Origin of the sequence: Pantoea sp. EKM21T (genome assembly GCF_011800405.1) — a bacterium.
Lineage (GTDB): Bacteria > Pseudomonadota > Gammaproteobacteria > Enterobacterales > Enterobacteriaceae > Pantoea > Pantoea agglomerans.
This window is the reverse complement of record NZ_JAALFV010000016.1, coordinates 1-56498: the sequence shown is the minus strand read 5'-3', so window position 1 is coordinate 56498 and position 56498 is coordinate 1. Positions and strand designations below refer to the sequence as shown.

Genomic DNA, 56498 nt, shown 5'->3' with positions numbered 1-56498 from the left:
CCGCGTGAGCGGCGCGAGGACGGCCCGGCAGCAGCAGAGGTGCGCTGGCCCGCACTGCGGCTCGCTCGCCCGGAAAATCAGAATGCAATATTGGCGCTGATACCGCCGATAAACGCATCTTTCACTTTACTGACTGCACCCGGGGCAACCACATACTGCAGGTTAGGTCGCAGTGACATCCAGTTAGTTACTTTGGCGTTGTAGTAAACCTCATAGTTGTACTCTGAACCTTCCTGAATCGGCAGATAGGTCGGGCTGTCAAAGCGGCTCTCGCCATTAGCCTGATTCTGCTGACGCAGTGAGCGGGTATAGTCGCTGTTCACATGAATCCGTGACGCGCCCACGCCGATCTCATCCTGAGGACGGGCATCAAACGGTCCTGTCCAGGTAAACGCAATAGACTGATAGTTGTCGGTCTTTGAGGTCTTGTGATCGTTCATCACCGCCTGCACCCGCACGCCCAGACCGCGATTCACATCGCCATCCTGCGCGGTCAGCTGTTGCTGTAACAGCAGATAGCCGCCATAGGAATGGGCCTGATCCTGATAGCCGCCGTTGCGCCAGCTGCCATAAACATCGCCATCCACCGAGGAATAGTAATAGCCGATGCGGTAGTTACCCGGTAATCTCTCCGGCCCGAAGGTCGGTTTCCAGCCCAGTTCGACCGGCACCAGATTCCCTTCTGAATTGCTGGTATCCAGACGGAAGCCATCACCGCGATCGTAGTTAGCGCGGTTCTGATTATAGAAACCGACCTGGAAGAAAACGTCCGGCGTGATATTGAATTTCACCCGGCCGCCCCACTGCGAGACAGGCCAGTTAAACCAGCGATCGCCGCGCCAGTTACCCGCCTGCCCGCTGCCCAGCGCCAGGTTCTGGAACAGATTGCCATCGAAGTTATCGAAGTCTTCCCCTACCGTCACCCGCCCGGCTTTCACATCGACCACATCGTTAAACAATCCTTTGCGTAACCAGAACTGGGTCAGACGCCAGGTCTGGCCGCGACCGTAAACCTCCTGCACCGAGGAGAGCATACCGGTGCGTTGATCCGCGACCTGTTCAGAAAGATTCTGTCCGTTACGACTGGTCACGGTCATCTGGAACTCGGCATCCTGCCAGTCCAGCAGCTTCTGCAGATCGAAATTGGTACCAAACGACCACTGATCGCTGTAGCGCATGGTGGTATTGGTATCCGCCCCGCCGCCTAAATTCGCGGCGCTTTCCATGGTGTAGTTAACGTCAAACTTAATGCCGTCGTCCTGCAGCTGCGTTCGGTACCCGCCCCAGTCACCAAACATCCATTCGGAGTCCGGGCTCAGGGCGTCAGCGGCCAACGCCTGCGCGGAAAACATGGCCAGGATCAGGGTGCCGGTTGCCACACGGCACAGCGGGAAACGCTGCACTGCTTTTCTGTTTTTCATCTTGCTTATTCTTATGTAAGTTACGGAAAATGACGCGCAGAGGATAGTGCTGGATAACCTCTGTTTTTTGTAAATACGTGCGCATAATTACCCGTAACATCCGTTTATTAACGCATTTGTGATCGGGATCGCTGATTGGTTATTCTCTGGGCGGGGTGCGTCTTTTTTGACAGGTGCAGCATAAAAAGGGGCGCTATCGCCCCTTGTGTTTACTGGCTTGCCTGATTCAGTTGTTCAATCTGCGCCGGGGTCAGCGTCAGCTGCATCGCGCCAGTCAGATCGTCGAGCTGTTTCAGCGAGGTGGCACTGACAATCGGTGCGGTGATGCCGGGACGGGCGATCAGCCAGGCCAGCGCCACCTGCGTCGGCGTCACCTGATGCGCTTCGCTGATAGCATCCAGTGCGTCCAGGATCCGCAAACCGCGCGGGTTAAGGTATTTATCTACAACACCCTGACCGCGCGCGCTTTTACCGGCATCCGCCGCCTCGCGATATTTGCCACTGAGAAAGCCGCTGGCGAGTGAATAGTAGTTAATAACGCCCAGCCCCTGCGCCATCACCACCGGCTCCAGCTCCGACTCATAGGGCTGGCGGTCATAAAGGTTGTATTCAGGTTGCAGGGTTTCATAGCGCGCCAGCCCCTGCGTTTCACTGACCTGCAACGCCTCCTGCAGCCGTGCCGCGCTGTAATTGGAAGCACCAATCGCCCGCACTTTGCCCTCTCTGATCAGGCTGTCAAAGGCGCTCAGGGTTTCTGCCAGCGGCGTATCCTGATCGTCGCGGTGCGCCTGGTAGAGATCGATATAGTCGGTCTGCAACCGGCGCAGTGAATCTTCGACCGCCTGACGGATATATTGCGGTTTCAGCCCGGTTTTCTCCGGCGACAATTCCATGCCGACCTTGGTTGCCAGCACGATCTGGTCGCGTTTGCCGCTTTTTTTCAGCCATTCACCAATAATGGTTTCCGATTCACCGCCTTTATTGCCCGGTGCCCAGCGGGAATAGACATCGGCGGTATCGATAAACCACAGGCCTCGATCCACCAGCGCATCCAGCAGCGAAAAGGAGGTGGTTTGATCCACTGTCCAGCCAAACACGTTGCCGCCAAACGTCAGCAACGGCACCGCGATACCACTGTCACCCAACTGCCGGGTTTGATTCTGACTCATTTCCTGCTCCTTATTTGCCTGAAAAAACCGTCTGTCTTTCAGCATAGCAAAGTGATTTCACAGCTTTATGACGATTGTGATGCGATTAATGAAAGAACAGGCATAATTACCCCGCCCTGACAGATATCCTTATTTCCTTCAACTTCTGCCCGTCAGAGGCGGCTACACTCTGTCGTTTGCAGGCTACCCATTTGATGCCTGCGCCTGGGACTACGTCACTGCTGGAGAGCACCAACAATCATGAGCACCCGACATCCTGTTATGAAGAAAACCCTTATCGTGCTGGCCCTGATCGCCGTGGCCGCTGGCGGCTATTATGCCTGGCAGCGCCATGCCCAGCCGCAGAGCAGCAGTCAGAGTGACGCACCTGCGCCACGTGGCGGCAAAGGCGGCGGTGACGGTGCCCGTCGTCCCCTCGCGCCGGTTCAGGCCGCTACGGCCACCAGCCAGAGCGTGCCGCACTATCTGAGCGGACTGGGTACGGTGACCGCGGCTAACACGGCCACGGTGCGCAGCCGGGTCAATGGCGATCTGCTGGCAATCCACTTCACTGAAGGGCAGCAGGTGAAAGCGGGCGAGCTACTGGCAGAAGTCGACCCGCGGCCTTATCAGGTGGCGTTAACGCAGGCGCAGGGCCAATTGGCGAAAGATCAGGCGACGCTGGCCAACGCCCGTCGTGACCTGGCGCGCTTCGAGAAGCTGGCAAAAACCTCGCTGGTATCGCAACAGGAGCTGGATACGCAGCGCTCACTGGTCAGTGAAACGCTCGGCACGCTGAAAGCGGATGAGGGAAGCGTCGCCAGTGCGCAGCTCAATCTTACCTACAGCCGGATCACCGCGCCGATTGCAGGCCGGGTCGGGCTGAAACAGGTGGACGTCGGCAACTACGTCACCAGCGGCGACACCACCGGTATCGTGGTGATCACCCAGACGCACCCGATTGATGTGGTTTTTACCCTGGCTGAGAACAGCATCAGTTCCATTCTCAAGGCGCAGAAAAGCGGTGAATCGCTGCTGGTGGAGGCCTGGGATCGCAGTAATCAGAATCTGATCGCCAGCGGCAAACTGCTGAGCCTCGATAACCAGATTGATGTCACCACCGGCACCATCAAAATTAAAGCGCGTTTTGATAATCAGGACGACACGCTGTTCCCCAATCAGTTCGTGAATGTGCGGCTGAAGGTCAACACCCTGCAGGATGCGATTGTTATCCCACCTGCCGCGCTGCAGATGGGCAACGAAGGCAACTTTGTCTGGGTGGTTAACAGTGACAACAAGGTCAGCAAGAAAAGCGTGATTGCCGGCTTGCAGGATAGCGAGAAAGTGGTGGTCAGCGCCGGTCTGGAGGCGGGCGAACGTGTCGTGACCGATGGGCTGGATCGCCTCACGGAAGGCGCAAAAGTCGAGGTGGTCGCGCCGCAGAGCAACGCACCGCGCGCTACCCGCGCCACCCTGCCGTCAAAAGGAGAGCGTGAGTAATGCAGGTCATGCCTCCCGATCATAGTGGCGGACCGTCACGCCAGTTTATCCTGCGGCCGGTCGCCACCACGCTGTTGATGATTGCGATCCTGCTGGCCGGGGTGCTGGGCTACCGCTTCCTGCCGATCTCGGCGCTGCCGGAAGTCGACTATCCGACGATCCAGGTCGTCACGCTCTATCCGGGTGCCAGCCCGGATGTGGTCACCTCCTCCATCACCGCGCCCCTTGAGCGCCAGTTTGGTCAGATGTCTGGCCTGAAACAGATGGCGTCGCAAAGCTCCGGCGGTGCCTCGGTGGTGACGCTGCAGTTCCAGCTGACGCTGCCGCTGGATGTGGCAGAGCAGGAGGTGCAGGCTGCCATTAACTCCGCCACTAACCTGCTGCCCAACGACCTGCCTAATCCGCCGGTCTACAGCAAAGTGAATCCTGCCGATCCACCGATCATGACGCTTGCCGTCACCACGCGCAGCATGCCGCTGACGCAGGTGCAGGACATGGTGGAAACGCGGGTGGCGCAGAAAATCTCTCAGGTCAGCGGCGTCGGACTGGTGACGCTATCGGGCGGTCAGCGTCCGGCGGTGCGGGTGAAAATGAATGCGCAGGCGCTGGCTGCGCTGGGTCTGACCAGCGAAACGGTGCGGACCGCCATCAGCAATGCCAACGTTAACTCCGCCAAAGGCAGCCTGGATGGTCCGACCCGCTCAGTTACCCTGTCAGCCAATGACCAAATGAAATCAGCGGAGGATTATCGCCAGCTGATTATCAGCTACAAAAACGGCGCACCGGTGCGCCTTGGCGACGTGGCGACCATAGAACAGGGAGCAGAAAACAGCTGGCTTGGCGCCTGGGCCAACCGCGATGCGGCGATTGTGCTCAACGTTCAGCGTCAGCCTGGTGCCAATATCATCGCCACAGCAGATAATATCCGTGCCATGTTGCCCGCCCTGACCGCAGCCCTGCCGAAGTCGGTGGAGGTTAAACTGCTCACCGACCGCACCACCAATATTCGTGCTTCGGTCAACGACACGCAGTATGAGCTGATGCTGGCGATGGCGCTGGTGGTGATGATTATCTATCTGTTTCTGCGCAACGTGCCCGCCACGCTGATCCCGGCGGTTGCGGTGCCTCTGTCGCTAATCGGCACCTTTGCGGCGATGTACTTCCTCGGCTTTTCAATTAACAACCTGACGCTGATGGCGCTGACCATCGCCACCGGCTTTGTGGTCGATGATGCCATCGTGGTGATTGAGAACATCTCACGCTATATCGAGAAAGGGGAAAAGCCGCTGACCGCCGCGCTGAAAGGTGCCGGCGAGATCGGCTTTACCATCATCTCCCTCACCTTCTCGCTGATTGCGGTCCTGATCCCGCTGCTGTTTATGGGCGACGTGATCGGCCGTCTGTTCCGCGAATTTGCCGTGACGCTGGCGGTGGCGATTCTGATTTCAGCGGTGGTCTCACTGACCCTGACGCCGATGATGTGCGCCAGGATGCTGAGCGCGGAGTCGCTGCGCAAACAGAACCGCTTTTCGCGGGCCAGCGAAGCGATGTTTGATCGTATCGTGGCCGCCTATGGCCGCGGCCTGAAACGGGTACTTAATCATCCCTGGCTCACGCTGTCGGTGGCGCTTGGCACCCTAGTGCTGACGCTGGTGCTGTGGATGATCATCCCGAAAGGCTTTTTCCCGCAGCAGGACAACAGCATTATTCAGGGCACGCTGCAGGCACCGCAGTCGGTCTCCTATGCCAGCATGGCGCAGCGCACCCGCGACGTCGCCTCCATCATCATGAAAGATCCGGCGGTGGAGAGCATGACTTCGTTTGTCGGCGTGGATGGCACCAATGCCTCGCTGAACAGCGCGCGTCTGCAGATCAACCTCAAACCGCTGGATCAACGCGACGACCGCATTCCTGCTATTCAGCAGCGTCTGCAACAGCAGGTCAGTGAGGTACCGGGCGTGCAGCTGTGGCTGCAGGCGGTACAGGATCTCACCATCGATACCCAGGCGAGCCGTACGCCCTATCAGTTCACGCTGCAATCGGGTTCACTGTCGTCGCTCAGCACCTGGGTTCCGGCGCTGCTGACCCGTCTCAGTACCCTGCCACAGCTGCGCGATGTCAGCAGTGACTGGCAGGATCAGGGACTGGAAGCCTATGTCAAAGTGGACCGCGACAGCGCCAGCCGCCTCGGCATCAGCATGGCGGATGTCGATAACGCGCTGTACAACGCCTTTGGTCAGCGGCTCATCTCCACCATTTATACCCAGGCGAACCAGTATCGGGTGGTGCTGGAGCAGGATAATAGTGCCACTCCAGGCATGGAGAGCCTGGAGGCGATTCGCCTTAACAGCAGCGACGGCGGCAGCGTACCGCTGAGCGCCATTGCCCGCATTGAACAGCGCAACACGCCGCTCAGCATTAATCATCTCGACCAGTTCCCGTCGGCGACCTTCTCCTTCAACGTGGCTGACGGCTATTCGCTGGAAGATGCGGTGAAAGCGGTGTCGCAGGCTGAAGCCGAGCTTGGCATGCCCGCAGAGCTGATGACGCAGTTCCAGGGCAGCACGCTGGCCTTTGAAGCGGCGCTGAGCAGCACCGTCTGGCTGATTGTGGCGGCCATTGTGGCGATGTACATCGTGCTGGGTGTGCTTTATGAGAGCTTTATCCACCCCATCACCATTCTCTCAACGCTGCCTACGGCGGGTGTCGGCGCGCTGCTGGCGCTGATGCTCAGCGGCAATGAGCTGGATATCGTGGCGATAATCGGCATCATCCTGCTGATCGGCATCGTGAAAAAGAACGCCATCATGATGATCGACTTTGCGCTGGCGGCCGAACGTGAACAGGGTATGAAGCCTGTTGATGCCATCTATCAGGCCTGCCTGCTGCGCTTCCGCCCGATTCTGATGACCACGCTGGCCGCCCTGCTCGGCGCGCTGCCGCTGATGCTCAGCACCGGCGTCGGTGCCGAACTGCGTCATCCGCTGGGGATTGCCATGGTCGGCGGGCTGATTCTGAGCCAGGTGCTGACCCTGTTTACCACCCCGGTGATCTACCTGCTGTTTGATCGACTGGCGCACGCCACCCGCCGCCGCTTTGCCCGCACGGAGGCCGCAGAGTGAAGTTCTTTGCCCTGTTCATCAACCGGCCCGTCGCCACTACCCTGCTGACGCTGGCCATCGCACTGGCGGGGATGCTGGGTTTCCGGCTGCTGCCGGTGGCGCCGCTGCCGCAGGTTGATTTTCCGGTGATCGTTATCTCGGCTTCGCTGCCGGGTGCCGCGCCGGAGATCATGGCGTCGTCGGTGGCCACGCCACTGGAGCGCTCGCTGGGACGCATCGCGGGCGTCAGTGAAATGACCTCCACCAGTTCGCTGGGCAGCACCCGCATCATTCTGGTGTTTGATTTTGATCGCGACATCAACGGAGCCGCGCGCGATGTTCAGGCCGCGATTAACGCGGCGCAAAGCCTGCTGCCTACCGGGATGCCGTCGCGCCCGACCTATCGCAAAGTGAACCCTTCAGATGCGCCGATTATGATCATGACGCTGACTTCGGATACCTATAATCCGGGTCAGCTCTACGATTACGCCTCGACCCAGCTGGCGCAGAAACTGTCACAGATTGAGGGCGTGGGCGACGTCACCGTGGGCGGCAGCTCGCTGCCTGCGGTCCGCGTGGCCCTGAATCCACAGGCGCTGTTTAATCAGGGCGTCTCGCTGGATGCGGTGCGCACCGCCATTTCCAACGCCAATCAGCGACGGCCGCAGGGCGCACTGGATGATTCGCAGCAGCGCTGGCAGTTGCGTACCAATGACGCGCTGCAAACCGCCAGTGAGTATCAGCCGCTGATAGTGCATTACAACAACGGCGCGGCGGTCAGGCTGTCGGATGTGGCGACAGTCGAAGATTCAGTGCAGGACGTACGCAACGCAGGGATGTCGCGCGGTAAACCGGCGGTGCTGCTGCTGATCCGCAAAACGCCTGAAGCCAACGTCATCGATACGGTGGACCGCATCCGCGCCGAAATGCCGCTGCTGCATGAGGTGATCCCGGCCGCCATCGATCTGCAGATCGCTCAGGATCGCTCACCCACCATTCGCGCCTCGCTGCATGAGGTGGAGCAGTCGCTGGTGATCGCCGTGGCGCTGGTGATTCTGGTAGTGTTTGTTTTCCTGCGTTCGGGCCGCGCCACGCTGATCCCCGCCGTTGCGGTGCCGGTTTCGCTGATCGGCACCTTTGCCGCGATGTACCTGTGTGGCTTCAGCCTCAACAACCTGTCGCTGATGGCGCTGACCATCGCCACCGGCTTTGTGGTGGATGATGCGATTGTGGTGCTGGAGAACATTGCCCGACACGTGGAAGCGGGCATGAAGCCGCTGGCCGCCGCGCTGAAAGGGGTACGGGAAGTCGGCTTTACCGTGTTGTCGATGAGCCTGTCACTGATTGCCGTGTTCCTGCCGCTGCTGATGATCGGCGGACTGATTGGCCGCTTCTTCTCAGAATTTGCCATTACGCTGTCGGTGGCTATCGTCATCTCGCTGTTTATCTCGGTCACCCTGACGCCGGTGATGTGTGCCTATCTGCTGAAGCCGCACGCGCCGCGCAGCCAGCCGCGTCAGCGCGGCGCGGGCCGGTTGCTGATGGCGATCCAGCAGGGCTATGGCCGCTCGCTTAGCGTGGTACTGAACCATGCGCGCTGGGTGATGGTGCTGTTTTTCGCCACCATCGTCCTGACCGGCTGGCTGTTTGTTCATATTCCGAAAACCTTTATGCCGGAGCAGGATACCGGACGACTTTCCGGTTTCATCTCTGCCGACCAGAGCATTTCGTTTCAGGCGATGCGCAGTAAACTGCAGGATTTTATGGAGATTGTCGGGGCCGATCCGGCGGTAGAGAGCGTGGTGGGCTTCACCGGCGGGATGCGTACCAACAGCGGCTCTATGTTTATCTCGCTGAAGCCGCTGTCGGAGCGGAAAGAGAGTGCAGTGGAGATTATCGCCCGCCTGCGCAATAAGCTGGCGAAAGAACCCGGGGCGAGTCTCTATCTGAATGCGGTGCAGGATCTGCGCGTCGGCGGTCGGGAATCGAATGCCGGTTATCAATATTCCCTGCTGTCGGACGACCTCAACGCCCTGCGTGAGTGGGAGCCAAAAATCCGTCAGGCGTTCTCTGCCCTGCCACAGCTGGCGGATGTGAACTCCGATCAGCAGGATAAAGGCAGCGAAATGGCGCTGACCTATGACCGGGAAAGTATGGCGCGGCTCGGCATTGATGTCTCTCAGGCCAATGCCCTGCTGAATAACGCCTTTGGTCAGCGTCAGATCTCCACCATCTATCAGCCGCTTAACCAGTACAAAGTGGTGATGGAGGTCGATCCGCGCTACACCCAGGATATCAGTGCCCTGTCGCAGATGTTCGTGATAAACAGCGAAGGTAAAGCGATTCCGCTGTCGTGGTTTGCCCACTGGCAGCCCGCAAATGCGCCGCTCTCGGTCAACCATGAAGGGCTGTCTGCCGCCTCGACCATCTCATTTAACCTGCCGGAAGGGGTGTCGCTGTCGCAGGCGTCGGAGGCGATTGAACGCACCATGACCGCGATTGGCGTGCCCTCCAGCGTGCGCGGCAGCTTTGCCGGTACGGCGCAGGTGTTTCAGCAGTCGCAAAGCAATCAGCTCTGGCTGATGCTGGCGGCGATTGCGGCAGTCTATATCGTGCTGGGGATCCTCTATGAGAGCTATGTCCATCCGCTGACTATCCTCTCTACCCTGCCCTCGGCGGGTGTTGGTGCGCTGCTGGCGCTGGAGCTGTTCGATACGCCCTTCAGCCTGATTGCGCTGATCGGTATTCTGCTGCTGATCGGTATCGTGAAAAAGAACGCCATCATGATGGTCGATTTTGCGCTGGAGGCAGAGCGCAACGGCCAGCTCAGCGCGCGCGAGGCGATTTTCCAGGCGTGCCTGTTGCGCTTCCGGCCGATTATGATGACGACGCTGGCGGCGCTGTTTGGCGCGCTGCCGCTGGTGCTGACCAGCGGCGACGGCGCAGAGCTGCGTCAGCCGCTGGGGATTACCATTGCCGGCGGGCTGGTGATGAGCCAGTTGCTGACGCTCTACACCACGCCGGTGGTCTATTTAATGATGGATAAATTGCGCCGTAAAAAACGCCCGCTGGTCGCCGTGCAGCAGCCGTAACAGGCATGGCGGCAGCAGGCATCGGGCGTGACGCCTTTATCGGGGGATCGATGAGTACGCAAAGCACTAACGTCCGCTGGCAACTGTGGATTGTTGCCATCGGCTTCTTTATGCAGACGCTGGATACCACCATCGTGAATACCGCGATCCCATCGATGGCGCACGATCTGGGTGTCAGCCCGCTGCACATGCACTCGGTCATCGTCTATTACGTGCTGACGGTCGCCGTCATGCTGCCGGTCAGCGGCTGGCTGGCCGATCGTTTTGGCGTGCGCAACATTTTCTTCTGCGCGATTGTGCTGTTCAGCCTGGGATCACTGCTGTGCGCCCTCTCCGGCACCCTCGATCAACTGGTGCTGTCGAGAGTGGTTCAGGGGATTGGCGGGGCAATGATGGTGCCAGTGGGTCGCCTGACGGTGATGAAAATCGTGCCGCGCGAGCAGTATATGTCCGCCATGACGTTTGTCACTCTGCCCGGCCAGATTGGCCCGCTGCTGGGTCCGGCGCTGGGCGGTGTGCTGGTGGAGTACGCCAGCTGGCACTGGATCTTTCTGATCAATATCCCGGTCGGCATTGCAGGCGCTATTGCCACCCTGATGCTGATGCCCAACTACAGCATGCAGACGCGGCGCTTTGATTTCGGCGGTTTTATCCTGCTGGCCGCCGGAATGGCAACCCTGACACTGGCGCTGGATGGTCAGCGCAGCAGTGGCGGCTCTCCGCTGCTGCTGGGTGCCATGATCCTCATTGGCATGTTCTCTCTGCTGTTCTACCTGATGCATGCGCGCAGCAATGATAATGCGCTGTTCAGCCTGAAGCTGTTTGATAATCGCATCTACTCCATTGGCCTGCTCGGCAGTTTTACCGGCCGCATCGGCAGCGGCATGCTGCCCTTTATGACGCCTATCTTTCTGCAGCTCGGCATGGGTTACAGCCCGTTTCATGCTGGTCTGATGATGATTCCGATGGTGCTGGGGAATATGGGGATGAAACGCATTGTGGTGCGCATCGTCAATCTTTTTGGCTACCGCAACGTGCTGGTGATGTCGACCGTGGCGCTGGCGCTGGTGGTCCTGCTGTTCCCGCTGGTGGCAATTCTGGGCTGGGTCTGGCTGCTGCCACTGGTGCTGTTTCTGCAGGGCATGGTCAACGCCATCCGCTTCTCTTCAATGAATACCCTGACGCTGAAGGAGCTGCCCGATGAGCTGGCGTCCAGCGGCAACAGCCTGCTGTCGATGATTATGCAGCTGTCGATGAGTATCGGCGTTACCGTGGCCGGGCTGCTGCTGGGGGCATTTGCTCAGGAGAGCGCAGCAAACAGCACGGCGGAACATCAGATGTTTATTTATACCTACCTTTGCATGTCGCTGATTATCATCCTGCCCGCGCTGGTGTTCTGGCGCGTGCCGCCACAGGTGAGTACCAACGTTGATTTGCGACGCCGGAGAAAAAAATGAGAGATAACCTGCGCCTGGGCATCGGTGCCAAACTGTTTATGGCGATTTTCGCCACCTGCATGCTGGTGCTGATTACCATGCACTGGGGGGTTCGCCTCAGTTTCGAGCATGGCTTTGTCGACTACATTAAGCGCGGCAACGAGCAGCGGTTAAATCTGCTCAGCGATGCCCTGGCCGATCAGTATGAGCAGCACGGCAACTGGGATTTTTTGCGCCACAACGATCGGCTGGTGTTCACCATGCTGCGCTCGCTGGAGCAGAATCCCGACAGTAACAGTCAGCTGCCGCCGCACGGCTGGCGCACCCAGTTCTGGATCCTCGATCAGCAATATAAAGTGCTGGCCGGGCCAAAATCGCCGGTGCCGCCCGAAGGCACGCGACGCAATATCACCACCAGCAATAATAAAGTGGTCGGCTGGGTCATCGGCTCGCCGCCGGAGCGGCTGACGCGCAGCACCGACATTAACTTTGATCAGCAGCAGCGGCGCACCAGCTGGATTATCGTCGGGCTGTCCACGCTGCTGGCGGCGCTGGCAACCTGGCTGATGGCGCGCGGTCTGCTGGCTCCGGTCAAACGACTGGTTGACGGCACCCATCATCTGGCGGCCGGTAATTTTGCCACCCGCGTTGAGGTCAGCAGCCGGGATGAGCTGGGCCAGCTGGCCAGGGACTTTAACCTCCTTGCCAGCTCGCTGGAGAAAAATGAGAGCATGCGCCGCGCCTTTATGGCCGATATCTCCCATGAGTTACGCACACCACTGGCGATCCTGCGCGGTGAACTGGAAGCGATGCAGGATGGCGTGCGCAAACTGACGCCGGAAGCGATCGCCTCGCTGCAGAGCGAAGTGGTGGTGCTGACCAAGCTGGTCGACGATCTGCACCAGCTGTCGCTGTCCGATGAGGGCGCCCTTGCCTACCGCAAACAGGCAACCGATCTGGTGCAACTGCTGGAAGTGACGGCGGGCAGCTTTGCCGAACGCTATCGTGCACACGGGCTGACGCTGAAACTCAATCTGCCCGATAACGCCCCCTTCTTTGGCGATCCCGACCGCCTGATGCAGTTGTTCACTAATCTGCTGGAGAACAGCCTGCGCTACACCGACAGCGGGGGCCGGGTTGAAGTGACGCTGAACTATGAGGCACCCAACTGGCGCATCGAGTTTGATGACAGCGCACCGGGCGTGGATGGGGAACATCAGGCCCAGATTTTTGAGCGCTTCTTCCGCACCGAAGGCTCGCGCAATCGCGCCAGCGGTGGCTCGGGCCTGGGCCTGGCCATCTGTAAAAATATCGCTGACGCGCATGGCGGCGATATTCATGCGGCGCACTCTGATTTAGGTGGACTGAAAATCGCGCTACACTTGCGCTATGTTCCCCTTGTGTAGACGCTTATGAGCCTGGAAAACCACGACCCGCTGATTCTGGTGGTCGAAGATGAGCCGAAACTGGCGCAGCTGATGATCGATTATCTGCATGCCTCGAACTACCGTACCCATCACATCGCCGACGGCAACGCGGTGCTGGAGTATGTGCGCCAGACGCCACCCGACCTGATGCTGCTGGATTTGATGCTGCCAGGCACCGACGGTTTAACGCTGTGCCGTGAAATCCGTCGTCATTCCGAACTGCCGATTATTATGGTCACCGCCCGTACCGAGGAGATCGATCGGCTGCTGGGGCTGGAGCTGGGCGCGGATGACTACATCTGTAAACCCTTCAGCCCGCGTGAAGTAGTGGCGCGAGTTAAAACGATTCTGCGGCGGGTAAAACGGTCGGCGGAAGAGCCGCAAAGCGCCTCATTACTTCGCGTCGATGAGAGCCGCTTCTTCGCCAGCTGGCGCGACAAGCCGCTGGATCTCACCCCGGCGGAGTTCCGCCTGCTGAAAACGCTGTCGCTGGAGCCGGGCAAGGTCTTTTCACGCGAACAGCTGCTTAACCATCTCTATGATGACTACCGCGTGGTCACGGACCGCACCATCGACAGCCATATAAAGAACCTGCGGCGCAAGCTGGAGACTCTCGACAGCGAGCAACCTTTTATCCGCGCCGTCTACGGCATGGGCTATCGCTGGGAAGCCGATGCCTGTCATTTGATCTAGTTTGATCCCGATCAATTTACTTCCCTTTTCTCACTGCCTACAATTCCGCACCTTTTGCAGGGCTTAACTGCCCTGCACCTGCCGCCTGAGGCGACATGCTGACCTGACATCAGTGAGAAAATCATGAAACCCGAACTGCTTTCCCCCGCTGGCACCCTGAAGAACATGCGTTACGCGTTTGCTTATGGTGCCGATGCCGTCTATGCCGGCCAGCCGCGCTACAGCCTGCGGGTGCGCAACAACGAATTCACCCACGAAAACCTCGCACTGGGCATCAGTGAAGCGCACGCGCTGGGTAAAAAATTCTACGTGGTGGTGAACATTGCGCCGCACAACGCCAAGCTGAAAACCTTTATTCGTGACTTAGCGCCGGTAGTGGCGATGCAGCCCGACGCGCTGATTATGTCCGATCCCGGCCTGATTATGCTGGTGCGAGACGCTTTCCCGACGATGCCGATTCATCTGTCAGTGCAGGCCAATGCGGTTAACTGGGCCACGGTAAAATTCTGGCAGCAGATGGGCCTGAGCCGGGTGATTCTGTCACGTGAGCTGTCGCTGGAGGAGATCGCCGAGATCCGCCAGCAGGTCCCGGAGATGGAGCTGGAAGTCTTTGTCCATGGCGCACTCTGCATGGCCTACTCCGGTCGCTGCCTGCTCTCCGGCTATATGAACAAACGCGATCCGAATCAGGGAACCTGCACCAACGCCTGCCGCTGGGAGTATAAAGTGGCGGAGGGTCAGCAGGATGAGGTGGGGAATATCGTCGGTATCCACCAGCCTGTCGCCGTACAGGATGTGACGCCAACGCTGGGCGTTGGTCAGCCCACCGACAAGGTGTTTCTGCTGGAAGAGAAGATGAAGCCCGGCGAGGTGATGAGCGCGTTCGAAGATGAGCACGGCACCTACATCATGAACTCGCGGGATCTGCGCGCGGTCGCGCACGTGGAGCGGCTCAGTGAGATGGGCGTTCATTCGCTGAAGATTGAGGGACGCACCAAGTCCTACTACTACTGCGCCCGCACCGCTCAGGTTTATCGCCGGGCGATTGATGATGCCGCTGCCGGTAAGCCGTTTGATCCCTCACTGCTGTTAACCCTGGAAGGCCTGGCACATCGTGGCTATACCGAAGGCTTCCTGCGCCGCCACACTCACGACAGCTACCAGAATTATCAGCAGGGCTTTTCGGTGTCCGACCGCCAGCAGTTTGTCGGCGAATTCACCGGCGAACGCCGGAGCGAATGGGCTGAAGTGGCGGTGAAGAATAAGTTTATGCTGCACGACAGCGTGGAGATCATGACGCCTCAGGGGAACCTGAATTGCCAGCTGGACGCGCTGCAGAATGCGCGCGGCGAACCCACTGAAGTTGCGCCGGGCGATGGCCATCGCGTCTGGCTGCGGGTGCCAGAGGAGGTGGATCTGCGTTTTGCACTGCTGCTGCGCAACTTTGATCATGGTGAAGATACCCGGGACCCTCATAATCGTTTACCAACGGAAACATTTTGAGGAAATCAGAACAGGATCACAGACCCCTGCGCGGCGCTGCTTTATAGTCCCGCCTGCTGCTAACGAGTAACAATAAACGGCAGATTTACCAGGAACCACCTCATTTACCCGCCCGGCTCCCCCGTGCGGGTTTTCTTTTTTCTCTCTTTCGCCAATAATTTACTGCTGGCAGCTGTGTTATAAATCCCTTCTTACTCTGTAGATCTTCAAGGAACGCAAAATGGATAATAAACCGCTTACGCTGCTCATCCTGAATGGGAAAGGCGCGGGTAATGATGATCTGCGCGAAGCTATTACGACCCTGCGTGAAGAAGGCTTCGACATTGCGGTGCGTGTCACGTTTGAAAAAGGTGACGGCGACCGGTACGTCAAAGAGGCCATTGCGCTGCAGGCCGCGACCGTGGTGGCCGGTGGTGGCGATGGCACCATCAATGAAATTGCGACAGCGCTGGCTTCTTCTGAAGCGGATCATCGCCCGGTGCTGGGCATCCTGCCGCTGGGTACCGCCAACGATTTTGCCACCAGCGTCGGCATCCCGGAAGAGATGGAACCAGCACTGCGACTGGCGATTCAGGGCAAAGCCAGTGCCATCGATCTGGCCAGGGTAAACCAGAGCCACTACTTCATCAATATGGCGACCGGCGGGTTTGGCACCCGTATCACGACTGAAACCCCGGAAAAGCTGAAGTCGGCGCTGGGCGGCGTCTCCTACTTTATTCACGGCCTGATGCGCATGGATACGCTGAAACCGGATACCTGCGAGATCAGCGGCCCCGATTTCGCCTGGCAGGGTGATGCGCTGGTGATCGGTATTGGTAATGGTCGTCAGGCGGGCGGCGGTCAGCGGTTATGCCCTTCTGCCCTGATCAACGATGGCCGACTGGACGTCAGTGTTGTCACCGCGCAGGAGTTGCTGCCTACCCTGCTGCACTCGCTGACCGGCGACGATGACAATCCCGGCATCGTCACCACGCAACTGGAGTCATTGACGATCCGTTCGCCGCATGAGATGACCTTTAACCTCGATGGCGAGCCGCTTTCCGGGCGCGAATTCGTGATTGAGGTGATGGCGGGCGCGCTGAGCTGCCGCCTGCCGCCGCAGTGCGCGCTGCTTGCCTGAACCGACATCAGGGGCGAAAGCCCCTTTTTCTTCTGCTCCCATTGGCGCCCATTTTCTCCGTAACATCCCTCCTGCTGCCTCGCTTTATCACGCCTTAACGGGCGTTTTCAGGCAATGTAAACACTCTGTGATTCCGTTCACAACTCTGCCACCCTAACTTGTATGGTAGTATTAAAGAGCGTACTTTTTCATCATTGAACGCTGACTTAAGGCAACCAGGATGAAAATTGTTAAGGCAGAAGTATTTGTAACCTGCGCAGGCAGAAACTTTGTCACCGTAAAGATCACCACCGATCAGGGTCTGACCGGCATTGGCGACGCAACGCTGAATGGCCGTGAATTACCGGTCGCCTCCTACCTGAAAGATCACGTCTGCCCGCAGCTGATTGGCCGCGATGCGCATCAGATCGAAGACATCTGGCAATATTTCTACAAGGGCGCTTACTGGCGTCGTGGCCCGGTCACCATGTCCGCTATCTCGGCCGTCGATATGGCACTGTGGGATATCAAAGGCAAAGCCGCCAATATGCCGGTGTATCAGCTGCTGGGTGGTGCATCCCGTACCGGCGTGATGGTCTATTGCCACACCACCGGTCACTCCATTGATGAAGTGATGGATGACTACGCGAAGCACAAAGAGCTGGGCTTCAAAGCGATTCGCGCGCAGTGCGGCGTTCCGGGCATGAAAACCACTTACGGCATGGCGAAAGGTAAAGGTCTGGCCTATGAGCCTGCAACCAAAGGCAACTGGCCGGAAGAGCAGCTCTGGTCAACCGAGAAATACCTCGATTTCACCCCGAAACTGTTCGCCGCCATCCGTGACAAGTTTGGTTTCGACGAGCACTTGCTGCATGACATGCATCATCGCCTGACGCCGATTGAAGCGGCGCGTTTTGGCAAGAGCGTGGAAGATTATCGCCTGTTCTGGATGGAAGATCCGACGCCTGCTGAGAATCAGGAGTGCTTCCGCCTGATCCGCCAGCATACCGTTACGCCGATTGCCGTGGGTGAAGTGTTCAACAGCATCTGGGATTGTAAGCAGCTGATTGAAGAACAGCTGATCGACTACATCCGCACCACCATTACGCATGCGGGCGGCATTACCGGTATGCGGCGTATCGCTGATTTTGCCTCGCTCTATCAGGTGCGCACCGGCTCGCACGGTCCTTCTGATCTCTCCCCTGTCTGCATGGCGGCTGCACTGCACTTTGACCTCTGGGTGCCGAACTTCGGTGTGCAGGAGTACATGGGCTTCTCCGAACAGATGATGGAGCTGTTTGATGCTAACTGGACCTTTGACCAGGGCTACATGCATCCAGGCGACAAACCCGGTCTCGGCATTGAATTCAACGAGAAACTGGCGTCGAAATATCCCTATGAACCTGCCTATCTCCCGGTCGCCCGTCTTGAAGATGGCACCCTGTGGAACTGGTAAGGAGAAGCTGATGAAAAGCGTTGTTATTGAACAGCCGGGTGAACTGGTGGTGGCTGAACGTCCGCTGCCACAACCTGCGGCGGGCGAAGTCCGGGTCAAAGTGGCTTATGCCAGTATCTGCGGCTCTGATGTGCATATCTGGCACGGTCATAACCCGTTCGCGAAATATCCACGGGTAATTGGTCACGAATTTTTCGGCGTCATTGACGCGGTGGGTGACGGTGTTGATCCGGCCCGGCTGGGCGACCGCGTGGCGGTGGATCCGGTGGTGAGCTGCGGCAGCTGCTATCCCTGCTCGGTAGGCCGTCCCAATGTCTGCACCACACTGCAGGTGATTGGCGTGCACCGTGATGGCGGCTTCAGCGAGTTTGCGCTGGCTCCGGCAAAAAATGCTTTTTCCCTGCCGGACAGCATCCCCGATCGGCTCGCCAGTCTGGTTGAGCCTTTCACGATCGCCGCCAATATCACCGCGTTTCTCAAGCCGCAGCCAGACGATGTCGCGCTGATTTACGGTGCCGGTCCGATGGGGCTCACTGCGATTCAGGTGCTGAAGGGCGTCTATAAGGTTAAAAAGGTGATGGTGGTGGATCGCCTGCCGGAAAGGCTGGCACTTGCAGAGCAGAGCGGTGCCGATCAACTGTTCGATAACAACGAAATCCCGCTGGCAGCACAGCTTGAGGGCGTGCAGCCTACGCTGATTATCGACGCGGCCTGCCATCCCACCATTCTTGCTGAAGCAGCTGCCCTCGCCTCACCGGCCGCGCGCATTGGCCTGCTGGGCTTCTCCGGCGAGCCGTGCAGCATTACTCAGCAGAGCCTGACCAGCAAGGAGCTGTCGCTGTTTACCTCACGTCTTAACAGCAATCGTTTCCCACAGGTGATCGAATGGATGGAAGAAGGGTTAATCCAGCCAGAGAAACTGGTCACGCACTACTTCCCGCTGCAGGAGATTGAGCGTGCGATGACCCTGTTTGAAAAAGATCCGCGCACCTGCTGCAAAGTCATACTTCAGATGGGTTAATTATCCGCTGAACACCAGGTCTCCTCAGCCGGTGCGTACCCGCCGGCATGACTATAAAGATAAAACAGATCACGGAGTTTGTATGTTCAAGAATCTGCGCTGGACCCTCGTTTTGCTGCTGTTCCTGGTTTACATGATTAACTACCTCGATCGTGTCGCCCTGTCGCTGACGGTGCCGCTGGTGGAAAAAGATCTGGCGATCAATGCTGAGCAGTTTGGCATGATCTTCGGCAGCTTTTTCTTTGGCTATGCCCTGTTTAACTTCCTTGGCGGCCTTGCCACTGACCGCTATGGCCCTAAAATCGTGCTGGCCGTGGCGGTAGGTGCCTGGTCCATTTTCTGCGGCATGACCGCACTGGCCACCGGCTTCTGGTCACTGCTGATCCTGCGTGTGCTGTTTGGCATGGCTGAAGGCCCGATCTGCTCCTCGGCCAACAAAGCGATTAACGGCTGGTTCCCGAAAAAACAGGCCGCGACGGCCATGGGCTTACTGAGTGCCGGATCCCCTTTGGGTGGTGCGGTCGCTGGCCCGATCATTGGTTATCTGGCGCTCGCCTATGGCTGGCGTCCGGCGTTCGTAATTGTCTGCTGTATCGGACTGGTGTGGATGGCATTCTGGCTCTTCTTCGCCGCTGACAATCCGGCGAAGAGCAAGCGCGTCAGCGAAGAGGAACGTCTGCTGATTGATCGCCTGAAAGCAACGAACCCGAATGATGAAGTTGATCTGTCGGAAACGTCACATCCGTTTGGCTACTACCTGCGCCAGCCGATTATCCTGGTCACCGCTTTTGCCTTCTTCTGCTACAACTACATTCTGTTCTTCTTCCTGAGCTGGTTCCCGGCCTACCTGGTGCAGGCGCACGGCCTGGATATCAAATCAATGAGCATCACCACCATGATCCCGTGGATCGTCGGTTTCGTTGGCCTGGCGCTGGGTGGCTGGATCTCCGATAAGATCTTTAACATCACCGGCAAGCTGTTGTTGTCCCGCAAAATTGTGCTGGTGGTCTCACTGCTGGCCGCCGCAATTTGTGTGGCGCTGGCGGGTACGATAAAAGATGTGGTGCCTGCGGTAATTATGATGTCGGTGTCGATTTTCTTTCTCTATATCACCGGCGCAATCTACTGGGCGATTATTCAGGATGTGGTGCACAAGAGCCGTATCGGCAGCATCAGCGGCTTTATCCATCTGGTGGGTAGCCTCTCCGGCATCATCGGGCCCATCGTCACCGGGTTTATTGTTCATCACACCGGTAAATTCGATAGCGCCTTTATCCTGGCGGGCTGTGTTGCCGCGCTGGGTGCCTTCCTGGTGTTATTTGTGATTCGCAGTCCGAAAACTCAGGATAAACCGGTTTCGGTCTGAGTGTTGTTTCGCTAACAGATGTATGATTTCGGGGCGCTTTGCGCCCCGTTTGCCATAAGGATGGACTATGTTACAGATTGATCGCCTGCCCGCTGAGGTCAAGCGCCCCGCTTACGACCGCAGCCAGTTAAAAACCCGCATGGTACATATCGGTTTTGGTGCATTTCACCGCGCCCATCAGGCGCTCTGCAGCGATAAGCTGGCTGAACAGGGCAGCGACTGGGGTTATTGTGAAGTGAACCTCAACAGCGGCGCGTTGATTGAGGCCCTGCGAGAGCAGCAGCTGCTTTATACTCTCACCGAGATGGCCGATGATTCATTGCATACCCGGGTGATTGGCGTCATTACTCAGGCACTGCACGGCAAAAGTGACGGTATTGAGGCGGTGATCAATGCCATGAGCCAGCCTGAGGTAGCCATTGTCTCCATGACCGTCACCGAGAAAGGCTATTGCCACCAGCCTGCCAGTGGCAATTTAAATCCCGATCACCCTGACATCGTGCATGACCTGCAGAATCCGCATTCGCCGCGTTCGCTGCCCGGTCTGATTCTGGCCGCGATTCGCCGCCGACGGGATCAGGGTTTACCTGCCTTTAGCGTGATGTCCTGTGACAACATGCCGGAAAATGGTCACGTGACCCGCAACGTTGTTGTGCAACTGGCACAGCATCAGGATCCGGCCCTGGCAGACTATATTCAGCAACACATTACCTTCCCCTCCACCATGGTGGATCGTATCGTTCCGGCCATGACCGATGCAGCGTTTGCGGCACTAAGCGAGCGTCTGGGTTCCGATGACCCGGTTGCGGTTGAAGCGGAGCCCTTCTTTCAGTGGGTGATTGAAGATAACTTCGTCAATGGCCGTCCGGCGTGGGAAAAAGCGGGCGCAGAACTGGTCAGTGACGTTCTGCCCTATGAAGAGATGAAACTGCGCATGCTGAATGGCAGCCACTCTTTCCTGGCCTATCTCGGCTTTCTGGCCGGTTATGAATACATCAGCGACTGCGTGGCCGATCCCCATTTCCGCGCCGCCGCCCGTTCACTGATGATTGATGAGCAGGCGCCGACGCTGCGTACCCAGGGCGTGGATCTCAACGCCTACGCCGATTCGCTGATCGCCCGTTACGAAAACCGTGCCATTAAACATCGCACATATCAAATCGCCACTGACGGATCGCAAAAATTGCCACAACGCATGCTCGACAGCCTGCGCTGGCATCTGCAGCGCGGCAGCCGCTGCGACCTGCTGCTGCTGGGCGTGGCGGGCTGGATGCGCTATGTCGGCGGCGTCAATGAGCAGGGTCAGCCGATTGAGATCCGCGATCCGCTGAAAGCCACGCTGGCAGAGACGGTTGCCGGTAGCGAAGAAGGCGAAGCACGTGTCCGTGCGCTATTGGGTCTGCGCGACATCTTTGGCGAAGATTTAGCGCAGAACGCCGATCTGGTTGCCCGACTGACGACGTATTACCAGCAACTGACGACTCAGGGCGCGCGGGCGACGGTGCAACAGTGTATGAGCCAGGCATAACAGCCGGTGACAAAGCGCTGGCGCAGACGCAGCGCGCTGATTAGACTGACACTTTCCCATCGCGCTGGCCCCTGCCAGCCGTAATATGGATATTGCTGCATGTCGATCGCCTATACCATTACTACCAGCGAACCGGTAAATCAGCAGATTTACCGGTATCTGCGCAAAGATATCGTCACCTGCGCAATTCAGCCGGGCTCGCTGCTCTCGGAAAAAGAGGTATCCGCGCGCTTCAACGTCTCACGCCAGCCGGTGCGCGAAGCGTTCATCAAGCTGGCCGAAGCCGGACTGGTACAGGTATTGCCGCAGCGTGGCACTTTCGTGCGCAAAATCTCCGCTAAGCGGGTGGCGGATGGCCGCTTTATCCGGGAGGCCGTTGAGGTGTCGGTGGTTCGCCGTGCGGCACTGGAGATTGATGATCCGGCTCTGATGGCGCTGGAGCATAACCTGCAGCTGCAGCGCATGGCCGCTGAGCGGCATGACAGCCAGGCTTTTCTCACTCTGGACGATGAGTTTCATCGCCTGATTGCTGAAAGCATTGACTGTAAGCTGGCCTGGGAAACGGTGGAGAACATCAAAGCGGCCATGGACCGGGTGCGGTTTCTGACGCTGAGTGAAGTCTCTCCACCGGACAAGCTGATTGAGCAGCATGAAGAGATTTTTGCGGCGCTGAAGCGTCATGACGCCGATGCAGCCGAAGCGGCAATGCGTCGTCATCTGCAGGAGATGATCTTCTCTATCACCCCGATTGCCGAGCGTAACAGCGCCTGGTTTGAAGCACCCTGAACCTGGAACCGCCCGCACCACCTGATTACCAGGTCGATGCGGGCCTTCGTCGTTACCACCATTGATGAAAATGGTGAACCGGCCCGTTACCCTTCCCGACCTCCAGCGAATCCGCCTGCAGCAGCGCCTGCTGTAACCAGTTTTTGGCTTCCCCGATCGTCTCTGCCCAGTCAGCATGACGTGGTCGCAACGCGGCTAAGGCTGCCGACAGCGTACAGCCGGTGCCGTGCGTATGACGGGTATTCACGCGCGGCGAACTGAATCGCTGCTCTGCTGAGTGCGTGATCAGCCAGTCCGGGCTCTCCGCCGCCGCAAGGTGACCGCCCTTCATCAGCACGCCCTGACAGCCCAGTGCCAGCAATGCCCGTCCCTGCTCGCGCATTTCCTTTTCATCTGCCGCAATGGCGCAGTCCAGCAACGCCGCCGCTTCCGGCAGATTAGGCGTGATCAGCGAGACCTGCGGCAATAACAGCTCCCGAACACTGGCTACGGCGTCTGGCGAGAGCAGCGCATCACCACTTTTCGCAACCATGACCGTGTCCAGCACGATAAACGGGATTGCCGCATTGCTCAGCCGGGCCGCAACCTGCTCCACGATAGCTGTTTCTGACAGCATGCCAATTTTTGCGCTGTCGATGCGCACATCACTGAGCACCGAATCGAGCTGGGCAGCCACAAAGTCAGGCGTAATGCGATAAACCGACTGCACGCCGCAGGTGTTCTGTGCCACCAGCGCGGTGATGACGCTGGTGCCATAGGCTCCCAGAGCGGAGAAGGTCTTGAGATCGGCCTGAATCCCTGCGCCGCCGCTGGGATCGGTACCCGCAATCGTCAGAGCGTTAATACGCTTCATGATTACCCTCCAGCGTCCAGAGTGCATCAATAAACGCCGTGGCAAAGCTGCCGGGGCCGGCAGCCTGCGCCGCTGCCTTTTCACCCGCCAGCGCCATCACCTGACAGGCGGCCGCGACATTCATCAGCCGATCGCCAGGCAGAGAGCTGAAACCCGCCACCACTGCCGAGAGGGCGCAGCCGGTCCCGACTACCCGTGTCATTAAGGGGCTTCCACCGTGTACAGCAAGGAGTCGCTGACCATCGGTGGCGTAGTCCACTTCACCGGTGACGACCACCAGCGTGCTCCAGGTTTCCGCGAGCTGTTGGGCCGCATCGAGTGCTGCATCCGCCTGATGCAGCGTGTCGACACCGCGCCCGCCGCTGGCCTGTTGTGCCAGCGCCAGAATCTCTGACGCATTACCCCGAATCACCGCCGGTTGCTGGCTTAACAATTGCTGGCAGAAGTCACTGCGCAGCGTCAGCGCGCCGACGGCAACCGGATCGAGTGTCCAGGGCGTGCCCGCCTGATTAGCCGCAGTGACGGCAGCCTGCATCGCCTGCTGGCGCTCGCGGGTTAAGGTGCCCACGTTAATCAGCAGTGCATCGGCCATGCTACTGAACTGGGCGGCCTCAGCGGCATCGATCACCATCGCCGGTGAGGCATGGAGTGCCAGCAACACGTTGGCGGTGAAGTTCTGGACCACGTCATTGGTCATACAGTGCACCAGCGGTGACTGGCGGCGGAAAGCGTGCAGAATGGGCGCGAAGTGCGCGGCAGAAAGGTGTTGAGATTGATGTGTCATCGTAGCTCCCAACCGGCGAACAAGAAGGCGAATGCGGTCAGGCATCAGACTTCCCTACGCTGGCATTATCCAGTTCAGGTCAGCGGGTTTTTCTCAGCCCTTTCCGTGTGGAAAGCGGCACCCCGAGTCGTATTACGGCTTGCAGCATAGGCAAGCCGCGCAGCGAAAGCAAGCGACTCCCGCCTGGGAAATAATCAGAGCTGAAACAATTCACATGATCCCGATCAACGCCTGAGGGTGCAAAAAAAGGCTTAATGCTGCGGGTTAACGAGATACCTCTTTATAGGTAGTCACACTTATTACCCGGATGGGTAATATTTCCCGCAGTGACTCTGGTCACCCCATAATAATTAACCTGCTTGCAGCATCATCGTAAAAAACATTTTATTTCATGGGGTTAGAAAACTCCTGAAGCGGAACTTCATACTATTCAGGATGTATGATGCGATTTTTAGCGCTTATTCCACACCGCCATCGATGGCAGGATATTAATATTGAACGCAAGGGTGCCGTGGCACCCAATGGCAGACAGTACCTCTCCACCTATATTTCCGCCCGCTGCACAGGCTGTGGCGAAATTATTCACCGGGTCTATTATCGCGACATCAGCGATCGGCAGGCGCGCCGCTGGTTAGGTTAGCGTCCCGGTAACGGTCATTCCGGACACAGTTCAGGTTAACTGTTAGTTAGCAATTTGTTAGTCTGGTAACTAATCATCGTCTGACCAGACTCTCTCTATGCCACTGCTGTTTGAAAGCTTAAGCCATCAAATTTACCTGTCAGCCCCGCTGTTTATCCTGATCCTGCTGGGGTACTGCCTGACGCGCCTCGGGAAATGGCCCGCCAGCATCAGTGAAGGGATGAACCGCTTTGTGTTTAACGTTGCTCTGCCCTGCATGCTGTTTCGGGTGATGAGCACCTTCTCGCAAAGTCCGCCGGTGGATGCGCGCCTGTTGCTGGCCTTTTTCGGCAGTTGCCTGCTGGTGTTTATCGTGGGGCGACTGCTGGCAACAAGGCTGTTTAATCTGGATGGCGTAGCGGCGTCGGTTTTTGCGCTGGGCGGCATCTTTTCCAACAACGTCATGCTGGGGATCCCGGTGGCCACGGTACTGCTGGGGCCAGAAGCCCTGCCCCCGGTGGCGCTGGTGCTGGTGTTTAACAGCCTGATCCTCTGGACCTTACTGACCGTTTCGGTCGAGTGGGCAAAACAGGGCAGCTTCTCGCTGGAAGGACTCTGGCGCACCCTGCTCGGCGTGCTGAAGAATCCGCTGATCATCGGTATTCTCAGCGGTACAGCCTGGAGCTTTCTGCAACGTCCCTTGCCGCTGCTGGCCGCTGAACCGCTAAAGATGCTGGCCTCACTGGCCGCACCCTTGTCGCTGGTGACGCTGGGCATGAGCCTGGCACACTATCGGGTGCGGGATGGCTTAAAAGAGAGCTATACCATCTGCCTGCTGAAGCTGGTGCTGCAACCGATGACGGTATGGGCTATCGCGTGGCTGACCGATCTGCCGCCGCTGGAGAGTAAAGTGGTGGTGCTGCTGGGATCGATGGCAGTCGGGGTTAACGTCTATCTGATGTCGCAGAAGTTCAATGTCATTACCGGCCCGGCGGCGGCGAGCATGCTCTTTTCTACCGTGTTTGCTGCGGTGACAACGCCAATCTGGATGATGCTGATGACGCTGGCGGGCTATTAACAAAAAAGCCCCTCAGCAGGCGTGCTGAAGGGCTATTGTCTGGCTAACTAAATGTTACTCAGCCGATTTGGTACGAATCAGATAGTCAAAAGCGCTCAGTGAGGCTTTAGCACCTTCGCCGCTGGCGATGATGATCTGCTTGTACGGTACGGTGGTGCAGTCGCCCGCGGCGAACACGCCTTTCAGGCTGGTTTCGCATTTACCATCGATGATGATTTCACCCATTTTGTTACGCTCAACCGCGCCTTCCAGCCATGGGGTATTCGGCAACAGACCAATCTGAACGAAGATACCGGAGAGCGGCAGCTCATGAGTGGTCTGCGTCGTGCGATCGATATAGTGCAGGCCGGTGACTTTGGTACCGTCGCCTTTCACTTCGGTGGTCTGGGCGTTCAGGATCACATCCACGTTCTTCAGGCTGCGCAGCTTATCCTGCAGCACCTGATCGGCGCGCATCTCACCGGCAAACTCCAGCAGCGTAACGTGTTCAACAATACCGGCCAGATCGATGGCCGCTTCCACGCCGGAGTTACCGCCGCCGATCACCGCCGTGCGTTTGCCTTTAAACAGCGGGCCATCGCAGTGTGGGCAGTAGGTCACGCCTTTGGTGCGATACTCTTCTTCACCCGGCACACCCATGTTACGCCAGCGTGCGCCGGTCGCCAGGATGATGCTGCGTGATTTCAATACTGCGCCGGAGGCGGTTTCGATGGCGTGCATTCCGCCCTCTTTCGCTGCCGGGATCAGTTTGATGGCGCTCTGGCTTTCAATGACGTCCACGTTGTAATCATCCACGTGTGCGCGCAGTGAACCGGCCAGTTTTGCCCCTTCGGTTTTCGGTACGGAGATATAGTTTTCGATATCGACCGTGTCCAGCACCTGGCCGCCAAAACGCTCACCCAGCAGGCCGGTACGGATACCTTTACGTGCTGAGTAGATGGCTGCCGCTGCGCCCGCCGGGCCGCTGCCGATAATCAGGACTTCATAGGCGTCACGCTTGTTCAGCTCTTCCGCTGCACGTTTGTCGGCATTGGTATCCACTTTGCTGACAATTTCCGCCAGGCTCATGCGACCCTGACCAAACTCTTTACCATTGAGGTAAACCGCTGGCACGCCCATCACGTTACGTTCCTGAATCTCGTTCTGGAACAGGCCACCGTCGATAGCGGTGTGGCTGATGCGCGGGTTAATCACCGCCATCAGGTTCAGCGCCTGTACGACGTCAGGGCAGTTATGGCATGAGAGTGAATAGTAGGTTTCGAAATGGAAGTCGCTGTCCAGCGCGGCAATCTGATCCAGCAGGCTTTGTGCTTCTTTCGACGGATGCCCACCGGTCTGTAACAGTGCCAGCACCAGTGAGGTAAATTCGTGACCCAGAGGTGAACCGGCAAAACGCGGGCCGCTGTTCGAACCTGGGTTGGTGATCAGAAATGAGGGCTTACGCACCTGACGATCGTTCTCTTCGCGGAAGCTGACTTTGTCAGACAAACCGGCGATATCAACCAACAGTTCACGGATCTCGGTTGATTTTGCACCTTCGTCCAGCGTGGCAATCAACTCAACAGGTTTGGTTAATTTCTCAAGGTAAGCCTTGAGCTGGGTTTTCAGATTTGTGTCGAGCATAGTGATATCCTGGTCAAAAAATCGGGTGCCGCAGCACCCGATTGGAGAATGGTCGAAAGGCCGAAGCGGAATTAGATTTTGCCAACCAGGTCCAGAGACGGAGCCAGTGTTGCATCACCTTCTTTCCATTTAGCCGGGCACACTTCACCTGGGTGAGAAGCCACGTACTGAGCCGCTTTCACTTTGCGCAGCAGGTCAGAGGCGTCACGGCCAATGCCTTCAGCAGTGATTTCGATTGCCTGGATAACGCCTTCCGGGTCAACGATAAAGGTACCACGGTCAGCCAGACCTTCGTCTTCGCGCATGATTTCGAAGTTACGGGTCAGCGCGCCAGTCGGGTCACCGATCATCGTGTACTGGATTTTCGCGATGGTGTCAGAAGAACCGTGCCAGGCTTTGTGGGTAAAGTGGGTATCGGTAGAAACGGAGTAGATATCTACGCCCAGTTTCTGGAACTCTTCGTAGTGATCAGCCACGTCGCCCAGCTCGGTCGGGCAGACGAAGGTGAAGTCAGCTGGATAGAAGAAGAACACACTCCATTTACCTTCAACGTCTTTCTCGGTTACGTCGATGAATTCGCCGTTTTTGAATGCTGCGTTTTTGAACGGCTTGATTTTGGTATTGATAATAGACATCTGGTGGCCTCCGTTAAAATATGTGATGCAGGTTACATAATTTCCGGGCCAACATCTAATATGCAGTCGTTATCAATTTGATTAACGAAAGCTATCAAACGCTAAGAGCCTGATGCTCTCTGGCCCGGCAGGCAGTGTACAGCGATTTACGTGACATTTAACCCGCTTTATCTTTTCCGCCCCTCTCCGCGAATCGCTGCTAGTTTTGTAAGACCGGATTAAAAGGGAGCTGACTTGTGGAGATTCGTCCGTTTACTGAAGCCGATCGTCCTTTTCTGCGTACGCTGTTTCTGGCGGCGCGTCGGCATAACTGGCGCTGGCTGGACGGCAGCGAGTGGCAGCTGGAAGATTTTGATGGGGTAATCCTGGGTGAAACCGTGCTGGTCGCGGAAGCTGATGGACAGCGGGTCGGATTTGCCGGCCTGCTGGAGAACGATAACTTCCTGCACAGCCTCTATGTCGATCCTGACTGGCAGGGGCGCGGCGTGGGCAGCGCTTTGCTTAAGGCGGCAGAGGCGCGCTTTACCTCAACCGGTGCGCTAAAGTGCCTGCAGAAGAATAAAGCGGCGCAGGCCTTTTACCTGAAACATGGCTGGAAGATGATTTCACAAGGCGAAGGCGAACATGGCGGCTACGTGCTAATGCACTACCCGCTGGCTTCGCAATATGCCAGCGGGTCGGGTCGTGCTTAGAGCGCGCGGAAGGCGATGTCGCCGGGGATGACTTCGCCCTGCCAGTAAAGCTGGGCAGCAACGCGTCCGGCCAGCTGGCGATAAAGCGCGGTAAACTCGCTATCGGGCCGGCGAATCACCGTCGGCTGTCCTTCATCGAGATCTTCGCGCAGGTCAATGTGCAGCGGCAGTTGGGCCAGCAGTTGCGTCTGGTAATCCTCTACCAGTTTTTGTGCGCCGCCGGTGCCGAAAATCGGCTCATGGAAGCCACACTGACTGCAGACATGCAGGCTCATGTTTTCCACCACGCCAAGTACCGGCACATTGACCTTTTCAAACATCACCAGCCCTTTGCGGGCATCAATCAGGGCGATATCCTGCGGCGTGGTCACCACCAGCGCGCCGGTGACTGGTACGTTCTGCGCCAGCGTCAGCTGAATGTCACCGGTACCGGGTGGCATATCCAGCACCAGATAATCCAGCTCAGGCCACAGCGTCTCGTTCAGCAGCTGCATCAGCGCTTTGCTGGCCATCGGCCCGCGCCACACCATCGCATTGTCGTCCGTTACCAGATAACCAATAGAGTTGGTTGCCAGCCCGTGCGCCATGATCGGTGCCATGTGGGTGCCATCCGGCGAGGTAGGCCGCTGATCCTGGGTGCCAAGCATGTTCGGCACTGACGGGCCATAAATGTCGGCGTCAAGAATGCCGACCCGCGCCCCCTCTGCTGCCAGCGCCAGCGCCATGTTCACGGCGGTGCTGGATTTACCCACGCCGCCTTTGCCAGAGCTGACCGCAATAATATTTTTCACGCCGTTAACGCCCGGCTGGTTTTTCACCCGTTTCAGGGTGGCAATGTCATGGCTGAGTCGCCAGTCGATGGCACCCGCGCCGGTCTGACGCAGCAGTTCGGCGCTGACCTGCTCTTTCAGGACGTCGAACCCGCTGGCCCAGGCAAACGGCATCAGCAGCTCCACATGCAGCGTACCGTCAAGCTGCGCCACGTGATGTAACGCCTTAAGGGCGGTGAGATTCTGCTTAAGGGTCGGATGCTCAAAGCTTCTCAATACGCCAGCCACGATGGCGCGCAGGCCTTCTGGCGTCTGCGGTTCCCGGGATTGTGCTGTCATCCCCTACTCCTTATTTCTGCTGTGCTTACGCTGTGTTTCAGCGATGTATTGTCAATGATATCAGATGCCCGTGGATCTGCGGTGACCGCAGGGGGTGAATCCCTTGTGTTTACGCAGGAGAAGCCTTCAGTTACCATCTAAGCCCGTTTTTTCAATCAACAGAAAGCTACGCAAACTATGACTCAAGTCGCTAAAAAAATTCTGGTAACGTGCGCACTGCCTTACGCGAACGGATCAATCCATCTCGGCCACATGCTCGAGCATATCCAGGCCGACATTTGGGTGCGTTATCAGCGAATGCGTGGCAATCAGGTTTATTTCATCTGCGCCGATGATGCGCACGGCACGCCTATCATGCTGAAAGCTCAGCAGTTAGGGATTGCACCGGAGCAGATGATTGCAGAAATGAAAAGCGAGCATGAAGCCGACTTTGCCGGTTTCAACGTCAGCTATGACAACTATCACTCGACCCACGGCGACGAAAACCGTGAGCTTTCTGCGCTGATTTATGGCCGTCTGAAAGAGAACGGTTTTATTAAGAACCGCACCATCTCCCAGCTTTACGATCCGGAAAAAGGGATGTTCCTGCCGGACCGTTTTGTAAAAGGCACCTGCCCGAAATGTAAATCTGCCGATCAGTATGGCGATAACTGCGAAGTGTGTGGCGCGACCTACAGCCCGACCGAGCTGATCGAGCCAAAATCGGTGGTCTCTGGCGCGACGCCGGTTCTGCGCGACTCTGAACACTTCTTCTTTGATCTGCCATCCTTCAGCGCCATGCTGCAGGCCTGGACCCGCTCGGGTGCGCTGCAGGATCAGGTGGCGAACAAAATGCAGGAGTGGTTCGAATCGGGCCTGCAGCAGTGGGATATCTCCCGCGACGCGCCTTACTTCGGCTTTGAAATTCCGGACGCGCCAGGCAAATATTTTTATGTCTGGCTGGATGCGCCTATCGGCTACATGGGCTCGTTCAAGAACCTGTGCGACAAGCGCGGCGACATCGACTTCGATGAATTCTGGCGTAAAGACTCCACTACCGAGCTCTATCACTTCATCGGTAAAGATATCGTCTACTTCCACAGCCTGTTCTGGCCAGCGATGCTGGAAGGCAGCAACTTCCGCAAGCCGAACAATCTGTTTGTGCACGGCTATGTCACCGTCAACGGTGCCAAGATGTCGAAGTCGCGCGGCACCTTTATTAAAGCCAGCACCTGGCTGCAGCATCTGGATGCGGACAGCCTGCGTTACTACTACGCGGCGAAACTCTCTTCACGTATCGACGATATCGATCTGAATCTGGAAGATTTCGTCCAGCGCGTAAACGCCGACATCGTCAACAAAGTAGTTAACCTGGCGTCACGTAACGCGGGCTTTATCACTAAACGCTTTGACGGCAAACTGGCGGCTGAGCTGGCCGATCCGGCGCTCTATCAGACCTTTGTGGACGCGTCAGAGAAGATTGGTGACGCCTGGGCCGGTCGTGAATACAGCCGTGCTATCCGTGAGATCATGGCGCTGGCCGACCTGGCGAACCGTTATGTCGATGAGCAGGCTCCGTGGGTGGTGGCGAAGCAGGAAGGCCGTGATGCGGATCTGCAGGCGATCTGCTCAATGGGCATTAACCTGTTCCGCATTCTGATGACCTGGCTGAAGCCGGTGCTGCCGTCACTGAGCGCCCGTGCAGAAGGCTTCCTGAACTGCGAACTGAGCTGGGATGCTATCGCGCAACCGCTGCTGGACCACCAGGTTGCGCCATTCAAAGCGCTCTACAGCCGCATTGAGATGGCAAAGGTTGAAGGACTGATTGAGGCCTCGAAAGAGGATGCCGCTGCCGCCAGTGCACCGGCCGCTAGCGGCCCGCTGGCAGATTCGCCGGTAGGTGACACCATCACCATCGACGATTTCGCCAAAGTTGATATGCGCGTGGCGCTGATTGAGCAGGCGGAACTGGTTGAGGGTTCGGACAAGCTGCTGCGCCTGCAGCTCGACCTTGGCGGTGAAAAGCGTCAGATCTTCTCGGGTATCCGCGCCGCCTATCCCGATCCCTCTGTGCTGGTCGGTAAAATGACCATTATCGTGGCCAACCTCGCGCCGCGTAAAATGCGCTTTGGTATCTCTGAAGGCATGGTGCTGTCAGCGGGTCCTGGCGGCAAAGATCTGTTTGTGCTGTCCGTCGACAGCGGTGCTGTACCGGGAATGCCCGTTAAGTAACACTCTGCATTCTGCGGCTTTAACCGCTTAGCGCAGTGCCGTTCTCAAACCCTTCGTGCCTCATCACGGGCGCGAAGGGTTATCTCTCCTCGCTCTGAATGTGCACCGCTTTGATTCCACTCCCGCCCCTGAAAATCTGTATCTGCTACGGCCACACCACTGCATAAATGTGATCGCTAGCACGCTAAGCGGTTAATGCGTATGATGAAGCTCAGTGAAAACAGGAGCCTGCCATGCTCACCGTGCTGTCTGTCTGTGGGCGCTATCTTCGCGCCTTTATCATCATTTATCTCTGTTTATACGCCGGAATCGGCATCGCCTCGCTGCTGCCCATCAAACTGCCTGGCAGCATCCTTGGGATGTTAATTCTGTTTGCCCTGCTCGCCTCGCAGATCCTGCCTGTCAGCTGGGTTAAACCGGGCTGCCATCTGCTGATTCGCTATATGGCGCTGCTATTTGTGCCAATCAGCGTCGGGGTAATGAGCTACACCGATATTCTGACCGCGCAGTTTGGCCCTATCGTGATCTCCTGCGTCGTCAGCACCTTCCTGGTTCTCTCTATTGTCGGCGTAAGCGCCCACCAGCTTCATAGTCGCCGTCCGACCGGGGAGTCAGGCGATGAGTGAAATATGGTGGTCACTGCCACTGACGCTGGCGGCATTTTTTCTGGCGCGCAAACTGGCGATACGGCTGAAAATCTCGCTGCTTAATCCGCTGCTGGTCGCGATGGCGATTATTATCCCGATTCTGCTGCTGTTGCAGCTGCCCTATTCGCGCTATTTCGCGGGCAGTCAGATTCTTAATCAGCTGCTGCAACCGGCAGTTGTCGCGCTGGCACTGCCGCTGTATGAGCAGATGCACCAGATCCGAGCCCGCTGGAAATCGATTATTGGCGTCTGCTTTATCGGCAGTGTGACCGCCATGACCTCTGGCACCGCTATTGCTCTGTGGATGGGTGCCACGCCTGAAATCGCCGCTACCATTGTTCCTAAATCCGTTACCACGCCCATTGCGATGGCCGTCTCCGGTTCGCTGCACGGTATTCCCGCCATCAGCGCCATCTGCGTGCTGATTGCCGGGGTACTGGGGGCGGTGTTCGGACATACCGTGCTGAATCTGCTTGGCGTGAAATCTAAAGCAGCGCGCGGACTGGCGATAGGTAACGCGTCGCACGCCCTCGGCACAGCGCGCGCCGCTGAACTCGACTATCAGGAAGGGGCATTCAGCTCACTGGCGCTGGTGATCTGCGGCATCATCACCTCACTGCTGGCGCCGTTTATTTTTCCGCTGCTGCTGCACTGGTTTGGCTGAAAGTTTGCGAGAGATCTCGCAAAGTTGAAACATGCAACACAGGTTACATTGTCAGAGCGATGTGGATCACATATAAACCGGTGACTGGCACATCGCCCTGCTGAATCTAATGAGGCTCACATGCAATCCCGTTTCCTCTCTGCCTTTGAGGCATTGCCGTCAACGCTGCAAACCGCACTCGCTCCGCTGCTGGACGATCCTGGCTTTCAGGCGGTGCTGAGCGCCGACCAGGTCGCCTCACTGCAGCAACAGACGCAGATGGATGCCGATGCTCTGGCGCTGGCGCTGCTGCCCCTGGCGGCGGCCTGTGCCGTTGCTACCGTGTCGCATTTTAACGTCGGGGCTATCGCCCGTGGCGTCAGCGGCAACTGGTACTTCGGGGCCAACATGGAATTTATCGGTACGCCGTTGCAACAGACGGTTCACGCCGAGCAGAGCGCCATTACCCATGCGTGGCTGCGTGGCGAAAGTCAGCTTGAGACGATCACCGTTAACTACACACCGTGCGGTCACTGCCGTCAGTTTATGAACGAGCTGAACAGCGGTACGAACATTCGCATCAGCCTGCCACAACGCGCGATCAGCACCCTGGCCGATTATCTGCCGGATGCCTTTGGACCGCGCGATCTGGACATCACGACCTTCCTGATGGACAGCGTGGATCACGGCTATGTAGCCGAAGGCGATGAACTGGTGCAGGCCGCGGTTGCCGCTGCCAATGCCAGCCACGCGCCTTACAGCCAGTCACACGCCGGTGTTGCGCTGCTGACCGCAAACGGCGCGATTGTCACCGGGCGCTATGCGGAAAATGCCGCCTTTAACCCGAGTTTCCCGCCCCTTCAGGCAGCGCTGGTCCTGCTGAACATGCAGGGTGGCGATGTTCGTCAGATAAAAAAAGCGGTATTAGCCGAAGTAGAAAATGCCACGCTAAGCCAGTTCGCCGCCACACAGGCGACACTTGAGACATTCGGTTGCAGTGAGCTGCTGCAGGTGACGCTGTACAAAGCATAACCCGCTGTCAGAGAGGCCACAGTTTTGTGAGCTTTTATGAACAAACGCTGTACTTCTGCGGGAAATTTCATAGGATCTGGCGCCAGAATTCACGTGATTACAAATTACTCTGAATAATTCAGGTTGCAGGATAGCAGCACGGTCGTGAATGTTTTAGCAGCGGTTCCCCTGCCGCTGCCAGGCCTGCAGTCTGAGCTATAACGGGTAAGAAAACTGGCGCTACCTTTCCGGCGTGACGCCAGACAACACTGCAACCGGAGCATTACCGCATGGAACTCGACTACGAAAGTAAACGCCCGCTGTATATCCCTTATGCTGGCCCGATTTTGCTGGAATTTCCCCTGCTGAACAAAGGCAGCGCCTTTAGTATCGAAGAACGTAACGAATTCAACCTCAACGGTCTGCTGCCAGAAGCAGTGGAATCGATTGAAGAGCAGGCGCAGCGTGCCTGGCGTCAGTTCCAGGACTTCAAAAACAATAACGATAAGCATGTCTACCTGCGTAACATTCAGGACACCAACGAAACGCTGTTCTACCGCCTGCTGGATAACCATCTCGAAGAGATGATGCCCATCATCTACACCCCGACCGTCGGCGCAGCCTGTGAACACTTCTCTGAAATCTACCGTCGTGCGCGTGGCGTGTTCATCTCCTACCCTAACCGCGACCATATCGAAGATATGCTGCAAAACGCCACCAAGCAGAATGTGAAGGTGATTGTGGTGACTGATGGCGAGCGTATTCTGGGCCTCGGCGATCAGGGCATCGGTGGTATGGGTATCCCGATTGGTAAGCTTTCACTCTACACCGCCTGTGGCGGCATCAGTCCGGCTTACACCCTGCCGGTGGTGCTGGATGTTGGTACCAACAACCAGCAGTTGCTGAACGATCCGCTCTATATGGGCTGGCGTCATCCGCGCATCACCGGTGAAGAGTATGATGCGTTCGTGAACGATTTTATTCAGGCCGTTAAACGCCGCTGGCCGAAAGTGCTGTTGCAGTTTGAAGATTTCGCCCAGAAGAATGCCATGCCGCTGCTGAACCGCTATCGCGATGAAGTCTGCTGCTTTAATGATGATATTCAGGGCACTGCCGCCGTAACCGTGGGTACGCTGATTGCCGCCAGCCGCGCCGCCGGCAGCCGCCTGTGCGAGCAGAAAGTGGTGTTCCTGGGCGCCGGTTCCGCAGGTTGTGGTATCGCTGAACAGATCATCGCACAGATGAAATCCGAAGGTCTGAGTGACGAGGAAGCGCGTGGCCGCGTAATGATGGTGGATCGCTTTGGTCTGCTCACTGACAAGCTGCCTAACCTGCTCGATTTCCAGAGCAAGCTGGTGCAGAAGAGCGAAAACCTGCAGCAGTGGGATGTCACCAATGATTCCATCTCGCTGCTGGACGTGGTGCGCAATGCGCAGCCCGATATTCTGATTGGTGTCTCTGGCCAGCCGGGCCTGTTCACCGAAGAGATCATCCGCGAGATGCACAAGCACTGTAAGCGCCCTATTGTGATGCCACTGTCGAACCCGACATCACGCGTGGAAGCGACGCCAGCCGATATCATCGCCTGGACTGACGGTGCCGCACTGGTCGCAACCGGCAGTCCGTTCTCGCCGGTGAGCTGGAACGGTAAAACCTATCCGATTGCGCAGTGCAACAACTCCTACATCTTCCCGGGCATTGGTCTGGGTGTGATTGCTTCGGGTGCCAGCCGCGTTACCGATACCATGCTGATGACCGCCAGCCGCGCGCTCGCTGACTGCTCTCCGCTGGTGAATGAAGGTGAAGGCCCGGTGCTGCCTGAGATTAAAGATATCCAGGGTGTATCGAAAATCATTGCGATGGAAGTGGGTAAAGCTGCTCAGCTGGCGGGTGTCGCCGTGGTGACCTCTGAAGATGTGTTGTCACAGGCTATCGCCAACAACTTCTGGCTGCCGCAGTACCGTCATTATCGTCGTACCTCGATTTAATCTTCAGACTGCCGGATTGCATCCGATCCGGCAGTGTTCAAAAAGAGCACAGCCAGCCGGCAGTAACTTGCTTCACAGTGACAGCTCAAGTAGCCTTGTCCCATCTCACTATTCTGACATCGAGTCTCCAGGCGCATGCTGAAACGCGTTTTCATTGGTCTGCTTTTCATCATCTTACTGATGATGGCAACGGCGCTCGGCCTTGATCGCTGGATCAGCTGGAAAACTGCGCCCTTTATCTACGAAAATGTCGCCTCTTTGCCACATCGTCAGGTCGGTGTGGTACTGGGTACGGCGAAATATTATCGCACCGGCGTCATCAATCAGTATTACCTCTATCGTATGCAGGGCGCGCTGAATGCCTACAACAGCGGCAAGGTCAATTATCTGCTGTTAAGCGGTGATAACGCGCTGCAAAGCTATAACGAGCCGATGACGATGCGCCGCGATCTCATCAAAGCCGGTGTCGATCCGGCTGATATCGTGCTGGACTATGCCGGTTTCCGCACGCTGGATTCGATTGTGCGCACCCGCAAAGTGTTTGATACCAACGACTTCATTATTATCACGCAGCGTTTCCATTGTGAGCGTGCCCTGTTTATCGCCTTACAGCTGGGTATTCAGGCGCAGTGTTATGCGGTGCCCTCACCGAAGAACATGCTTAGCGTGCGCTTCCGTGAGGTAGGTGCCCGGCTGGGCGCGCTGGTGGATCTCTTCCTGCTAAAGCGCGAACCCCGCTTCCTGGGCCCACTGGTGCCGATCCCCGCCGTGCGCGATGTCCCTGAAGATGCGCAGAGTTACCCGGCAGTGACGCCGGAGCAGCTGCTGGAGCTGGAACAGAAGCTGCGGAAATAGCTCACGCGCTGCGGCTTCTTTATGCTGGTTACTGCTGTGTCGAGGTCTGGCAGTGACGTGCAGGGCTCAGGGAGCATACGCCTTCCGCAAAGATCGCTTTAGCTTTTGTCGCCGTCTGACAGAAGACCATTCCGCAGCGATTTTTAAGCTGACTGCTTATCAGTCTGAATTAGGGTGAATCCAACAGCAATAAATAAGCTCAACACGCAGGGAACAGAGTCAGAAGAGGAAAGCGTCCCGCGTCAGGGACGACGCGGACCGAGCGTGTCATGGATGACAGGTTTTGCGTCTTTCCGATCTGACCGTGTTCCCTACGCATACTCGATCTCACAGCAACGACCCCAGCACTCTCCGCTATAAAAAGCGTTCTGCGGAGGAATGACACGGGCAGATCATTTACTGGCCTTAGCGACTTTCCGATCTGACCGTGTTCCCTTCGCATACTCGATCTCACAGCAACACCCACCACTTCCACATAATAAAAAAGCGACCCGAAGGTCGCTTTATGAGCACTGAAGAAGACTTACTTCTTACGGGAATATTTCAGGGAATCCAGCGCCACGGCGAAGATGATGATGCCGCCTTTAATGATGTACTGCCAGTAAGGGTTGACGCCGATATAGGTCAGACCGTAGTTGATGACGGTGAAGATCAACACACCGGTCACTACGCCCGCCACGCTACCCACACCACCGGCGAAGGAGACACCGCCGACCACACAGGCCGCAATCGCATCCAGCTCATACATAAAGCCGAGGTTGTTGGTGGCCGAACCGATACGACCCGCTTCCAGCATCCCGCCGAAGGCGTAGAACACACCTGACAGGGCATAAATCATGATCAGGTTCAGGTTGACGTTAACGCCTGAGACTTTCGCCGCTTCCGGGTTACCGCCGATAGCAAAAATGTTCTTGCCGAAACGGGTTTTATTCCACAGCACCCAGACGAAAATAATGGCAATCACGGCGTAGAAGGTGATGAACGAGAGCTTGAAATCACCAAAGCGTAAGAAGCCCTGGGTAAATTTCGAGAACCCTGTATCAAAACCGGCAATCGGTGATGCGCCAACAAAGTCGTAATAAAGTGAGTTGATACCGTAAACGATGATCATGGTGCCCAGCGTGGTGATAAATGGCGTTACCTTGAGGTAAGCAATAATCACACCGTTGACCAGACCAATCACGCCGCCGATGATGCACACGGTCAGGATTACCAGTGGAATCGGCACCGTATCCAGCGTCGGGAAGACCTTGTTCGCGTTATCCATCGCCTGCAGCAGCGTCGCGGCGACCACCGCCGCCAGACCGACCTGACGTCCGGCTGACAGGTCAGTACCCTGCGTCACAATCAAACCCGCCACACCCAGTGCAATAATAATGCGCACCGAAGATTGGGTCAGAATATTACTCAGGTTCATTAAACTTAAAAATGAGGGGTCCTGGAAAATAATAATAGCCAGCAATACCAGCAGCACGACATAAATGCCGCCCTCTTTTAACCAGGTTAGCGCATTCTTTTTTGTAGTCGCTTTCATGTTAACAGCCCTTGCTTCATTAAAGGTGTAATGACGCTAAACGCAATATTTCGTTCTGCGTGGTCGTTTTGGTATCAACTATGCCTGCTACCAGACCATTACTCATTACCAGAATACGATCGGTAATGCCTAACAGCTCCGGCATTTCGGATGAGATAATAATGATGCCCTTTTCTCTTTTCGCCAGCTCAGCAATTAACTGGTAAATTTCGAATTTTGCACCAACATCAATACCGCGAGTGGGTTCATCAAGCATCAGGATTTCAGGCTGGGTCAATAACCAGCGGCCAATAATCACTTTTTGCTGGTTACCGCCCGAAAGCGAACCAATCTGAGTATGGTGGCCTGGCGTTTTTACACGCATAGAATCGATCACCCACTGGGTATCACTCTTCATGCGTTTATTATCCAGCAGTCCCATACTGTTTTTATATTTTTTGATATTGGAAATAAGCGAGTTAAAACCAATGTCGAGGAAAGCATAAATACCGGTTGAGCGACGCTCTTCAGTCACCAGCGCAAAACCGTGGTTAATGGCTTCATTGGCGCTGTGATTATTAATCGGTTTGCCATGCAGTTTAATGGTGCCGCCCGATTTTTCGCGAATGCCAAACAGCGTTTCGACGATATCGGTACGTTTGGCGCCCACCAGCCCGGCAATGCCGAGTATCTCCCCTTTACGCAAATCAAATGAGATGTCGCGAATCGATGGCTGACGCAGTGACGTCAGATGACGCACCTCAAGAATCGTCTCGCCTGGCACGTTGGTACGGTCAGGGAAACGCTGGTTCAGTGAACGGCCGACCATCATGGAGATGATCTTATCCATATCCAGCCCTTCCAGCGGCTGAGAGGTGATCCACTGACCATCACGCAGGATAGTGATCTCATCACACAGCTGGAAAATCTCTTCCATTTTGTGCGAAATATAAACAATGCCACAGCCGCGATCTTTCAGCTTACGAATAATCGTGAACAGGTGATTAACCTCTTTCTCGGTTAACGAGGAGGTCGGCTCATCCATAATCACAATTTTCGCATCGTAGGAAAACGCTTTGGCAATTTCAATCATCTGCATCTGCGATACAGAAAGATTGGCAACTTTGTCGCGCGGATCGATATCGATATCCAGCTCGTCAAAAATCGCTTTAGTATCCCGGTACATTTTATCCTGATCGACAAAGAAGCCTTTGCGCGGATAACGCCCAAGCCACATATTGTCCATCACGGTACGCTGCAGGACCAGATTTAATTCCTGATGCACCATCGACACGCCATTTTCCAGCGCCTCTTTGGAACTTTTATAGTCGATCTCTTTACCCTGAAACAGGATACTGCCGGTATCTTTTTTATAAATACCAAACAGGCATTTTAATAAGGTGGATTTCCCGGCACCGTTCTCGCCCATTAATGCATGAACAGAGTGAGGCCGCACTTTTAAATTCACATTATCTAACGCTTTAACGCCGGGAAATGATTTTGAGACATCCGTCATTTCCAGCAGATATTCTCGCTGCGCGGTCGTATTATCACTGGCCATATTTTACCTGGCTAAAAAACGGTGGTGACATAAAAAAGGCGCGACAGCGGTCGCGCCCGTAATCGTTCTTATTTCACGAACTGAGACAGATTTTCTTTATCAACCGGCACGTAAGGAACGCGGACGATCTTATCAACCATCTTGAAGTTTGTTCCGTCGGTGGCAGCTTTGCCGTTAGCCAGATTGTTGGCAATATCCAGCGTTGCTTTCGCCTGGTTTTCCGCATCGTTCAGCACGGTACCGGCCAGCGCACCGGATTTCACCAGCGCCAGCGCTTCTGGCAGTGCATCGACGCCGAAGACCGGGATTGAGGTCATGTTGTGCGCTTTCAGCGCTTCAACCGCACCCATCGCCATCGCATCGTTGTTGGCAATCACAACTTCGATTTTTTTGGCATTCGGGCCTGACAGCCACGCATCCATCTTATCTTTGGCCTGCGCGGTATCCCACATTGCAGTATCCATCGCTAACTGCTGGGTTTTCAGACCATCTTTGTTCAGGGTATCGATCACATATTTGGTACGGGCTTCTGCATCAGGATGGCCCGGCTCGCCTTTCAGCAGCACGAACTGAATCTGACCATCTTTGTTCAGATCCCACGCGGGTGTGGCTTTCCAGTGCTTCTCAATCAGCTGACCCTGAATGATGCCTGACTCTTTAGAGTCGGTACCGACATAGTAAGCTTTGTCATAACCGGCCAGCACTTTGGCGTTAGGTTCTTTGTTGAAGAAGACCACCGGCACGTCGTTGGCACGCGCTTTGTCTACCACCACCGCAGCCGCAGCCGGGTCAACCAGGTTAATCGCCAGCGCTTTCACGCCTTTTGCCATCAGCACGTCAATCTGATCGTTCTGTTTGGACTGGTCATTCTGTGAATCATTCATCAGCAACTGCACGCCACCGGTCGCTTTCGCTTCTTTCTCGATGTCTTTGCGTACCATTGACATGAAGTTGTCATCATATTTGTAAATGGTCACGCCGATACGGGTGTCAGCTGCGTGAGCGGTTGCACCAAACATCATGCTGGCAACCAGTGCTGTAAGCGTGAAAACCTTCTTATTCATGGTATCTCCGGTTTTATTATGCAGGGTCTTTTTAGCGCTACCGCGCCATACAGGCGGGAGAGCAATCGGTAAAACAGATCGGCGCGTCGGTTAACGTAATGAGAATGTTAAGCCATTGAACACCGTCTAAAACCTGACTTCCCTGTGCCAGAATGCTTCCATGAAGAGGGTATAAACCCTTTAACCGGCTACTGAGACCACAACTGATGCCGTTACACTGGCGTTACATAATGTTTCAGTCCGGTAAGACGCTGCCATCATAGTGAGAGCAATGTTAATTAACTGTGAATGTAATCACAGATTGAAAACGGTTACATGGCTGAATCGCCTGAATTAGTGACGGACTCCACATTTTGCCGCTGCGCCACCGAATGACGCCGCACCAGCGTTGGCATAAAGATGTGCGTTGCCGTGTCATCCAGCAGTCCGGCTGCGCCCTGCAGTGCCAGTTCAGTGGCGATTTTTGCCATAGATACAATGGGATAGCGCACAGTGGTTAACTGTGGATCGGTGTAACGGGAAATGGGGATATCATCAAAGCCAATGACAGAAAAATGCTGTGGCACCTGGATGCCGTTGTCTTTCAGCGCAGTGAGTGCGCCAGCCGCCATGCCGTCGTTATAGGCAAACACCGCACTGAGATTGAGATTGCGTCCCAGCAGCTCCACCATCGCCGCTTCGCCGCCCTGCATATCGGGCTCTGCGCTGGCTATCCAGCTCTCCTGCGGCCGGATGCCCTGCTCTGCCATCGCCTGCATCCACCCTTCACGGCGCTGCGCCACATCTTCGATGGGATGGCTGGAACAAAGGTAGCCAATGCGGCTATGCCCCTGCTGTAGCAGGGTTCGTGAAGCCATCAATGCACCCGTGACGTTATCCAGACTGACACTGCGGTGTTCAAATCCGGGCACGATGCGGTTAATCACCACCATGCCCGGAACGTGGCGCATAAAATCCGCCAGCTCAGCGTCAGGCAGTGTTTTCGCGTGTACCACCAGGGCGCTGCAACGCTGACGAATCAGCACTTCAATGGCATGACGCTCTTTCTCTTCCTGATGCCAGGAGTTGCTGATTAACACATGTTTGTGCACGCGCTGCGCCACGGTATCCACCGCTTTAACAAGTGCACCGAAGAAGGGATCCGAAACATCCATCACCACCACACCAATGGTGTCACTGACCTGCGTCGCCAGCGCCTGCGCATTGGCGTTGGGGCGATAGCCCAGCGCTTCCACCGCCTGTAACACGGCGTCGCGGGTGTCAGAGGTGACGGCGCTGCTCTGATTGAGGACGCGCGACACGGTCGCCACCGACACGCCAGCCTGACGGGCAACATCACGAATTGTTATCATGCAGCAGTTCCACAAAGGAAAAATAAGGCATCACGCCGGGTTGAACACCGGCGCTATTTTGTCAGGGGCAGGAGGCGTACAGCGTGAATTGCGTCACATCAATGAAAACGGTTACATACAATTCTGTAACCTTTGTGATGGCGGTCATTATCTGGCGTTGTCAGTGATGCGCGATTTACCGGCTGAGATCAGCGTGAGCCGCCGCCACAGCCACTCCAGCGGACCCTGTGCGAAGAAATGTAACCAGATGAGTGAAAAGAGGATATTGATAAGCCAGACCGCAGGCACCATCAGCACCAGCTCCAGCCGGGTGAAGTGCATATAGAAGCCGAAGCGATAGAACAGCGTGGTGCAGATCAGCGACTGCAGCAGATAGTTGGTCAGCGCCATGCGGCCCACGCACTGAATGGCATAGCTGATGCGCCAGCGCGCTATCTGCGGCCAGTAAGCCAGACAGAGCGCGGCATAGCCCAGGCTAATCAGCGGGCTGGCGAGATCGCGCGGGGCTTGCAGATAAAAAGCGGTCCAGCGGAATTCCCAATGTAACAGCCATTGCGCTGCCACACCGGCCACCGCAATTAACAACCCCATCGTCAGCAGCAGCGCCGCCGCCTGACGGTAATGTTGCACTGAAAACTCGCCGATCAGCCAGCCACTGCGCAGCAGTGCGCCACCGATCATCATCAGGCCCGCCAGCTGCCAGCCATACTGCGCCGCCAGCGCCATCAATCCTGACGAGAGATGATCCAGCCGGTTCTGTATCGCTTCCCAGCCGCCGGTCAGTTTCCAGTACTGTTCATATTGCAGATCGGCAGCACCTGGCAGCCAGGATCGGGTCGGTTCAGGATCGGAGATTGACCCAAACACCAGCAGAACGCCACAGCCCACCAGATAGAGCAGAATGCCGGTATTCATCAGGCTGCGGGTGGAAGGGACATCGCGCACCACCCGCCAGACCACCAGCCCGATAATGCCGTAGTCCAGCAGGATATCGCCCTCCCAGAGAAAAACGCCGTGCAAAAAACCGATCAGCACCAGCAGTGAGAGCCGGGCAGTCAACCAGCGACTGCCGCGTGGCAGCTGCATTTGCAGACCTGCGCCAAACAGCAGCGCAAACAGGGTGAGGAATTTGAGCTGGGCAAAGGCGTCAGAGATCGCCCATGTCCAGACATCGGACAGGCTGACGCTGCCCTGCCATGCCGGATTAAGGTAGGCGGCAGAAGGCAGGCCGAAGCCGACAATATTGAGCAGCAGAATGCCGAGAATGGCACATCCACGAATGAAATCCAGCGCGTGATAGCGTTGCATGCGGCACCTGCACGATTGAGGCGGGAAACGTTATGCGCCCGCCGTAGACTCAACTATGGCGCACCGCGCGCAAAAATTCCTGGCGGGTATTCTGGCTGGACTTGAACAGGCCGCCCAGAGAGGTCGTCGTGGTGGCACTGGTGGCATCTTTTACGCCACGCGCTTTCACGCAGTAATGCACCGCATCAATAGAAACAGCCACATTGTTGGTGCCCAGCAGCGTCTGCAGTGCGACCAGAACCTGCTGCGTCAGACGCTCCTGCACCTGCGGGCGCTGGGCGAAGAACTGCACGATACGGTTGATTTTCGACAGGCCAATCACCTTTTCTTTGGGAATGTAGGCGACGGTCGCTTTGCCATCGATGATCACAAAGTGGTGTTCACAGGTGCTGGTCAGCGTGATATCACGCACGGTCACCATCTCATCAACCTTCATTTTATTCTCAATGACGGTGATTTTCGGGAAGTTGGCGTAGTCGAGACCGGAAAAGACTTCATCCACATACATTTTGGCGATGCGATGCGGCGTTTCCATCAGGCTGTCATCTTCAAGATCCAGATTCAGCAGCTGCATAATCTCGGTCATGTGCCCGGCAATCAGACTTTTACGTGTGTTGTCATCTATATCGCGCGTCGGTGCACGTAACGGCGTTTCCAGTCCACGCGCCAGCAGCGCTTCGTGAACCAGGGCAGCTTCCTGACTTAGGGTGCTCATCTTACTCTTCTCCGGCTGGTGTTGCGCCCGCCAGCTTTTGCCAGCGGGCCCTGTAATCAGGCGCGTATTGTGAAACTTTCTTTGCGGGGAATCCAGCAATCAATCAGATTGGTGATGAAAGCTTTTCACCCGGTTCGCCGCCACACCAGCAGGCCGGCCCAGACCAGGCTAACCCCTGCAACCCACAGGGCAGGCTCCAGCCGATGTAACAGGGCTGTGGAGAGAAAAGAGAGCAGCGGGCCGACCAGCTGCCCGATAGCATAGCCGGTGGTCAGCAGGCCAGCCATGTAGCGCAGATGATTGGGTGCCAGCTCACGGGCGCAGAGCAGCGACAGCTGCACCACGCTGAGGAAACCGCCCCCCACCAGCAGCGCACCGGCCAGCAGGCCGCTAAAGCCTGGCAGCAGCGCCGCGGCAAATACGCCCAGCGCCTGCGCCCACAGCACCAGAGCCAGGCGGACGTGGCTGTGCCCCCAGCGCCGCGTCAGGATCCCCAGCAGGATGCCGATCATCGCCGCGCCGCCAAAAATCGGCCAGACAAACTGCGCGAAGATGCCGTCCGGAAACCGCGTGGCGGCCATCTGCGACAAAAAGGTGGCGGGCAGAATGTAGCCAAAGCCCGCCAGACTGTAACTCAGTACCAGCCGTTTAAGGTTGCGATCCAGCACCAGCGGCTCGGGTGCCTGATCCGGGCGGTGCAGTTCGCCCCGACGCGGCAGATTACGGGTAATCAGCGCAATCAGCAGCAGCGCCAGCGCACCGTAAGCGGCCCAGGCCAGACCGGCAGAAACCTGCAATGTGTGCAGCGCTACCCCCAGCAGACCGCTGACAAAAATGCCGCAGCCTGGCCCGGCAAAAACGGCCGCCGACAGCCCTGCCCGGCCATGGCGATGCAGCTGTTCATTGCTCCAGGCCGCCACCAGCACCATCGCCCAGCCGCTGGACCAGCCAATCAGAAAGCGGATTGCGCCGTGCAGCCACGGTCCGCTGGCGAATGCTGAGAGCAGGGTCAGGATCACCGCGCCCCATACGCCCGCCTGCAATCGCAGCTCAACCCGCCGGTGTGCGCGCATGGCATCAAATGAGCCACACAGATAGCCAAGATAGTTAAGTGCCGCGACCAGGCTGGCACTGGTGAGTGTCAGCTGGTGTGCCTGAATCATCAGCGGCACCTGGGGCGTAAAGGCAAACCGGCCAATGCCCATCGCGACAAATAAGGTTAAAAACGCGCTGAGCGCGACGCGTAACGCCATTGCTGAACTCCTGTTGTTCTGCCCTGAGATCTCTTCTGACTTGCTAACAGCATGCAGGATGATTAAACTCACGGAAAGTGAATAATTTTAACCAACTTGCTTACAGGAAGAGAAGATATGGATTTAGTTCAGCTGCGTATGTTCTGTTCCGTCGCCGAAACGGGTTCGCTGGCGCGCGCAGCAGAACAGCTGCATCGCGTCCCCTCTAATCTCACCACGCGGTTGCGCCAGCTGGAAGAAGAATTAGGTGTGGATCTCTTTATTCGTGAGAAACAGCGCATTCGCCTGTCACCAATGGGCCATAATTTTCTGAATTATGCGCAGCGTATCCTGGCATTAAGTGAAGAAGCGATGAGCATGACCCGCACCGGTGAACCGGCGGGCAACTTTGCGCTGGGCTCAATGGAGAGCACCGCGGCGACGCGTCTGCCCGGCCTGCTCGCCGCCTATCACCAGCGCTTCCCCAAAGTGGCGCTGTCGCTGATTACCGGCACTTCGGGCGAAATCATCGATCGGGTGCGTGAAGGCACCCTGGCGGCCGCGCTGGTGGATGGCCCGGTGTCCCATGACGATCTCAATGGCTGCATCGCCTTTCGCGAAGAGATGATACTGATCACCGGCCTCGATCATGCGCCAATCGCCACCGCGCGCGACGTGCAGGACGATACCCTGTTTGCCTTTCGCAACAGCTGCTCTTACCGGGTGAAGCTGGAGAGCTGGTATCGGGACAGCCAGACCGCGCCCAACAGTGTGATGGAGATTCAGTCCTATCACGCCATGCTGGCCTGCGTGGCAGGCGGTGCGGGCGTAGCGATGATCCCGGCCTCGGTGCTGAAGCAGATGGCGGATCGGTCACGGGTGCAGGCGCATACGTTACCTCCCGCTTATCGCGACACCGCCACCTGGCTGATGTGGCGACGCGACGCCTTTACGCCGAATGTTGAAGCACTGAAGTACCTGATTATTGAACAATTTGACGATCGTCCGCTCAACGATGAGCTGATTTACCCATTACAGGCGGCGGAATAAGCGTTCCACGCTATGTTTAAGAGCCTGACCCACCAGGCTTTGAATCATCACGACCACCCGGCGCCACTGCGCGTCACAATCTGACTGGAAGAGGGATTGCATGAATATGATCAAAACCCGTGCCGCTGTTGCCTGGGCTGCTGGCGAACCGCTGAAAATCGAAGAAGTTGATTTAATGCCACCGCAGAAAGGTGAAGTACTGGTGCGTATCGTTGCGACCGGCGTCTGTCATACCGACGCCTACACCCTGTCCGGCACCGACCCGGAAGGCGTTTTCCCGGCGATTCTTGGCCATGAAGGCGGCGGCATCGTCGAAGCCGTGGGCGAAGGCGTGACCAGCGTTGAAGTGGGTGACCACGTCATTCCACTCTACACGCCGGAGTGTGGCAAATGTAAATATTGTCTTTCAGGCAAAACTAACCTCTGCCAGGCGATCCGTACCACTCAGGGTAAAGGCCTGATGCCGGATGGCACCACCCGTTTCTTTAAAGATGGCAAACCCATTTTCCACTATATGGGCACCTCAACCTTCTCTGAGTACACGGTAATCCCGGAGATCTCGCTGGCGAAAATCAGTAAAGAAGCGCCGCTGGAAGAGGTTTGTCTGCTGGGCTGTGGCGTGACCACTGGCATGGGCGCGGTGATGAACACTGCCAAAGTGAAAGAAGGCGACACCGTGGCGATTTTCGGTCTCGGCGGCATTGGCCTCTCTGCGGTCATCGGCGCGAAGATGGCGAAAGCGGGCCGCATCATTGCCATCGACCTTAACACCAGCAAATTCGATCTGGCACGCAAACTGGGTGCCACCGATCTGATCAACCCGAAAGATTACGACAAGCCGATTCAGGATGTGATCGTCGAGCTGACCGACGGCGGCGTGGATTTCTCGTTTGAATGTATTGGTAACGTCAACGTGATGCGTTCCGCGCTGGAGTGCTGCCACAAAGGCTGGGGCGAGTCCGTGATTATCGGCGTCGCCGGTGCCGGTGAAGAGATCTCCACTCGTCCGTTCCAGCTGGTGACCGGTCGCGTCTGGCGCGGTTCCGCGTTTGGCGGCGTAAAAGGCCGTTCGCAGCTGCCTGGCATTGTGCAGGATTACCTCGACGGTAAATTTGCGCTGAACGACTTCATCACTCACACCATGCCGCTGGAAGAGATCAACGACGCCTTTGATTTGATGCACGAAGGAAAATCGATTCGCTCGGTCGTGCACTTTAACAAGTAATCAGGAGGCGTTATGGCATCCACTCTGGAGCTACTGGAAGAACACCGTATTTTTGGCGGCTGGCAGCAGCGCTGGCGTCATCAGTCTGCGGTGCTGAATTGCCCGATGACCTTCAGCATCTATCTGCCTGGGCCGCACGGTGATGCGCCGCCGCCGGTGGTCTGGTTTCTGGCCGGGCTGACCTGTAACGATGAGAACTTCACCAGCAAAGCCGGTGCACAGCGGGTTGCAGCGGAACTGGGTCTGGTGCTGATTATGCCGGACACCAGCCCGCGCGGCGAAGGGTTTGCGAATGATGAAGGATACGATCTGGGTCAGGGCGCGGGATTTTATCTCAATGCCACCCAACAGCCCTGGGCCAGCCATTTCCGCATGTTCGATTATCTGAGCAGCGAGTTACCCGCCCTGATTGCGGATAACTTCAAGGTCAGTGAACGTCAGTCGATTATGGGTCACTCCATGGGCGGACACGGCGCGCTGATGCTGGCGCTGCGTCTGGGTAACCGCTTTGCCTCGGCTTCCGCTTTTGCACCGATTGTGAATCCGATGCAGGTCCCCTGGGGTCAGAAAGCGTTTCAGGCCTATCTGGGCGACGATCGTGCGACGTGGCGGGAATATGACAGCTGCCAGCTGATGGCGGAGGTGTCGCATCGGCTGCCAATGCTGATCGATCAGGGCGACAGCGATCAGTTCCTGGCCGATCAGCTGCAACCGGAGCGGTTACAAGAGGTCGCGAATGAGGTGGGTTTCCCGCTGACGCTGCGCATTCAGCCGGGTTATGACCATAGCTACTTCTTTATAGCCAGCTTTGTGGAAGATCATCTGCGCTTCCATGCGCAGCATCTGCTGGCGTAAACAATCAGGGCCGCAATCGCGGCCCTGAACTTTTAGCTGGCTAACGCTCTGTCACAGAGCCAGCATACTGCCAGCCTGCCCTGTAAAAATTCCTTTCTCAGAACAGTGATGCTCAGCGCCCTACCGGGCGCCTCCTCAATATCAGACCAGTGCCGGGCCGGTCAGCCCGTCGATCATCACCTGCGGGATACCACGCGAGCAGTGTTCGATACGACCATCGACGCCATACACCTTTGCCAGAGTGGCAGGCGTGATCACCTTATCCGGCTGCCCTTCCGCCACCAGCGCGCCCTGCTTCAGCATCAGCGCATGTTGCGCATGACGCAGTGCAATATTGATGTCATGCACCACTACCACCGTCACGATGTTACGCTGAGCGGTTTCGCGCCGCACCAGATCCATCACGTGAAACTGGTAGTTGAGATCCAGCGCGCTCAGCGGTTCATCCAGCAGCAGCAGCTTAGGGCGACGGATCAGTGACTGCGCCAGCCCGACCAGCTGTTTTTGTCCGCCGGAGAGCTGATCGAGATATCGCATCGCCAGATGGGCAATGCCCAGTTGTTCCAGCAGATGCATGATTTCCGCTTCGCTGCTGGCGCTGTGCAGACCACCGGAGGCACGCTGCGCCACGATGATCGACTCCAGCACATGCAGATGTACGCCCGCAGGCAGCGACTGCGGCAGATAAACCACGTTCTTCGCACGCCGGGCAAACGGCTGGGTCATGAGATCCTCACCGTTGAGCCACATCTCGCCCTGGCCTTTATTCAGACCGGCCAGTGCACGCAGCAGCGTCGATTTACCACAGCCATTCGGCCCCAGCAGCACGGTGATCTCGCCGCGCGGCAGCGGCGCGATATTAAGATTATCAATGACTTTATTTTTTGGGTACCCGGCACTGAAGCCGCGTAACGTCAGACCCTGTTCCATCATACCGTCCCCCGATGACGCAGAATAATACTCAGGAAGAACGGCACGCCAATCAGTGAGGTGACAATGCCAACCGGGATGATTACACCGGGGAGCAGGTTTTTCGAGGCGACCGACGCCAGGGACAGCACCAGCGCACCGACCAGCGCACTGGCGGGCAGATAGAAACGGTGATCTTCACCAAACATCATGCGGGCGATATGGGGAGCGACCAGTCCAATGAAACCGATCGGGCCGACAAACGCGACCGCCAGGGCAGAGAGGATACTGATGCGCAGTAACGTAGTCAGGCGCAGACGACGCACATCAATGCCAAAGCTTACCGCGCGGTCTTCGCCCAGACGCAGCGCCGTCAGCTTCCAGCTGCTCATCATGGAAAACGGCACCAGAATGGCCAGCGCCACGCTCAGCACGCCAAGCTTCTCCCAGGAGGCGCGCGCCAGGCTACCCATGGTCCAGAACACCAGGCCCTGCAGGGTATCTTCGCTGGCGATGAACTGCATCATGGATACCAGGGCGTTAAAGGTGAAGACCAGCGCGATACCGAACAGCACCACGCCCGCCGAAGAGACCTGAGTCCAGCGGGTCACGGCATCCAGCATCAGCGCGGCAAACAGAGCAAAGACAAAGGCGTTGGCAGAAATTAACCACTGATCGGGAATGCCGGGAATACCCACGCCGAGGATGATGGCCAGCGCGGCACCAAACGCCGCCGCCGATGAGACACCAAGGGTAAACGGACTGGCCAGCGGGTTATTCAGGATGGTCTGCATTTCAGCGCCCGCCAGACCCAGCGACAGACCCACTACCAGCGCCATCAGCGCATAGGGCAGACGAATGTCCCAGACAATGACGCGCGTGCCGGCATCGACGCTCTCGGGGCTGAGCAGCGTATTCCACAGCGTTTCAAGTGAGAGTCCCGCCGGACCCAGCGTGAAGTCGAGGATCAGCGAGGCGAGTATCGCCAGCAACAGCACGCCAATCCAGATTAAGCGGCGGCGCAGCACCTGATGATAGTTCTGCATGGTGTGGTGAAGCGTCTCTTCCCCCGCCAGCAGCGAAGTTTCGGTAGTCATGTTTGAACCCTGTGTGGCTATCACGTCAGAAAACGCAGCCACAATAGTGCAGGTGATAATAATTATCAATTCGAGAACATAAGCGAGACGTGAAAAAACAGTAAAAAACGGTGTTGCAGGCAGGAGAATGGCTCAGGGAGCCTGCGCCTTTCGCAAAGACGCAGAACCCGCCATCCCTGGCGGGTTTTGTGCGGGCGATGACGCAGAGCTAATCTTTGTGAACCGGGAACTCCATTTCGCTGTACTTCACGAAACGGCTGCCGCGCGTCAGCTTGTAGCCGAACCAGATAATCAGGAACAGCGGAATGCCGATATAGGTTGCCGCCACGCCATACCAGTCGATGCTGTCGTTAAGGAATGCCTGGTAGTTCTGACCCAGCGTGATGATCAGGCAGAGCACAAAGGCGAAAATCGGACCCAGCGGGAAGAAGCCGGAACGGTAAGGCAGATCGTTCAGGTCACGTCCCTGGGCCACATAGCCCCGACGGAAGCGATAGTGACTGATGGCAATACCCAGCCAGGCAATAAACCCGGTCATGCCTGAGGTATTCAGCAGCCACAGATAGACTTCCTGATTACCAAATTTTGAGGTCAGGAAGCACAGTCCGGCCACCACGGTGGTGGCCCACAGGGCATTACGCGGCACGCCGCCCTTTGAGAGCTTCGCGAAAATCCGTGGCGCTTTACCTTCGCTGGCCAGGTTATAAAGCATACGCGTTGACGCATACATCCCGGAGTTACCCGCTGACAGCACAGCCGTCAGGATCACCGCATTCATGACGGCGGCGGCAGAGAGCAGACCGGCATTCTGGAACACCAGGGTGAACGGGCTGACGCTGATATCGTCGATATCATTGTGCAGCAACTGCGGATCGGTGTATGGCAGGATCAGGCTGATAATCAGGATAGCGAACACATAGAACAGCAGGATACGCCAGAAAATCTGCCGCACAGCGCGCGGAATATTTTTCGCCGGATCTTCAGATTCGCCCGCCGCGATACCGATCAGTTCGGTGCCCTGGAAGGAGAATCCCACAATCATCGCCACCCCAATCATCGCCGCAAAGCCGCCCGCAAACGGCGCGTCGCCCACCTGCCAGTTCTGCCAGCCCGCATGTTCAGCACCGCGCATAATGCCGGTGATCATCAGCACCCCAACGATGATAAAGATAATCACGGTGGCCACTTTAATCAGCGAGAACCAGTATTCCGCCTCGCCAAAGCCTTTGACCGAAATGTAGTTGAGCAGGAACATCAGCCCCAGGAACAGCGCGCTCCAGATCCAGCCAGGCGTGTCGGGGAACCAGTAGTTCATCACCAGCTGGGACGCTACCAGGTCAACCGCGATGGTCACCGCCCAGTTGTACCAGTAGTTCCAGCCGAGTGCGAAACCAAAGCCCTCTTCGACATATTTCGCGCCGTAGGTGGCGAAGGAACCCGATACCGGCATGAACGCAGCCAGTTCGCCGAGGCTGGTCATCAGGAAGTAGACCATCAGGCCGATGAGGATATAGGAGAGCAGTGCTCCGCCCGGGCCAGCCTGAGCGATGGTGGCACCGGAGGCGACAAACAGGCCGGTACCAATGGAGCCGCCGATGGCGATCATCGTCAGGTGACGGGCTTTTAACGCACGTCGTAATGCAGGTTGTTGTGTTGTATTTGAGTCATTATGCATGTGTTAACGCTACGCTGGGTAAAAATGAGGCGCGATTGTAGCAGCCAGATCGCCTCTGTATAGCGAATGCCAACCTGTTATTAGTTAACTTCATGATCGCGCCGGAATTATTAGTAATTACTCGCGACAATAGGAAAAAAAGCGCGTCAGTGCTTTGGAAATATGCTTCTGCCGGTGATGGATGCGATAGAGCGTGCGGATGAGACGCGGCAGCGGAATCGTCAGTTCAACCAGCGTGCCCGCCTCCAGCAGATCGGCAATCACCCGGCGCGAAAGACAGCTGATGCCCATGCCGTGCCGCACCGCATGTTTAATCGCCTCGGAATTGCCCAGCTCCATGCCCAGCTGAAAACTCGGCAGATGCGACAGCAGCAGATAATCGACAATTTCACGGGTGCCGGAGCCGCGTTCGCGCAGGATCCACGGGGCGTCAGCCAGGGTTTGCAGCGTAACCGGCTGTTGCAGAATCGCCGCGTCTGGCGCGGCAAACACCACCAGCTCATCTTCGAGCCAGGGCTCGCTGACCAGCTCGGTCATATGGCACGGCCCTTCAATTAATCCGACATCGACGCGGAAATCGGAAACCGCCTGAATCACATCCTGACTATTGCCGACACTCAGCTCCAGCGGCAGGCGGGGAAAATCGCGACGATAAGCGGCCATCATGCCTGGCAGCAGATAGTTGCCGATGGTGCTACTGGCAAAAATGCGGATCGCGCCGTTATCCTCTTTAAACAGCTGCTCGATTTCGCCCGCCTGCTCCAGCAGCCCTACTGCACGGGGATAGAGCAGCCGTCCATGCTCATTCAGCACCAGCCGTTTGCCAACCCGGTCAAACAGTTGCACGCCGAGCTGACTCTCCAGATCGGCCAGCGCTGCACTCACTGCGGACTGCGACAGTGCCAGCAGTTGCGAAGCCTGAGTGGTGGAACCGCTCTTAAGCACTTCGGTGAAAACTTCAATTTGCCGCAGCGTAATGTGCATCGTTGCCTCTTAACTCAGTGACTGCCTGACCAGGTAAATGATTAATGCCAGCCAGATCAGCCCTATCGCCACCAGCCAGCCTGCAATCTTTTTGCCACGCGAACGTTGAGACTGCGCCCGCTCGCTGCTGCTGATGCGCACCTCTTGCGGCAGTAAACGCAGCAGCACCATGACGCCCGTCGGGATAATCACCGCGTCATCCAGCAGACCGACAAAGGGGATGACATCAGGAATGATATCGATCGGGCTGATGCCATAGGCGACCAGCCCCAGCATCCCCAGCTTGTTCCACCAGGGTGTGCGGGGATCGCGGAAGGCAAATCCCAGCACAAACACATCTCTTTTGATCAGCGTCGCCCAGCGGCGCAGACGCGAAACTATCATGATTGCTGCCTTATCGTTTATTCTGGTTAATTATAAATATATTATCAATTTCACTTTTAAGCCAGTCGCCGTCATGATCGGGTCTCAACCAGGAGGAGTGACCACCATGACTGAACTGAGCATCGCTAAACCGCATCATCCCGTTCCGCTCTGGATCCCGGGTCTGCTGCTGACCGCCGTGATTGCCGGGGCAGCCAGTTGGCTGGCGCAGCAACCGATGATTGCCGCACTGGGGCTGGGTTCACTGACTCTGGCGATTATGCTGGGCATCCTGGTCGGTAACAGCATCTATTCGCCGCTGGCGTCACGCTGCGACAACGGCGTGCTGCTGGCTAAGCAGAAACTGCTGCGGCTGGGGATCATCCTGTTTGGCTTTCGCATTACTTTACAACAAATTGCTGACGTCGGTTTCAGCGGCATCCTGATTGATGCGCTGACCCTGACCAGCACCTTCCTGATAACCTGCCTGCTGGGCATGCGGCTGCTGAAGCTGGATCGCGATACCGTCTGGCTGATTGGCGCGGGCAGCAGTATCTGCGGTGCTGCGGCTGTACTGGCGACCGAGCCGGTGGTGAAAGCCGCGCCGTCGAAAGTTGCGGTGGCTATCGCGACCGTGGTGCTGTTCGGCACGCTGGCGATCTTTATCTATCCGCTGCTGTGGCCGCTGGCGCATGAGCTGTTCCCGGATCTCAGTGCATCGCAGTTTGGTGTTTTTACCGGCTCAACCATCCATGAAGTGGCGCAGGTGGTGGCCGCCGGACACAGCATCAGCCCGGAAGCTGAGAACAGCGCGGTCATTGCCAAAATGCTGCGGGTAATGATGCTGGCTCCCTTTCTGCTCTGCCTGAGCGCCGTGATACGCGGTAAACGTCAAGGAAGCAACGCACGCCAGGCTGTGACGTTTCCCTGGTTCGCCCTGCTGTTTATCGGTGTTGCACTGTTTAACTCGCTGCAGCTGCTGCCTGCCATGGTGGTGGCGACGCTGAATCAGCTGGCGGGTCTGCTGCTGGCGATGGCGATGGCGGCGCTGGGATTGACCACCCGTTTCGGGGCATTGCGTGAGGCAGGCGTTAAACCGCTGCTGCTGGGTGCGCTGGTGTTTGTCTGGTTAATCGCGGGCGGCGGTGCAATCAATCTGCTGGTGCAACATTTCATGGGCTAGCGGCATCGGGTATCATGCCGTCTCATCCGTGCACAGCCCCAGGAGAAAGGCATGAAATATATTGGCGCACACGTGAGTGCGGCAGGTGGCGTGGATCAGGCAGTGATCCGCGCCCATGAAATAGAAGCCACCGCCTTCGCGCTCTTTACTAAAAATCAACGTCAGTGGAAGGCCGCCCCGCTCTCGACTGAGGTGATTGATGCTTTTCGCGCCGCCTGCGAGACGTACAAATTCGGTCCGCAGCAAATCCTGCCGCACGACAGTTTCCTGATAAACCTGGGTCATCCGGTTGAAGAGGCGCTGGAGAAATCCCGCGCCGCTTTTATTGATGAGCTGCGACGTGCCGACCAGCTCGGCCTGACTTTGCTGAACTTCCATCCGGGCAGCCATCTGCATCAGATTGATGAGGAGGCCTGTCTGAAGCGGATTGCGGAGTCGATCAACATCGCTCTCGACCAGAGCCAGAACGTCACCGCCGTCATTGAGAATACCGCCGGTCAGGGCAGTAATCTGGGTTTCCGCTTCGAGCATCTCGCCACCATTATTGAGCATGTTGAAGATAAGGCGCGTGTCGGCGTCTGTATTGATACCTGCCATGCGTTTGCCGGTGGTTATGACCTGCGTACCGAAGCGGATTGCGAAGCGACTTTCGCCGAATTTGAGCGCATTGTCGGCTTTAACTATCTGCGCGGCATGCACCTTAACGATGCTAAAAGCGCCTTCGACAGTCGCGTCGACCGCCATCACAGCCTGGGTGAAGGCAATATCGGCAAAACAGCGTTTAGCTGGCTGATGAAAGATCCGCGGTTTGATGGCATCCCGTTGATTCTGGAAACCATTAATCCCGATATCTGGAAAGATGAGATTGCCTGGCTGAAAGCCGAACAGCAGGGATAGTAAAAGGGAGCCAGCTGGCTTAATGCTGGTCAGTTAAGATTAGATTTGTAAAGGCTGTCACGGTCAAACGTGGCCGCTTTTTTGTCAGTGCGAGCGAGCCGCAGTGCGTGCCTGCGCACCTCTGCTGCTGCCGGGCCGTCCTCGCGCCGCTCACGCGGTACCTTCGGCTTTGACGTCGTGCCGACGAACC

General features: G+C 57.0%; 46 protein-coding genes and 1 riboswitch. Of the genes, 27 read left to right on the top strand and 19 right to left on the bottom strand.

Going from position 1 to position 56498, the window contains the following annotated elements; translation table 11 throughout:
• Positions 1-77 precede the first annotated feature (77 nt).
• Both HFD87_RS22120 and HFD87_RS22115 read right to left on the bottom strand, forming a co-directional pair.
• Positions 78-1421, bottom strand: a complete 1344-nt coding sequence (locus HFD87_RS22120) for a carbohydrate porin (protein WP_167423938.1) — start codon at positions 1419-1421, stop codon at positions 78-80.
• Positions 1422-1630: 209 nt separating this feature from the next.
• Positions 1631-2590 (bottom strand): aldo/keto reductase, encoded by a 960-nt coding sequence (locus tag HFD87_RS22115; RefSeq protein WP_033778771.1) that lies wholly within the window; start codon positions 2588-2590, stop codon positions 1631-1633.
• Positions 2591-2830: 240 nt separating this feature from the next.
• On the opposite strand from HFD87_RS22115, the gene HFD87_RS22110 reads away from it, so the two are divergent.
• The 13 genes from HFD87_RS22110 (at position 2831) to HFD87_RS22050 (ending at position 22577) form a co-directional block, all read left to right on the top strand.
• Positions 2831-4069 carry an MdtA/MuxA family multidrug efflux RND transporter periplasmic adaptor subunit gene (locus HFD87_RS22110; protein WP_033772217.1) on the top strand — a complete coding sequence of 413 codons (1239 nt, stop codon included), beginning with the start codon at positions 2831-2833 and terminating at the stop codon, positions 4067-4069.
• Positions 4069-7191 (top strand): MdtB/MuxB family multidrug efflux RND transporter permease subunit, encoded by a 3123-nt coding sequence (locus HFD87_RS22105; RefSeq protein WP_167423937.1) that lies wholly within the window; start codon positions 4069-4071, stop codon positions 7189-7191. Before HFD87_RS22110 ends, HFD87_RS22105 begins: the two co-directional genes overlap by 1 nt.
• A complete protein-coding gene (gene mdtC / locus HFD87_RS22100; RefSeq protein ID WP_167423936.1) occupies positions 7188-10262 on the top strand; it encodes a multidrug efflux RND transporter permease subunit MdtC in 3075 nt (1024 codons plus the stop codon). The genes HFD87_RS22105 and mdtC overlap by 4 nt, the downstream gene beginning before the upstream one ends.
• A gap of 50 nt (positions 10263-10312) precedes the next feature.
• Complete coding sequence (locus tag HFD87_RS22095; protein ID WP_031292679.1) at positions 10313-11719, top strand: MFS transporter; 1407 nt, start codon at positions 10313-10315, stop codon at positions 11717-11719.
• Complete coding sequence (gene baeS, locus HFD87_RS22090; RefSeq protein WP_010670989.1) at positions 11716-13104, top strand: two-component system sensor histidine kinase BaeS; 1389 nt, start codon at positions 11716-11718, stop codon at positions 13102-13104. Before HFD87_RS22095 ends, baeS begins: the two co-directional genes overlap by 4 nt.
• A 6-nt stretch (positions 13105-13110) precedes the next feature.
• Positions 13111-13818: a two-component system response regulator BaeR gene (baeR, locus tag HFD87_RS22085; RefSeq protein WP_010248188.1), complete on the top strand. Its 708-nt coding sequence runs from the start codon at positions 13111-13113 to the stop codon at positions 13816-13818.
• Positions 13819-13938: 120 nt separating this feature from the next.
• Positions 13939-15321 carry a tRNA 5-hydroxyuridine modification protein YegQ gene (gene yegQ, locus HFD87_RS22080; protein WP_167423939.1) on the top strand — a complete coding sequence of 461 codons (1383 nt, stop codon included), beginning with the start codon at positions 13939-13941 and terminating at the stop codon, positions 15319-15321.
• Positions 15322-15541: 220 nt separating this feature from the next.
• Entirely contained in the window at positions 15542-16441 is a 900-nt protein-coding gene (yegS, locus tag HFD87_RS22075) for a lipid kinase YegS (RefSeq protein ID WP_033772226.1), read from the top strand.
• Positions 16442-16661: 220 nt separating this feature from the next.
• The gene (gene manD / locus HFD87_RS22070) at positions 16662-17876 is read left to right on the top strand and encodes a D-mannonate dehydratase ManD (protein WP_010670990.1); all 1215 of its coding nucleotides are present in this window, start codon (positions 16662-16664) and stop codon (positions 17874-17876) included.
• A 10-nt stretch (positions 17877-17886) separates the two neighbouring features.
• Positions 17887-18897, top strand: coding sequence for a Zn-dependent oxidoreductase (locus HFD87_RS22065; protein WP_167423935.1), 1011 nt, complete (start codon positions 17887-17889; stop codon positions 18895-18897).
• Between the two features lie 82 nt (positions 18898-18979).
• Positions 18980-20263 carry an MFS transporter gene (locus tag HFD87_RS22060; RefSeq protein WP_010248200.1) on the top strand — a complete coding sequence of 428 codons (1284 nt, stop codon included), beginning with the start codon at positions 18980-18982 and terminating at the stop codon, positions 20261-20263.
• 67 nt (positions 20264-20330) lie between these two features.
• On the top strand, positions 20331-21791 hold the full coding sequence (locus tag HFD87_RS22055; protein WP_060680596.1) for a mannitol dehydrogenase family protein: 1461 nt from the start codon (positions 20331-20333) through the stop codon (positions 21789-21791).
• A gap of 99 nt (positions 21792-21890) precedes the next feature.
• Positions 21891-22577: a GntR family transcriptional regulator gene (locus tag HFD87_RS22050; RefSeq protein ID WP_010248206.1), complete on the top strand. Its 687-nt coding sequence runs from the start codon at positions 21891-21893 to the stop codon at positions 22575-22577.
• A gap of 52 nt (positions 22578-22629) precedes the next feature.
• Here HFD87_RS22050 and thiD read toward each other — a convergent pair whose 3' ends face one another.
• Both thiD and thiM read right to left on the bottom strand, forming a co-directional pair.
• Positions 22630-23430, bottom strand: coding sequence for a bifunctional hydroxymethylpyrimidine kinase/phosphomethylpyrimidine kinase (gene thiD, locus HFD87_RS22045; RefSeq protein WP_167423934.1), 801 nt, complete (start codon positions 23428-23430; stop codon positions 22630-22632).
• A complete protein-coding gene (gene thiM / locus HFD87_RS22040) occupies positions 23417-24214 on the bottom strand; it encodes a hydroxyethylthiazole kinase (protein WP_122890131.1) in 798 nt (265 codons plus the stop codon). The genes thiD and thiM overlap by 14 nt, the downstream gene beginning before the upstream one ends.
• A gap of 34 nt (positions 24215-24248) precedes the next feature.
• Positions 24249-24349: riboswitch (TPP riboswitch) on the bottom strand.
• Between the two features lie 307 nt (positions 24350-24656).
• Here thiM and HFD87_RS22035 point away from each other — a divergent pair.
• Positions 24657-24854 (top strand): hypothetical protein, encoded by a 198-nt coding sequence (locus HFD87_RS22035; protein ID WP_010248217.1) that lies wholly within the window; start codon positions 24657-24659, stop codon positions 24852-24854.
• Positions 24855-24951: 97 nt separating this feature from the next.
• Positions 24952-25911, top strand: a complete 960-nt coding sequence (locus HFD87_RS22030; protein WP_022625034.1) for an AEC family transporter — start codon at positions 24952-24954, stop codon at positions 25909-25911.
• 54 nt (positions 25912-25965) lie between these two features.
• On the opposite strand, the gene ahpF is transcribed toward HFD87_RS22030, so the two are convergent.
• Positions 25966-27534: an alkyl hydroperoxide reductase subunit F gene (gene ahpF, locus HFD87_RS22025; protein WP_010248223.1), complete on the bottom strand. Its 1569-nt coding sequence runs from the start codon at positions 27532-27534 to the stop codon at positions 25966-25968.
• Between the two features lie 71 nt (positions 27535-27605).
• The gene (gene ahpC / locus HFD87_RS22020; RefSeq protein WP_010248225.1) at positions 27606-28169 is read right to left on the bottom strand and encodes an alkyl hydroperoxide reductase subunit C; all 564 of its coding nucleotides are present in this window, start codon (positions 28167-28169) and stop codon (positions 27606-27608) included.
• 236 nt (positions 28170-28405) lie between these two features.
• Between ahpC and HFD87_RS22015 the strand changes: the two genes are divergently transcribed.
• Positions 28406-28861, top strand: a complete 456-nt coding sequence (locus HFD87_RS22015) for a GNAT family N-acetyltransferase (protein WP_010670997.1) — start codon at positions 28406-28408, stop codon at positions 28859-28861.
• Here HFD87_RS22015 and apbC read toward each other — a convergent pair.
• Entirely contained in the window at positions 28858-29970 is a 1113-nt protein-coding gene (gene apbC / locus HFD87_RS22010; protein WP_010248231.1) for an iron-sulfur cluster carrier protein ApbC, read from the bottom strand. The genes HFD87_RS22015 and apbC overlap by 4 nt on opposite strands.
• A gap of 177 nt (positions 29971-30147) precedes the next feature.
• On the opposite strand from apbC, the gene metG reads away from it, so the two are divergent.
• The 6 genes from metG (at position 30148) to sanA (ending at position 37325) form a co-directional block, all read left to right on the top strand.
• Positions 30148-32181 (top strand): methionine--tRNA ligase, encoded by a 2034-nt coding sequence (gene metG / locus HFD87_RS22005; RefSeq protein ID WP_010248234.1) that lies wholly within the window; start codon positions 30148-30150, stop codon positions 32179-32181.
• Between the two features lie 233 nt (positions 32182-32414).
• Positions 32415-32807: a CidA/LrgA family protein gene (locus HFD87_RS22000; protein WP_167423933.1), complete on the top strand. Its 393-nt coding sequence runs from the start codon at positions 32415-32417 to the stop codon at positions 32805-32807.
• Positions 32800-33492, top strand: coding sequence for a CidB/LrgB family autolysis modulator (locus HFD87_RS21995; protein WP_010248240.1), 693 nt, complete (start codon positions 32800-32802; stop codon positions 33490-33492). Before HFD87_RS22000 ends, HFD87_RS21995 begins: the two co-directional genes overlap by 8 nt.
• A gap of 120 nt (positions 33493-33612) precedes the next feature.
• Positions 33613-34503 carry a cytidine deaminase gene (gene cdd / locus HFD87_RS21990; RefSeq protein ID WP_167423932.1) on the top strand — a complete coding sequence of 297 codons (891 nt, stop codon included), beginning with the start codon at positions 33613-33615 and terminating at the stop codon, positions 34501-34503.
• A gap of 269 nt (positions 34504-34772) precedes the next feature.
• Complete coding sequence (locus HFD87_RS21985; protein ID WP_010248245.1) at positions 34773-36470, top strand: NAD-dependent malic enzyme; 1698 nt, start codon at positions 34773-34775, stop codon at positions 36468-36470.
• Positions 36471-36605: 135 nt separating this feature from the next.
• On the top strand, positions 36606-37325 hold the full coding sequence (gene sanA, locus HFD87_RS21980; RefSeq protein ID WP_010248246.1) for an outer membrane permeability protein SanA: 720 nt from the start codon (positions 36606-36608) through the stop codon (positions 37323-37325).
• A 523-nt stretch (positions 37326-37848) separates the two neighbouring features.
• Here sanA and mglC read toward each other — a convergent pair.
• From mglC to HFD87_RS21945, 7 genes are all read right to left on the bottom strand, one after another.
• Entirely contained in the window at positions 37849-38859 is a 1011-nt protein-coding gene (gene mglC, locus HFD87_RS21975; protein WP_010248248.1) for a galactose/methyl galactoside ABC transporter permease MglC, read from the bottom strand.
• Positions 38860-38878: 19 nt separating this feature from the next.
• Positions 38879-40399, bottom strand: coding sequence for a galactose/methyl galactoside ABC transporter ATP-binding protein MglA (gene mglA, locus HFD87_RS21970; RefSeq protein WP_010248250.1), 1521 nt, complete (start codon positions 40397-40399; stop codon positions 38879-38881).
• Between the two features lie 68 nt (positions 40400-40467).
• A complete protein-coding gene (gene mglB, locus HFD87_RS21965; protein ID WP_167423931.1) occupies positions 40468-41463 on the bottom strand; it encodes a galactose/glucose ABC transporter substrate-binding protein MglB in 996 nt (331 codons plus the stop codon).
• 311 nt (positions 41464-41774) lie between these two features.
• Entirely contained in the window at positions 41775-42815 is a 1041-nt protein-coding gene (galS, locus tag HFD87_RS21960) for an HTH-type transcriptional regulator GalS (RefSeq protein ID WP_163763086.1), read from the bottom strand.
• 147 nt (positions 42816-42962) lie between these two features.
• A complete protein-coding gene (gene yeiB / locus HFD87_RS21955; protein WP_167423930.1) occupies positions 42963-44123 on the bottom strand; it encodes a DUF418 domain-containing protein YeiB in 1161 nt (386 codons plus the stop codon).
• A 49-nt stretch (positions 44124-44172) separates the two neighbouring features.
• Complete coding sequence (folE, locus tag HFD87_RS21950; protein ID WP_010248259.1) at positions 44173-44838, bottom strand: GTP cyclohydrolase I FolE; 666 nt, start codon at positions 44836-44838, stop codon at positions 44173-44175.
• Between the two features lie 125 nt (positions 44839-44963).
• Entirely contained in the window at positions 44964-46091 is a 1128-nt protein-coding gene (locus tag HFD87_RS21945; RefSeq protein ID WP_061703764.1) for a YbfB/YjiJ family MFS transporter, read from the bottom strand.
• A gap of 117 nt (positions 46092-46208) precedes the next feature.
• Here HFD87_RS21945 and HFD87_RS21940 point away from each other — a divergent pair, with 117 nt between their 5' ends.
• The 3 genes from HFD87_RS21940 to fghA all read left to right on the top strand — a co-directional run bounded on the left by HFD87_RS21940 (position 46209) and on the right by fghA (position 49200).
• Positions 46209-47120 carry a LysR family transcriptional regulator gene (locus tag HFD87_RS21940; RefSeq protein WP_010248266.1) on the top strand — a complete coding sequence of 304 codons (912 nt, stop codon included), beginning with the start codon at positions 46209-46211 and terminating at the stop codon, positions 47118-47120.
• A 100-nt stretch (positions 47121-47220) separates the two neighbouring features.
• Entirely contained in the window at positions 47221-48345 is a 1125-nt protein-coding gene (locus HFD87_RS21935) for an S-(hydroxymethyl)glutathione dehydrogenase/class III alcohol dehydrogenase (protein ID WP_010248270.1), read from the top strand.
• Between the two features lie 12 nt (positions 48346-48357).
• The gene (gene fghA, locus HFD87_RS21930; RefSeq protein ID WP_167423929.1) at positions 48358-49200 is read left to right on the top strand and encodes an S-formylglutathione hydrolase; all 843 of its coding nucleotides are present in this window, start codon (positions 48358-48360) and stop codon (positions 49198-49200) included.
• A gap of 141 nt (positions 49201-49341) precedes the next feature.
• Here the strand turns inward: fghA and HFD87_RS21925 are convergent, their stop codons facing one another.
• The 5 genes from HFD87_RS21925 to HFD87_RS21905 form a co-directional block, all read right to left on the bottom strand.
• A complete protein-coding gene (locus HFD87_RS21925) occupies positions 49342-50130 on the bottom strand; it encodes an ABC transporter ATP-binding protein (protein ID WP_010248276.1) in 789 nt (262 codons plus the stop codon).
• A complete protein-coding gene (locus HFD87_RS21920) occupies positions 50130-51206 on the bottom strand; it encodes an iron ABC transporter permease (RefSeq protein ID WP_010248280.1) in 1077 nt (358 codons plus the stop codon). Before HFD87_RS21920 ends, HFD87_RS21925 begins: the two co-directional genes overlap by 1 nt.
• 208 nt (positions 51207-51414) lie before the next feature.
• Positions 51415-52881, bottom strand: a complete 1467-nt coding sequence (locus tag HFD87_RS21915; protein ID WP_022625044.1) for an amino acid permease — start codon at positions 52879-52881, stop codon at positions 51415-51417.
• 117 nt (positions 52882-52998) lie between these two features.
• Positions 52999-53865, bottom strand: coding sequence for a DNA-binding transcriptional regulator YeiE (gene yieE / locus HFD87_RS21910; protein WP_010248285.1), 867 nt, complete (start codon positions 53863-53865; stop codon positions 52999-53001).
• A 9-nt stretch (positions 53866-53874) separates the two neighbouring features.
• Entirely contained in the window at positions 53875-54249 is a 375-nt protein-coding gene (locus HFD87_RS21905; protein WP_129063012.1) for a YkvA family protein, read from the bottom strand.
• Positions 54250-54355: 106 nt separating this feature from the next.
• On the opposite strand from HFD87_RS21905, the gene HFD87_RS21900 reads away from it, so the two are divergent.
• Both HFD87_RS21900 and nfo read left to right on the top strand, forming a co-directional pair.
• Entirely contained in the window at positions 54356-55411 is a 1056-nt protein-coding gene (locus HFD87_RS21900) for a YeiH family putative sulfate export transporter (RefSeq protein WP_033788450.1), read from the top strand.
• 51 nt (positions 55412-55462) lie between these two features.
• Entirely contained in the window at positions 55463-56308 is an 846-nt protein-coding gene (gene nfo, locus HFD87_RS21895; protein WP_033778751.1) for a deoxyribonuclease IV, read from the top strand.
• The last annotated feature ends 190 nt before the right edge of the window (positions 56309-56498 follow it).

Coding starts and splice junctions, on each gene's coding strand:
- HFD87_RS22120 (WP_167423938.1), bottom strand. CDS start 1,421: ATGAAAAACAGAAAAGCAGTGCAGCGTTTCCCGCTGTGCCGTGTGGCA.
- HFD87_RS22115 (WP_033778771.1), bottom strand. CDS start 2,590: ATGAGTCAGAATCAAACCCGGCAGTTGGGTGACAGTGGTATCGCGGTG.
- HFD87_RS22110 (WP_033772217.1), top strand. CDS start 2,831: ATGAGCACCCGACATCCTGTTATGAAGAAAACCCTTATCGTGCTGGCC.
- HFD87_RS22105 (WP_167423937.1), top strand. CDS start 4,069: ATGCAGGTCATGCCTCCCGATCATAGTGGCGGACCGTCACGCCAGTTT.
- HFD87_RS22095 (WP_031292679.1), top strand. CDS start 10,313: ATGAGTACGCAAAGCACTAACGTCCGCTGGCAACTGTGGATTGTTGCC.
- baeS (WP_010670989.1), top strand. CDS start 11,716: ATGAGAGATAACCTGCGCCTGGGCATCGGTGCCAAACTGTTTATGGCG.
- baeR (WP_010248188.1), top strand. CDS start 13,111: ATGAGCCTGGAAAACCACGACCCGCTGATTCTGGTGGTCGAAGATGAG.
- yegS (WP_033772226.1), top strand. CDS start 15,542: ATGGATAATAAACCGCTTACGCTGCTCATCCTGAATGGGAAAGGCGCG.
- manD (WP_010670990.1), top strand. CDS start 16,662: ATGAAAATTGTTAAGGCAGAAGTATTTGTAACCTGCGCAGGCAGAAAC.
- HFD87_RS22065 (WP_167423935.1), top strand. CDS start 17,887: ATGAAAAGCGTTGTTATTGAACAGCCGGGTGAACTGGTGGTGGCTGAA.
- HFD87_RS22060 (WP_010248200.1), top strand. CDS start 18,980: ATGTTCAAGAATCTGCGCTGGACCCTCGTTTTGCTGCTGTTCCTGGTT.
- HFD87_RS22055 (WP_060680596.1), top strand. CDS start 20,331: ATGTTACAGATTGATCGCCTGCCCGCTGAGGTCAAGCGCCCCGCTTAC.
- HFD87_RS22050 (WP_010248206.1), top strand. CDS start 21,891: ATGTCGATCGCCTATACCATTACTACCAGCGAACCGGTAAATCAGCAG.
- thiD (WP_167423934.1), bottom strand. CDS start 23,430: ATGAAGCGTATTAACGCTCTGACGATTGCGGGTACCGATCCCAGCGGC.
- thiM (WP_122890131.1), bottom strand. CDS start 24,214: ATGACACATCAATCTCAACACCTTTCTGCCGCGCACTTCGCGCCCATT.
- HFD87_RS22035 (WP_010248217.1), top strand. CDS start 24,657: ATGCGATTTTTAGCGCTTATTCCACACCGCCATCGATGGCAGGATATT.
- HFD87_RS22030 (WP_022625034.1), top strand. CDS start 24,952: ATGCCACTGCTGTTTGAAAGCTTAAGCCATCAAATTTACCTGTCAGCC.
- ahpF (WP_010248223.1), bottom strand. CDS start 27,534: ATGCTCGACACAAATCTGAAAACCCAGCTCAAGGCTTACCTTGAGAAA.
- ahpC (WP_010248225.1), bottom strand. CDS start 28,169: ATGTCTATTATCAATACCAAAATCAAGCCGTTCAAAAACGCAGCATTC.
- apbC (WP_010248231.1), bottom strand. CDS start 29,970: ATGACAGCACAATCCCGGGAACCGCAGACGCCAGAAGGCCTGCGCGCC.
- metG (WP_010248234.1), top strand. CDS start 30,148: ATGACTCAAGTCGCTAAAAAAATTCTGGTAACGTGCGCACTGCCTTAC.
- HFD87_RS22000 (WP_167423933.1), top strand. CDS start 32,415: ATGCTCACCGTGCTGTCTGTCTGTGGGCGCTATCTTCGCGCCTTTATC.
- HFD87_RS21995 (WP_010248240.1), top strand. CDS start 32,800: ATGAGTGAAATATGGTGGTCACTGCCACTGACGCTGGCGGCATTTTTT.
- cdd (WP_167423932.1), top strand. CDS start 33,613: ATGCAATCCCGTTTCCTCTCTGCCTTTGAGGCATTGCCGTCAACGCTG.
- HFD87_RS21985 (WP_010248245.1), top strand. CDS start 34,773: ATGGAACTCGACTACGAAAGTAAACGCCCGCTGTATATCCCTTATGCT.
- sanA (WP_010248246.1), top strand. CDS start 36,606: ATGCTGAAACGCGTTTTCATTGGTCTGCTTTTCATCATCTTACTGATG.
- mglC (WP_010248248.1), bottom strand. CDS start 38,859: ATGAAAGCGACTACAAAAAAGAATGCGCTAACCTGGTTAAAAGAGGGC.
- mglA (WP_010248250.1), bottom strand. CDS start 40,399: ATGGCCAGTGATAATACGACCGCGCAGCGAGAATATCTGCTGGAAATG.
- mglB (WP_167423931.1), bottom strand. CDS start 41,463: ATGAATAAGAAGGTTTTCACGCTTACAGCACTGGTTGCCAGCATGATG.
- galS (WP_163763086.1), bottom strand. CDS start 42,815: ATGATAACAATTCGTGATGTTGCCCGTCAGGCTGGCGTGTCGGTGGCG.
- yeiB (WP_167423930.1), bottom strand. CDS start 44,123: ATGCAACGCTATCACGCGCTGGATTTCATTCGTGGATGTGCCATTCTC.
- folE (WP_010248259.1), bottom strand. CDS start 44,838: ATGAGCACCCTAAGTCAGGAAGCTGCCCTGGTTCACGAAGCGCTGCTG.
- HFD87_RS21945 (WP_061703764.1), bottom strand. CDS start 46,091: ATGGCGTTACGCGTCGCGCTCAGCGCGTTTTTAACCTTATTTGTCGCG.
- HFD87_RS21940 (WP_010248266.1), top strand. CDS start 46,209: ATGGATTTAGTTCAGCTGCGTATGTTCTGTTCCGTCGCCGAAACGGGT.
- HFD87_RS21935 (WP_010248270.1), top strand. CDS start 47,221: ATGAATATGATCAAAACCCGTGCCGCTGTTGCCTGGGCTGCTGGCGAA.
- fghA (WP_167423929.1), top strand. CDS start 48,358: ATGGCATCCACTCTGGAGCTACTGGAAGAACACCGTATTTTTGGCGGC.
- HFD87_RS21925 (WP_010248276.1), bottom strand. CDS start 50,130: ATGGAACAGGGTCTGACGTTACGCGGCTTCAGTGCCGGGTACCCAAAA.
- HFD87_RS21920 (WP_010248280.1), bottom strand. CDS start 51,206: ATGACTACCGAAACTTCGCTGCTGGCGGGGGAAGAGACGCTTCACCAC.
- HFD87_RS21915 (WP_022625044.1), bottom strand. CDS start 52,881: ATGCATAATGACTCAAATACAACACAACAACCTGCATTACGACGTGCG.
- yieE (WP_010248285.1), bottom strand. CDS start 53,865: ATGCACATTACGCTGCGGCAAATTGAAGTTTTCACCGAAGTGCTTAAG.
- HFD87_RS21905 (WP_129063012.1), bottom strand. CDS start 54,249: ATGATAGTTTCGCGTCTGCGCCGCTGGGCGACGCTGATCAAAAGAGAT.
- HFD87_RS21900 (WP_033788450.1), top strand. CDS start 54,356: ATGACTGAACTGAGCATCGCTAAACCGCATCATCCCGTTCCGCTCTGG.
- nfo (WP_033778751.1), top strand. CDS start 55,463: ATGAAATATATTGGCGCACACGTGAGTGCGGCAGGTGGCGTGGATCAG.